At 72.8% G+C, this 55,979-nt stretch carries 49 protein-coding genes, 1 tRNA gene and 2 pseudogenes (1 of these 52 running past the window's edge); 21 read left to right on the top strand and 31 right to left on the bottom strand.

All coding sequences use genetic code 11. The features are described 5' to 3' along the window. Both ACZ7LV_RS36310 and ACZ7LV_RS36305 read right to left on the bottom strand, forming a co-directional pair. Window positions 1-305, bottom strand: the 5' portion of a protein-coding gene (locus ACZ7LV_RS36310; protein WP_471945625.1) for a YfjP family GTPase. It extends 2,113 nt beyond the left edge of the window; 305 of the gene's 2,418 nt are visible here — the first part of the coding sequence; it begins with the start codon at window positions 303-305; the stop codon falls past the left edge of the window. A 711-nt stretch (window positions 306-1,016) separates the two neighbouring features. Next, window positions 1,017-2,624, bottom strand: a complete 1,608-nt coding sequence (locus ACZ7LV_RS36305) for a dynamin family protein (RefSeq protein WP_471945624.1) — start codon at window positions 2,622-2,624, stop codon at window positions 1,017-1,019. A gap of 321 nt (window positions 2,625-2,945) precedes the next feature. On the opposite strand from ACZ7LV_RS36305, the gene ACZ7LV_RS36300 reads away from it, so the two are divergent. Further along, a tRNA-Arg gene (locus ACZ7LV_RS36300) sits at window positions 2,946-3,021 on the top strand. An 89-nt stretch (window positions 3,022-3,110) separates the two neighbouring features. On the opposite strand, the gene ACZ7LV_RS36295 is transcribed toward ACZ7LV_RS36300, so the two are convergent. Further along, entirely contained in the window at window positions 3,111-3,512 is a 402-nt protein-coding gene (locus ACZ7LV_RS36295; protein WP_471945623.1) for a DUF6416 domain-containing protein, read from the bottom strand. Window positions 3,513-3,710: 198 nt separating this feature from the next. Between ACZ7LV_RS36295 and ACZ7LV_RS36290 the strand changes: the two genes are divergently transcribed. The 3 genes from ACZ7LV_RS36290 (at window position 3,711) to ACZ7LV_RS36280 (ending at window position 4,975) form a co-directional block, all read left to right on the top strand. Continuing rightward, window positions 3,711-4,169 carry a hypothetical protein gene (locus ACZ7LV_RS36290; RefSeq protein ID WP_471945622.1) on the top strand — a complete coding sequence of 153 codons (459 nt, stop codon included), beginning with the start codon at window positions 3,711-3,713 and terminating at the stop codon, window positions 4,167-4,169. Between the two features lie 7 nt (window positions 4,170-4,176). Next, window positions 4,177-4,422 (top strand): hypothetical protein, encoded by a 246-nt coding sequence (locus ACZ7LV_RS36285; RefSeq protein WP_471945621.1) that lies wholly within the window; start codon window positions 4,177-4,179, stop codon window positions 4,420-4,422. 268 nt (window positions 4,423-4,690) lie between these two features. Further along, complete coding sequence (locus ACZ7LV_RS36280) at window positions 4,691-4,975, top strand: chaplin (protein ID WP_471945620.1); 285 nt, start codon at window positions 4,691-4,693, stop codon at window positions 4,973-4,975. A gap of 129 nt (window positions 4,976-5,104) precedes the next feature. Here the strand turns inward: ACZ7LV_RS36280 and ACZ7LV_RS36275 are convergent, their stop codons facing one another. From ACZ7LV_RS36275 to chpG, 8 genes are all read right to left on the bottom strand, one after another. Then, window positions 5,105-5,971 (bottom strand): tyrosinase family protein, encoded by an 867-nt coding sequence (locus ACZ7LV_RS36275; RefSeq protein ID WP_471945619.1) that lies wholly within the window; start codon window positions 5,969-5,971, stop codon window positions 5,105-5,107. Continuing rightward, window positions 5,955-6,401 (bottom strand): tyrosinase family oxidase copper chaperone, encoded by a 447-nt coding sequence (locus ACZ7LV_RS36270; RefSeq protein ID WP_471945618.1) that lies wholly within the window; start codon window positions 6,399-6,401, stop codon window positions 5,955-5,957. Before ACZ7LV_RS36270 ends, ACZ7LV_RS36275 begins: the two co-directional genes overlap by 17 nt. 119 nt (window positions 6,402-6,520) lie before the next feature. Further along, window positions 6,521-7,033, bottom strand: coding sequence for a hypothetical protein (locus ACZ7LV_RS36265; protein WP_471945617.1), 513 nt, complete (start codon window positions 7,031-7,033; stop codon window positions 6,521-6,523). Window positions 7,034-7,143: 110 nt separating this feature from the next. Beyond that, window positions 7,144-7,755, bottom strand: a complete 612-nt coding sequence (locus tag ACZ7LV_RS36260) for a vitamin K epoxide reductase family protein (protein WP_471945616.1) — start codon at window positions 7,753-7,755, stop codon at window positions 7,144-7,146. Continuing rightward, complete coding sequence (locus ACZ7LV_RS36255) at window positions 7,755-8,255, bottom strand: DUF5949 family protein (protein ID WP_471945615.1); 501 nt, start codon at window positions 8,253-8,255, stop codon at window positions 7,755-7,757. Before ACZ7LV_RS36255 ends, ACZ7LV_RS36260 begins: the two co-directional genes overlap by 1 nt. A gap of 217 nt (window positions 8,256-8,472) precedes the next feature. Next, complete coding sequence (locus tag ACZ7LV_RS36250) at window positions 8,473-8,754, bottom strand: hypothetical protein (protein WP_471945614.1); 282 nt, start codon at window positions 8,752-8,754, stop codon at window positions 8,473-8,475. Between the two features lie 144 nt (window positions 8,755-8,898). Next, a complete protein-coding gene (locus ACZ7LV_RS36245; protein WP_471945613.1) occupies window positions 8,899-9,612 on the bottom strand; it encodes a hypothetical protein in 714 nt (237 codons plus the stop codon). Window positions 9,613-9,848: 236 nt separating this feature from the next. After that, window positions 9,849-10,088: a chaplin ChpG gene (gene chpG / locus ACZ7LV_RS36240; protein WP_471945612.1), complete on the bottom strand. Its 240-nt coding sequence runs from the start codon at window positions 10,086-10,088 to the stop codon at window positions 9,849-9,851. 394 nt (window positions 10,089-10,482) lie between these two features. On the opposite strand from chpG, the gene ACZ7LV_RS36235 reads away from it, so the two are divergent. Genes ACZ7LV_RS36235 through ACZ7LV_RS36195 form a run of 9 tightly spaced genes read left to right on the top strand, consistent with a single transcriptional unit; the run spans window position 10,483 to window position 20,184 of the window. Further along, the gene (locus ACZ7LV_RS36235) at window positions 10,483-10,725 is read left to right on the top strand and encodes a hypothetical protein (protein WP_471945611.1); all 243 of its coding nucleotides are present in this window, start codon (window positions 10,483-10,485) and stop codon (window positions 10,723-10,725) included. Between the two features lie 49 nt (window positions 10,726-10,774). Next, window positions 10,775-11,944 carry a glycosyltransferase family 4 protein gene (locus ACZ7LV_RS36230; RefSeq protein ID WP_471945610.1) on the top strand — a complete coding sequence of 390 codons (1,170 nt, stop codon included), beginning with the start codon at window positions 10,775-10,777 and terminating at the stop codon, window positions 11,942-11,944. After that, window positions 11,941-13,374, top strand: coding sequence for a sugar transferase (locus ACZ7LV_RS36225; protein WP_471945609.1), 1,434 nt, complete (start codon window positions 11,941-11,943; stop codon window positions 13,372-13,374). Before ACZ7LV_RS36230 ends, ACZ7LV_RS36225 begins: the two co-directional genes overlap by 4 nt. 6 nt (window positions 13,375-13,380) lie before the next feature. Beyond that, window positions 13,381-14,739, top strand: coding sequence for an O-antigen ligase family protein (locus ACZ7LV_RS36220; protein WP_471945608.1), 1,359 nt, complete (start codon window positions 13,381-13,383; stop codon window positions 14,737-14,739). Beyond that, window positions 14,736-16,523, top strand: a complete 1,788-nt coding sequence (gene murJ / locus ACZ7LV_RS36215; RefSeq protein WP_471945607.1) for a murein biosynthesis integral membrane protein MurJ — start codon at window positions 14,736-14,738, stop codon at window positions 16,521-16,523. Before ACZ7LV_RS36220 ends, murJ begins: the two co-directional genes overlap by 4 nt. Beyond that, complete coding sequence (locus tag ACZ7LV_RS36210) at window positions 16,507-17,262, top strand: polysaccharide deacetylase family protein (RefSeq protein ID WP_471945606.1); 756 nt, start codon at window positions 16,507-16,509, stop codon at window positions 17,260-17,262. The genes murJ and ACZ7LV_RS36210 overlap by 17 nt, the downstream gene beginning before the upstream one ends. Then, window positions 17,262-18,425 (top strand): glycosyltransferase, encoded by a 1,164-nt coding sequence (locus tag ACZ7LV_RS36205; RefSeq protein WP_471945605.1) that lies wholly within the window; start codon window positions 17,262-17,264, stop codon window positions 18,423-18,425. The genes ACZ7LV_RS36210 and ACZ7LV_RS36205 overlap by 1 nt, the downstream gene beginning before the upstream one ends. Next, on the top strand, window positions 18,425-19,081 hold the full coding sequence (locus tag ACZ7LV_RS36200; RefSeq protein ID WP_471945604.1) for a YveK family protein: 657 nt from the start codon (window positions 18,425-18,427) through the stop codon (window positions 19,079-19,081). Before ACZ7LV_RS36205 ends, ACZ7LV_RS36200 begins: the two co-directional genes overlap by 1 nt. Then, complete coding sequence (locus tag ACZ7LV_RS36195; protein ID WP_471945603.1) at window positions 19,078-20,184, top strand: GNAT family N-acetyltransferase; 1,107 nt, start codon at window positions 19,078-19,080, stop codon at window positions 20,182-20,184. The genes ACZ7LV_RS36200 and ACZ7LV_RS36195 overlap by 4 nt, the downstream gene beginning before the upstream one ends. A gap of 28 nt (window positions 20,185-20,212) precedes the next feature. Here ACZ7LV_RS36195 and ACZ7LV_RS36190 read toward each other — a convergent pair whose 3' ends face one another. Further along, window positions 20,213-21,541 (bottom strand): glycoside hydrolase family 26 protein, encoded by a 1,329-nt coding sequence (locus tag ACZ7LV_RS36190; RefSeq protein ID WP_471945602.1) that lies wholly within the window; start codon window positions 21,539-21,541, stop codon window positions 20,213-20,215. Between the two features lie 201 nt (window positions 21,542-21,742). On the opposite strand from ACZ7LV_RS36190, the gene ACZ7LV_RS36185 reads away from it, so the two are divergent. Further along, window positions 21,743-23,089, top strand: coding sequence for a carboxylate--amine ligase (locus ACZ7LV_RS36185; protein WP_471945601.1), 1,347 nt, complete (start codon window positions 21,743-21,745; stop codon window positions 23,087-23,089). A gap of 100 nt (window positions 23,090-23,189) precedes the next feature. Here the strand turns inward: ACZ7LV_RS36185 and ACZ7LV_RS36180 are convergent, their stop codons facing one another. The 3 genes from ACZ7LV_RS36180 to ACZ7LV_RS36170 all read right to left on the bottom strand — a co-directional run bounded on the left by ACZ7LV_RS36180 (window position 23,190) and on the right by ACZ7LV_RS36170 (window position 25,254). Further along, a complete protein-coding gene (locus ACZ7LV_RS36180) occupies window positions 23,190-24,290 on the bottom strand; it encodes an LPXTG cell wall anchor domain-containing protein (RefSeq protein ID WP_471945600.1) in 1,101 nt (366 codons plus the stop codon). Between the two features lie 106 nt (window positions 24,291-24,396). Further along, window positions 24,397-24,624 (bottom strand): chaplin ChpD, encoded by a 228-nt coding sequence (gene chpD, locus ACZ7LV_RS36175; protein WP_471945674.1) that lies wholly within the window; start codon window positions 24,622-24,624, stop codon window positions 24,397-24,399. A 234-nt stretch (window positions 24,625-24,858) separates the two neighbouring features. Next, a complete protein-coding gene (locus ACZ7LV_RS36170) occupies window positions 24,859-25,254 on the bottom strand; it encodes a rodlin (RefSeq protein WP_471945599.1) in 396 nt (131 codons plus the stop codon). Between the two features lie 246 nt (window positions 25,255-25,500). On the opposite strand from ACZ7LV_RS36170, the gene ACZ7LV_RS36165 reads away from it, so the two are divergent. Then, a complete protein-coding gene (locus tag ACZ7LV_RS36165; RefSeq protein ID WP_471945598.1) occupies window positions 25,501-25,896 on the top strand; it encodes a rodlin in 396 nt (131 codons plus the stop codon). Between the two features lie 82 nt (window positions 25,897-25,978). Here the strand turns inward: ACZ7LV_RS36165 and ACZ7LV_RS36160 are convergent, their stop codons facing one another. The 9 genes from ACZ7LV_RS36160 to iolC form a co-directional block, all read right to left on the bottom strand. Further along, window positions 25,979-27,907: an AMP-dependent synthetase/ligase gene (locus ACZ7LV_RS36160; protein ID WP_471945597.1), complete on the bottom strand. Its 1,929-nt coding sequence runs from the start codon at window positions 27,905-27,907 to the stop codon at window positions 25,979-25,981. Window positions 27,908-28,013: 106 nt separating this feature from the next. Next, entirely contained in the window at window positions 28,014-29,561 is a 1,548-nt protein-coding gene (locus tag ACZ7LV_RS36155; protein WP_471945596.1) for a vWA domain-containing protein, read from the bottom strand. 160 nt (window positions 29,562-29,721) lie between these two features. Further along, window positions 29,722-30,582: an ABC transporter permease gene (locus tag ACZ7LV_RS36150; protein WP_471945595.1), complete on the bottom strand. Its 861-nt coding sequence runs from the start codon at window positions 30,580-30,582 to the stop codon at window positions 29,722-29,724. Continuing rightward, window positions 30,579-33,230 (bottom strand): alpha/beta fold hydrolase, encoded by a 2,652-nt coding sequence (locus ACZ7LV_RS36145; protein ID WP_471945594.1) that lies wholly within the window; start codon window positions 33,228-33,230, stop codon window positions 30,579-30,581. Before ACZ7LV_RS36145 ends, ACZ7LV_RS36150 begins: the two co-directional genes overlap by 4 nt. A 121-nt stretch (window positions 33,231-33,351) precedes the next feature. Continuing rightward, window positions 33,352-34,854: a CoA-acylating methylmalonate-semialdehyde dehydrogenase gene (gene mmsA, locus ACZ7LV_RS36140; RefSeq protein WP_471945593.1), complete on the bottom strand. Its 1,503-nt coding sequence runs from the start codon at window positions 34,852-34,854 to the stop codon at window positions 33,352-33,354. A gap of 14 nt (window positions 34,855-34,868) precedes the next feature. Further along, the gene (iolD, locus tag ACZ7LV_RS36135) at window positions 34,869-36,746 is read right to left on the bottom strand and encodes a 3D-(3,5/4)-trihydroxycyclohexane-1,2-dione acylhydrolase (decyclizing) (RefSeq protein ID WP_471945592.1); all 1,878 of its coding nucleotides are present in this window, start codon (window positions 36,744-36,746) and stop codon (window positions 34,869-34,871) included. Further along, a complete protein-coding gene (gene iolB, locus ACZ7LV_RS36130) occupies window positions 36,743-37,564 on the bottom strand; it encodes a 5-deoxy-glucuronate isomerase (protein ID WP_471945591.1) in 822 nt (273 codons plus the stop codon). Before iolB ends, iolD begins: the two co-directional genes overlap by 4 nt. 7 nt (window positions 37,565-37,571) lie before the next feature. Continuing rightward, window positions 37,572-38,453, bottom strand: a complete 882-nt coding sequence (locus tag ACZ7LV_RS36125) for a Cgl0159 family (beta/alpha)8-fold protein (RefSeq protein WP_471945590.1) — start codon at window positions 38,451-38,453, stop codon at window positions 37,572-37,574. Continuing rightward, window positions 38,450-39,442, bottom strand: coding sequence for a 5-dehydro-2-deoxygluconokinase (gene iolC / locus ACZ7LV_RS36120; protein WP_471945589.1), 993 nt, complete (start codon window positions 39,440-39,442; stop codon window positions 38,450-38,452). Before iolC ends, ACZ7LV_RS36125 begins: the two co-directional genes overlap by 4 nt. 394 nt (window positions 39,443-39,836) lie before the next feature. Here iolC and ACZ7LV_RS36115 point away from each other — a divergent pair, with 394 nt between their 5' ends. Continuing rightward, a complete protein-coding gene (locus ACZ7LV_RS36115) occupies window positions 39,837-40,037 on the top strand; it encodes a helix-turn-helix transcriptional regulator (RefSeq protein ID WP_393104968.1) in 201 nt (66 codons plus the stop codon). Window positions 40,038-40,114: 77 nt separating this feature from the next. After that, window positions 40,115-40,693 carry a GNAT family N-acetyltransferase gene (locus tag ACZ7LV_RS36110; protein WP_471945588.1) on the top strand — a complete coding sequence of 193 codons (579 nt, stop codon included), beginning with the start codon at window positions 40,115-40,117 and terminating at the stop codon, window positions 40,691-40,693. 18 nt (window positions 40,694-40,711) lie between these two features. Here ACZ7LV_RS36110 and ACZ7LV_RS36105 read toward each other — a convergent pair whose 3' ends face one another. Together ACZ7LV_RS36105 and ACZ7LV_RS36100 are read right to left on the bottom strand one after the other, a co-directional pair. Next, a complete protein-coding gene (locus ACZ7LV_RS36105) occupies window positions 40,712-41,755 on the bottom strand; it encodes a zinc-dependent alcohol dehydrogenase family protein (RefSeq protein WP_471945587.1) in 1,044 nt (347 codons plus the stop codon). A 194-nt stretch (window positions 41,756-41,949) separates the two neighbouring features. Beyond that, window positions 41,950-44,184, bottom strand: a complete 2,235-nt coding sequence (locus ACZ7LV_RS36100; protein WP_471945586.1) for an MMPL family transporter — start codon at window positions 44,182-44,184, stop codon at window positions 41,950-41,952. Window positions 44,185-44,357: 173 nt separating this feature from the next. Here ACZ7LV_RS36100 and ACZ7LV_RS36095 point away from each other — a divergent pair, with 173 nt between their 5' ends. From ACZ7LV_RS36095 to ACZ7LV_RS36080, 4 genes are all read left to right on the top strand, one after another. Continuing rightward, a complete protein-coding gene (locus ACZ7LV_RS36095) occupies window positions 44,358-45,014 on the top strand; it encodes a TetR/AcrR family transcriptional regulator (RefSeq protein ID WP_471945585.1) in 657 nt (218 codons plus the stop codon). A 145-nt stretch (window positions 45,015-45,159) separates the two neighbouring features. Beyond that, window positions 45,160-46,110, top strand: a complete 951-nt coding sequence (locus tag ACZ7LV_RS36090) for a PrsW family glutamic-type intramembrane protease (protein ID WP_471945584.1) — start codon at window positions 45,160-45,162, stop codon at window positions 46,108-46,110. A gap of 73 nt (window positions 46,111-46,183) precedes the next feature. Then, window positions 46,184-46,423 (top strand): heavy-metal-associated domain-containing protein, encoded by a 240-nt coding sequence (locus ACZ7LV_RS36085; RefSeq protein WP_471945583.1) that lies wholly within the window; start codon window positions 46,184-46,186, stop codon window positions 46,421-46,423. 97 nt (window positions 46,424-46,520) lie between these two features. After that, entirely contained in the window at window positions 46,521-48,776 is a 2,256-nt protein-coding gene (locus ACZ7LV_RS36080; RefSeq protein ID WP_471945582.1) for a heavy metal translocating P-type ATPase, read from the top strand. Window positions 48,777-49,416: 640 nt separating this feature from the next. Here ACZ7LV_RS36080 and ACZ7LV_RS36075 read toward each other — a convergent pair. The 5 genes and pseudogenes from ACZ7LV_RS36075 to ACZ7LV_RS36055 all read right to left on the bottom strand — a co-directional run. Beyond that, entirely contained in the window at window positions 49,417-50,706 is a 1,290-nt protein-coding gene (locus ACZ7LV_RS36075; RefSeq protein WP_401680541.1) for a citrate synthase, read from the bottom strand. 219 nt (window positions 50,707-50,925) lie between these two features. Beyond that, window positions 50,926-53,223: an SF1B family DNA helicase RecD2 gene (gene recD2, locus ACZ7LV_RS36070; protein WP_471945581.1), complete on the bottom strand. Its 2,298-nt coding sequence runs from the start codon at window positions 53,221-53,223 to the stop codon at window positions 50,926-50,928. Window positions 53,224-53,525: 302 nt separating this feature from the next. After that, window positions 53,526-53,855, bottom strand: a pseudogene (locus ACZ7LV_RS36065) (pentapeptide repeat-containing protein); the annotation flags it as partial. A gap of 32 nt (window positions 53,856-53,887) precedes the next feature. Next, window positions 53,888-54,271 (bottom strand): toxin-antitoxin system YwqK family antitoxin, encoded by a 384-nt coding sequence (locus ACZ7LV_RS36060; RefSeq protein WP_471945580.1) that lies wholly within the window; start codon window positions 54,269-54,271, stop codon window positions 53,888-53,890. Continuing rightward, a pseudogene (locus tag ACZ7LV_RS36055) lies at window positions 54,271-55,979 on the bottom strand (hypothetical protein); the annotation flags it as partial. The pseudogene ACZ7LV_RS36055 and the gene ACZ7LV_RS36060, both read right to left, overlap by 1 nt.

Genomic DNA, 55,979 nt, shown 5'->3' with positions numbered 1-55,979 from the left:
TTGGAGTCGTCGCGCGAGGGACCCTCCACGCGCGCGTGCCCCTCGCCCCCCTCCGAGGAGTCGCCGCCCTGCTCTTCCTTCGCCCCGGACTCCCCCGCCTTGCGCAGGGCCCTCCAGGGCCGCCTGAACGCCCCGCTCGCCCAATCCGTCCTCCATGAGGAGTCCTTTTTGGCGGCGGAGGCGTCCTTTTCCTCGTCGTCGTCCTCAGCGGAGCCCTTCGCACCGTTTCCGGAATCGACGCTCTCCTCCGCGGCGCCCTTTCCAAAATCGGCACCCTGAGGGGAGTCCTTTCCGGAATCCCCCATGGGCTCCTTTTCGGATTCCTCCTCCACGGAGTCCCCGTCGGCGGCTTCAGGCTCCTCGAGGGAGGGGTCCTCGGGAGTGGGTTCCGCAGGGTCGGGGCTCGCGGAACCGTGCGCCTCGGAGTCGGGCACTCCAGAGGTACGCCCAGCGGCCTCCCCCTCAGGTGTACGACCCTCGGAGCGAGCACCTTCGGGATCACCGGATTCGGCGTGCCGGACCGTCCACCCAGCGGGCCACCCCGCCATGCGGCCGAACTCGCGCGCGCCCGCCACGCCCGCCGTTTCCGACCCCTCCGGCCCCCCGGACCCACCTTGCCCCTCAGACCTCTCAAGCCCCTCGGGCTCTGTGATCCCGGTCGGCCCTGACAGCCCTGCTGACCCCTGTGGCCCCACTGTCCTCTCAGACCTCGGTGACCCCAGCGACCCCTCAGACCCCAGTGACCCCTCAGACCCCTGCGACCCCTCTGACCCCTGCGACCCCTGCGACCCCTCTGACCCCTTCACCTTCTCCGACCCTTCCGACCTCTCCGGCTTCGGCAGCTTCACCCGTGCCTCCGGCTTCTTCGACCCGTCCGGCCTCTCCGACCCCGTCGGCCTGCCCGCTGCCTCCCGCGCCTCTCGCGCCTCCCGCACCTCCGCCTCCTCCGGCCGCCTCGCCGGCTGCTCGGGATCGGCGTGTTCCGTGTGGTCCTGGTCAGTGACGGCAGTCACCGGTCACCTCTCCTTCTGCAGTACGGACAACGCGGCAATGAGTTCCGCCTGCGGTTCGGGATGGACGTCGAGGGCGTCGAGGGGCGCGAGGCGGCGCTCGCGTTCGTTGTGCATGACCCGGTCCACACAGTCGTTGAGCAACCGCCCGCCCCGGTCCCGCAGCCGCAGCGCCCCGTGCGCTCCGAGGCGTTCGGCCAGGCCCTCGCCCGCGGAACGGGCCCGGCGGCCGCCCAGCAGCGCGGTGACGACGAGGACGGCGACGACCTCCGGATCCGGCGCGATGCCGCGGTCGAGTTTGCGGACCTCTTCCTCCGCGTACTCCTCCAGCTCGCGCCGCCACCGCCGTACCGCCATCCCGATGCGGTGCTCGGCGTTCTCCGTGGACACGTCCCGCTCCGCGAGCTCCGGCGCGGCCGCCGCGGGTTCGCGCCGCCAGGCCTCGTCGACGCGCTCGTCGGCCGCGGTGACGGCGCACAGCAGCAGGGCGCCGAGGCTCTCCACGAGGGTGTCGAGAAGCTCGCCGGCCTTGCAGTCGAGCGGAAAGGCCCGCCAGCGCTTCAGGGCGTCCCCGGCGAGGACGGCACCGGACTGCAGACGCCCTCGCACGCGCGCGTGCTCGCCGTCGTAGGCGAGGTCCACGGCGGAGGTGAGCCGGAGGGCGGCCGCGTACTGGGCGGCGGCCGCGCCGGCCAGCTCGGGCAGCCGGGACTTCAGGGAGGTGAGGACGCCGTACGCCGTACGGGCCATGGTGTGCTGGCGGGTCGCCGGGTCCTGGGCCTGCTGGACGAGCCAGGTGCGCAGCGACGCGACGGCGGTGGCCGGCAACAGGCCGCCGCCCCAGGCGGACTCCGGCAGCTCGGGCACGGTGAAGCGGGGTACGTCGCCGAGGCCGGCCTTGGTGAGCAGGGCGGCGTACTGCCGGGAGACCTCGCCGACCACCTGGTGGGGGACCCGGTCGAGGACGGTGACCAGGGTGGCGTCGTACTCCTTTGCGGTGCGCAGCAGGTGCCACGGGACCGCGTCGGCGTAACGGGCTGCCGTGGTGACCATGACCCAGATGTCGGCGGCGCAGATCAGCTCGGCGGCGAGGGTGCGGTTGTCGGCGACGAGGGAGTCGATGTCGGGGGCGTCGAGGAGGGCGATGCCCCGGGGCAGGGTCTCGGCCGTCTCGATGCGCAGCACGCGGGTGAGGTTGTCGCCGGGGGCCACCGGATCGTCGTCGGGCTCCTGGTGAGGCACCCACACGCGCGCGAGATCGGGCAGTACGCGCATGCCGCTGAACCAGTGATGGTCCTCCGGATGGCAGACGAGTACGGGCGTCCGGGTGGTGGGCCGCAGGACGCCGGCCTCGCTCACCCTGCGGCCGACGAGGGAGTTGACGAGGGTCGACTTGCCGGCCCCCGTGGAGCCCCCCACCACGGCCAGCAAGGGCGCTTCCGGCGCTCTCAGGCGGGGCACCAGGTAGTCGTCGAGCTGGGCGAGCAGTTCGTCGCGGTTGGCACGCGCGCGCGGGGCGCCCGCCAGGGGAAGCGGAAAGCGTGCGGCGGCGACGCGGTCGCGCAGCGCGGAAAGTGCGTCGAGCAGCTGAGGCCGTACGTCCAAGGTCACCACATGCGAAGAATGCCCAATTTTACGTGATATCTGAAGCATATGAGCATGTCTGCGCGCCGACGGAACACAACGGACGGAAGGGGCGACCGGGACACGGGCACAGTCGAGGCATAACGAGTGCACAACACCCGGCGCGCGAGACGCCAAAAGCGATGCACGATTCGTACCTGCCTGCGATTATCAGGACCGCTTCACCGAACCTCCACATCGAGCCACGGAGGCGAAGCAACAGGGTCAAGGATCCGGGAGCCCTATCCTTGTCCCCGGCGACGTCACGGATCGGCCCACACCCGGGCACCCACGACAGAGGCCACACACCCGGCCCCCGTAGCTCAGTGGATAGAGCAGGCGCCTTCTAAGCGCTTGGCCGCAGGTTCGAGTCCTGCCGGGGGCGCCAGTCTCCGCCCTCCTACCCGGGAGGGCTTTTTGCTACCCGCCCCAGGCCCAGGCCATCCGACGCCGACGGCGTGACCCCCGGCTGGTCCGCTAGCGGCGGAGCTGGGCCGCCAGGAACACCGCTGCCACCGAGGGGCGGACCGCGTACGTCGCGCCCGCGCTCCCCTCGGGCGCCTCCCACCAAAAGAACGGGTACCGCCGCCCACTGTTGCCGTGCGCCTTGGCCATCCCCGACAGCACACCCGCCACACGCCGCGCCGGATCACCGTCGTCGGGGCCGCCCAGGACCTTGTCCACCAGTTCCGTGCAGTGGACCCTCCGGCCGGGGTTGCGCAGCAGGTACTCGAACACCCTCAAGGCCTGGGGCGCGAGACCGTCCAGGAACACGGCGGCGCGTTCCACGTCCTCCGGCCCCCAGTCGGGGGCATCGCGGTGACCCTCCGCGCCGGAATGCTCGGCCCACCGCGAATCGGCCTCGGCCAGGTACACCATCGTTCCCGTCGCCCCCCTGCGCCCGCTGTCGAGAGCCCTCATTCTGCCCCGGCCCACGCGCACCGCAAGACTGCTCGTCAGCCGCCGCGGCGTTGATCACTCACGGTGATGAATCGACCGGACCAAAGCAACTCCGGGCCGCCGTCCGCGTTGCTCCGGGTACTCATCAGGAGATCATCAGAAGGGGCCGCCCGGGTCATGCACAACATCAGGCGTCTCTTCACGGCACTGGCCACCGCGGGAGCCGTCCTCCTCGGCACACCGTCCGCCGCGCACGCCGGGGCGATCGGGTCGACTCCCGTGCGCACCTTCCAGTACAGCGTGGGCGGCATGACCATGAAGGTCCCGACCGGGTGCATGTTCACGCATGTCGTCCGAGGCGGCGGCAGGAAGATCACCTACCAGAACGCGGGTGTCGACTGTGCCTTCGTCGCCGCACTCAACAGCGGTTTCTGCAACTGGCGCATCGACTTCACGTACGCCGACACCGACAACCGCGTCTACCGCACCGCACGCGGCAGGACCCACAGCGAGTGCAGGATCGACCCCATGCGGACCAACCCTCCGCAGACCCTGCCTCGTTATGGAAAGGCATGCGCGCGCCTCTTCGTCAACGGTGTGCGTCGTGTGAGTCAGTGCCACCACATCACGAAGTGAGCCGTTCATGATCGAGCAAGGACAGGGGCAGGGCTCGGGCAGGGTGGAGGAGAGGGGACGACAGAGGGTCGGGGCGGTCGCGTTCGTCGTGGGGCTGGTGGGGGGCCTTGCCTTCTTCGGGTTCTTTCCCGGGTTGCCGCACGTCATCGACTGGGGTGCCGTCCTGGTCTCCCTCGCCGTGGGTGCGGCGGCCCGGTGGGGCGGCCTGGCGTGGGCGGCGCGGAGGACGCGGAAGAAGGCCCGAGAGGTGTGAGGCGGCGGCACTCGCTCGAACTCCCGGGACTGCGGGCGGGACCGCCCCGCCCGGGACGCCGGGTCCGCCCGAGCGGCAGCGTTCGTGCGCCCGGCGGCGCCCCCCGCTCGGCAGGGTGAGACACGCCCCCGCGCGTTCGACCGCGGAGCGCCTGTTCACAAAGGGTGATCCGCAGATGATCACCGTTACCCTGCCCGGCCGCCCGCGTTGAACGGTGAGTCGGCGGCACGTCTGCTGCCGCGCTTTCCGAGCAACTAAGGAGAACGTGATGTCACGCATCGCGAAGGCAGCCGGTGTGGCTCTCGGCACGGGTGCCATCGTCCTCAGCGGAGCCGGCCTGGCCATGGCGGACGCGGACGCCCTGGGGGCGGCCGCCGAATCGCCGGGCGTGCTGTCGGGCAACGTCATCCAGGTCCCGGTCAACATCCCGATCAACGTGTGCGGGAACACGGTCGACGTGATCGGGCTGCTGAACCCGGCCTTCGGCAACATCTGCGAGAACAACGGCGACAGCAGCACCAAGGACAAGGCCGTCGACGGCTACGGCAGCTGAGACGCCGTACCCCACGGGGCACTGACGAGCGCACCTCACGAGGTTCCGGTCAGTGCCCCCGAGGTGCCTTCCGTACCTCATGAGCCCCGGCACCCCCGAGCGCCGGGGCTCCTGTGTGTCCGGGCCGGCTCACCCGTACCGGTAGAACCGCCCGTGGTCCTCCAGCTGATCCGGCGTCACGCTCCACGGCGGCATCGCCTGATGGCGCGCCACCACCCGCCCGCGCTGCGCGTCGCCCTGTCCGAGCGGCGCGGCCGGCAGGTAGCGGTGGTTCCGGTGCCGCGCCTGCCAGCGGGACCACAGCAGGTCCACGTAGGCGTGGTGGAGCCAGAAGACCGGATCGTTGACGGAGGCGCCGCCGACCATGACCCCGCCGACCCAGCGGTGCACCCGGTTGTGGTTCTTCCAGGAGACGCTGCCCCGCCCGGCGCCCCACCCCTCCAGCTTGTTCCGGAAGCCCTTCGCGACCGTGGAGTCCCAGGGCGCGGCGTCGTAGACCGGGTCCTTCAGCGCCGTCTCCACGTCACTCCTGGTCGGCAGCGCGATCGGGTCCCGCGCGCGGCCGAGGTCCCGGGTCAGGAACCGCACGTCCGAGACGTTCTCGTTCAGCCTCCAGTTGCCCGCGGCGTACGCGAACGGACCGGTGGTGACCTGCCGGTCGGACCGCCGCCCGTTGCCGCCCAGCAGGTCGGGCGTCCAGGGCACCGAGGTGGTCCCGCGGTCCCGGGTCCAGTCCCAGTACGGCACCGTCACCGACGGATCCAGCCGCTGCAAGGCCCGCTCCAGCTCCAGCAGGAACTGCCGGTGCCAGGGCAGGAAGGAGGGCGCCATGTGGGCCGTACGCAGCCCCCGCTCGCCGTCGGCGACGTAGTACGCGATGTGCATCCGCACGAACTCGTCGTACTCGCCCCGCCGTTTCAGCCCCAGCAGCGCGTCGACGAACCGCCGCTTCTCACCGGGGGTCAGCGTGCTGACGTCCTTACGCGTGTACGCCATGGTGGGCCCCCTCAGTCAGCGGCAGCTGTCCCGTCGTACCCAGTTCGTCGACGGCCGCGCGGGCCGCCTCGCGCGGGGTGGGGTACGAGCAGTAGTGGTCGATCATGCTCAGCCAGGTGCCGTCGGCGCGGCGCATCAGATGCAGCGGGCGGCCGTCCACGGTGACCTGGCCCCCGCTCCCCCGGATCCGCCGGCCCCGGTACGTCTCGTCGAAGGTGTCGCCCAGGAGCTCGCCGGGGTCACAGGCCGGCACCGCCAGCACGGCGGCCGACGCCAGCAGCCCCCGTACGACATCCCGTCGGGTGCCCCGCGCGACGGTCCCCGCCACCCGGACGGCGCCGCGGCGCCGCGGCCCCGCACCCCCCGCGGCCCCCTGTCTCACGGCCCCGCCGCCCCCCGCACCCTCCGCCACTCCGCCGCCGACGACCATCGTGTGCTCCTCCTCCGGTTCGGTTGTCGTACCGGAGTAACCGCGCGGCACCCCCGGCGGTCACCGTAGGGGCCCGGACGGAGCAGGCCCGGACGTCGTCGCCCGGGCCCGGTGGGCCCCTACAGGCCGGGACCCGCCATCAGGTTCGCGCCCGGAACCGTCTGCAACGCCGGGGCCAGCACGCCCACCTGGGGGAGCTTCGTTTCGGGCATGCCGAAGTTCTCGCCGTCGGGCGCGGTGAGCGGGGCGTCCACGTCCAGGCCCGGCGCCGCGGAGCGCAGGTCGGAGGCGGGCGCGGAGACGCCGATGTGGTCGAAGTCGTCACCGAGGGCCCGCGGCACCGGCGCGCGCAGGTCAGCGCCGGGCAGCCCGCCCCTGACCGGCACCTGCGGCAGCACCCGCTCGGGGAGGAAGCGGCCCTCGACGTACCGCGGGCCGTCGGGGACACCCGGCTTGGGCGCCGGGACGTCGGCGGCGATCCGCGGCAGTTCCATACCGAGGGCGGTCTCGGCTCCCTCCAGCGGCACGGGAATGGGGACAGCGGCGGCGGGTGACGCCGCGGCGGCACCGGTCGCGGCGGCCGCCACACACGTGAGCACTGCGGCGAGGGTTCCTCGGGTGGTCGACTTCATCTCGGGTGCGGTCCCTTTCGGAGAATCGGGGGCTGTGCGTGCGTACCGGTCAACGAGCCGGGAAACAGCACCAGCGCACAATTCGCCCGACTGCCGCAGTAGTACGAGATTCAGCTCGTCCAGAAGTCCCACCAGCGCGTCAGAATGAGCATCCCGACGATTCCGAGGTGCAGGGCGACCACCAGCCACGTGAACTCGTCGAAGAACGTCCGCAACCAGCGCGGAACACGCAGGAATTCCTGCCGCACGGTGTACGACGTCACGTACCAGAACAGCGGAATGGTCGCCGCCCAGGCCAGCGCGCACCACAGGCACAGCGCGTTGATCCGGTACAGGGACTCGAACTGGAGCCAGGACACGAATCCCACGCCGAACAGGCAGCCCACGTCGAACGTCAGCCAGTACCAGCGGGGGAAGACCGCGCCGGCCAGCAGGCCGACGCCGACGCAGATCACGACGGCGTAGGCGACCAGCCCCAGCATCGGGTTGGGGAACCCGAAGGCGGCGGCCTGGTCGCTCTCCATGACGCTGCCGCAGGACACCACCGGGTTGAGGCTGCATCCCGGGGTGAAGCCGGGGTCCTCCAGCAGCTTGAACTTGTCCAGGGTGATGACCCACGAGGCCAGCAGCCCGGCCGCTCCGGTGACCACCAGCAGCAGGGCGAAGGCACGGCTCGCGCCGGCGGTCCCGGTCCGGCGCGCGTGCTGCCCGACGCGCGCCATCACTGTCGCAGGCTGCGCGCGGGCAGAAGCAGGTGCGCGGAGGCCTGCACGGTCTCCTCGGACGTGACGAACGCACGCAGCGCGTCCGGGGTCACGGCCTTGCCGACCTGGGCCTCGGGCCAGGGGCGTGCGGTGAACAACAGGTAGGCGTAGCCGCGTTTGGCCACGGCGGCCAGCCAGGCGGGCTGCACGGGGCACTGGGTGTTGAGGCGCGGCATGGTGACGACGGCCTGGCCGGCCACGACGAGCAGGGTGACCGGAAGGCTCGGCCGGGTGCCACCGTCGATCAGGTCGTCGCCGAGGGGCAGTCCGGCGTCGCCCAGCAGCCGCTCGACGGCGGCCCGCGACGCGTCGGGACCGTCGGGGCCGTCGCCCCGGGAGCAGGCGAGGAGATAGGGCATGTCCTTGCCGTCCTCGACCGTTCCGGTCCACGGCATGATGACGAGCGTGCCCAGGTCGGCGGGGTGGAACGGGCGGGCTTCGCCGGCGGTTGTGGTCACCGCGCGACCCTATCCACGGGCCCGGCCGTGCCCGCCCCGTTGTCACCCGGGCGGCCCAGGGCCCCCACGGCGTCCACCCGAACGAGGGACGCCCCCGACACCGCGCGAAAGGGCCGATTCCGGTGGGGAACGGAATCGGCCCTCTCGTGAACTGTCCTGTCGGCGCGCCGCCCGCCCGGAGCGCGCCCCGAGGCCGCGTACCGCGTCCCGGCGGACGTCAGCGCTTGACCGGCAGACCACCCAGCAGCCCGCCCTTGTTCAGGGTGGTGGTGGCGTCCTTCACGGTGCTGAGCGCCGAGTCCTTGTTCTCGGTGTCGAGCGCCCGCGACTGGTGCTTGAGCGGCATGACGTCGATGGGTTCCGCGGTGAGCTTGTTCACGGCGCCGTTGAGGCTGGTGGGCGTGACGTCGGCGGGGTCGTACGCGGCGAACGCGGGGGCGGCGGCACCCGTGGCGACCAGGGACCCGGCAACGACAGCGGCAGCCTTCAGGGACTTCATCGTTTTCCTTTCGTCGGCGACCGGTGTCGCCGCAGGGAATTCTGACGTCGTGCCCAACGATTCCCGAAAGGCGCGGAAACGGCGTTCCGCTTCCTCATATAACAGCCGTTTTCCAGGCCGCCGCGGCGCCCAGGACCGTGGTCCTCAGGAGGCGGACGCCTCCACCGGCAGGCTCGGCAGCGGCAGCCCGGCGGCGGCCAGGAGGTCGGTGAGGAGGTCCAGCAGTCCGGTGATCACGTCCGTGGCCGCCGGGACCACCTCGCCCGCCACGCCGGAGGTCGCCGCGTCGAGCAGCTCGTCGATCAGCTTCTCCAGCTCGCTGATCGTGTCCTCCGTGACGTCGGCGGACGGCATGTCGATGTCGTCCTCGACCGGCGCCGGCAGGGTCGTCGCGGGAACGCTCGTGGCCGGCAGGGTGCTCGCCGGCGTCGGGGCGGCGGGGGTGCCGGGAGCCGATGGGACGGCCGGTGCCGACGGAGCCGCGGGAAGCGAGGGCGCCTGCGGGGTGGACGGCGCCGGCGTGACCGTCGACGGCGTCGTCGCCGACATCTCCGCCATGAACTCCTCGATCGCCTCCTGCACGGAGTCCTCGAGCGCGGTCGCCTGGTCGTCCGTCAGCTGACCTCCCTCGGCGGTGAGGACGGTGTCGAGCAGGTCGGCGACCGGGGCGAACGCGGGGTCGAGACCGGCGAGGTACTCGATCTGGGGAATCAGTTCCTCCGCGCCGGGGACGGGGGTGGAGGTGCGCGACCGGGCCGAGTCGTGGTCCGCCGCCACGGCGACGGGGGCGGCGATGCCGAGGACGAGGGCGGCGCTGAGCGCGGAGGACGCGAGACGCCGTGCGGGCAGACCACGCATGAGCGTTCCTTTCGATGGTGCGTCGGGGACTGCGTCCACCGTGCGAGTGACCGTCACGGCTCGCAACCGGTCAGGCACCCTGCGCGACCCGCCGGGCTCCCGCATCACCGCTGGTGGGACGGTGCGCCGGGCACCGCGGGCCGGACCGTCGCACCCGTGCCCCATTCGTGGCACGACACGACGAACCGGCCGCCCTCCCGTCAGGGAGGGCGGCCGGCCGGGGAGTTGCTGCGACGTCAGTCGTTCTCGCACTCGTTGCCGAACGCCGGGTTCAGCAGGCCGATGATGTCGACCGTGTTGCCGCAGACGTTGACCGGGACGTGCACGGGAACCTGGAGGACGTTGCCCGACAGCACGCCCGGGGAGTGGGCGGCGGCGGCCTGGGCGCCGCTGTCGGCGGCGGCCACGCCGGCGGTGCCGGCCGCCGTGGCGGCGGCGACGGAGGTCAGGACCAGGCCCTTCGCGATACGCGACATGGAGAGGTGCTCCTTGGAGTTGACACAAACATCCGGGCGGATACCCGGCGCTGTGTCAACGCGCGGGCCGCGCCGGAGTTGTGCCACCAATGGGGTGATCTCTGCTCGAAGTGACGTTCACGAATCCGACACACATGCCCGGTTTCAGATGGTTCATGGGGGTAGCGACTAGAGTTGCGGACCGTCCGACGCCCCCATGTAGCCCGCCATTCGAAAGGGCCCCGCGGCCATGCGCAATTCCCCGGGTTCGCTGCTGCGCCGCGCGACGCCGCCGGCCGCGAAGGGGAAGCGGCCGGGCCTCTCCCGCCCCACCCTCCGCGCGTTCCTCGACCGCTCAGGTGTCGGACCGTTCACCTGCAACGGTGATCGCGCCCCCGCCCCGGCGTCACCCTCCGTGTCCGGGGACGCCTTCGCCGATTCCGTCGTGCCCGAGGGCGATGTGCGGAATCCGCCGATCGGCGCAGGGACGGCCGTACGGGTCACGTCGCCCGTGAACACGCTCGGCCACGATGCGGACGTGTTCGGTCCGCCCGGGGGTTTCCGATCAAACGATAACCAGTCGGCCGCCCGCGTCGTTCCCCACCGGGACGCGGCCCGGGCCGGTGTGCTCTTCGTCGCCGCCGACATCCGGCCGTGAGGCGCGTACCCGCCCGTCCAGCGTCATCCGTGAGCGAGGAAACCGCGCAATGCACCAGTCAGCCACCGACCCTCGGCCACGGGTCCTCCACCTCACGCAGCCCGTCGACGGCGGGGTCGCACGCGTGGTCGCGGACCTGACCCGGGCCCAGCTCGCGGCCGGACTCGGGGTCACGGTCGCCTGCCCGGACAGCGGGCTGAGCGACATACTCCGGCGACTGGGCGCGGACGTACGGCCCTGGCAGGCGGCACGCGCGCCGGGGGTGTCGCTCGCCGGCGAGGTACGCCGGCTGCGGCGGCTGGTCCGGGACGTGCGGCCGGATCTGGTGCACGCGCACAGCGCCAAGGCCGGACTGGCCGGGCGTATCGCCGTGCGGGGCCGGATCCCGACGGTGTTCCAGCCGCACGCCTGGTCGTTCGAGGCGGTCGGCGGGACGACGGCCGCGCTGGCGCTGAAGTGGGAGCGGTTCGGGGCGCGGTGGGCGCACCGGACGGTGTGCGTGAGCGAGGCGGAGTGCCGGACCGGGCTGCGGGCCGGGATCCACGCCCGGTGGACGGTCGTACCGAACGGGATCGACACCGAGCACTTCCGTCCGGCCGCCGCCGCCACCGTGCGGGCCTCGCTCCGCGCGGACGTCGCTCCGCGAACGCCGCTGGTGGTCTGCGTGGGGCGGCTGTGCCGGCAGAAGGGGCAGGACGTCCTGCTCGCCGCATGGCCCTCGGTGGTGCGGCGGGTGCCGGGGGCGCGGCTGGCGCTGGTCGGCGACGGACCCGACCGGGAACGGCTGCGCGGGCCCGAGCCGGTTCTGTTCGCCGGGGCGGTCCCCGATGCCGCGCCCTGGTACCAGGCGGCCGACGTCGTCGTGCTGCCGTCGCGCTGGGAGGGCATGGCGCTGGCCCCGCTGGAGGCGATGGCGTGCGGCCGGCCGGTGGTGGCCACGGACGTGGACGGCGCCCGGGAGAGCCTGCCGCCCGGGCACGCACCGCGCTGTCTGGTGCCGCCGGAGGATCCGCCCGCCCTGGCCGACGCGCTCACCGCGCTGCTGCTGGACCCGCCACTGCGCGAAGCGCTCGGCCACGAGGGCCGACGGCACGTACGGGCCGCACACGACGTCCGGCACGCCGCCGGGGCGATGGGGGACGTGTACCGCGCGCTCCTCGGCACCGGGACGCCGGTACCCGCCGCGCCCACCGAGTACAGGGAGTCCATCCACTCGTGACTGCGGAAAGCACTGCGGAAAGCACGGTCCCCTCCCCCGGCGCCCAGCCACGGGACCACGGATTCCCGACCGTCCCGGTCGTGCCCACGCCCGCCAGGGGCGGCGGCGCCGGGTTCCCCTTCCCGGTCCGGCGGCCCGCCGCCCGGAGCGCCTCCCCGGTGCCGCTGTTCGGCGCCGATCTCGGCGCGGCCCTGCTGGGGGCGCTGACGCTCGGCCGGCCCGTCCTGATGGGCCTGCTGGTCGCCGGGGCCGTGCTGGTGCGTCCGCACGGCCCGCCCCGGCGCGGGCAGGGCGTGCTGGACGAACTGCCCACCGTCTGCGGGCGGATCGCGGTGGCCTGGCTGGCGCTCGGCGCGCTGGTCGCCGCGTACACCCCGCAGCACGCGCTACCGGCCGGCCCGCTGGCGCTCGGTCTCGCCGTGCACGCCGTCGCGGGCTGTGCGGGGCGCGCCCTGGTGCACTGGCGGCGCCGCGTCGCGCTGGTGCGCCAGCCGCGCTCCGCGCTGGTCGTCGGGCCCGGCGACACCGCCCAGCGGGTCGCCGCCGCCGTGCTGCGTCACCCCCGGTGCGGGGTACGGCCGGTGGGGATCGTCGCCGACCACGCGGACGGCACCGAGGGACTGCCGGTGCTGACGACCGACGAGGAGGTCCAGCGGGCGCTCATCCAGAACGGCGTCCGGGACGTGCTCGTCGTCCACCCCACCGTGCGCAGCGAGCACGAGCCGCTGCTGCGGGGACTGGCCGAGTCCGGGTGCGCGGTGTGGGAGCTGGACGCGGACTCGCCGTCGTACGAGGCCGGAGAGCAGCTCGCCGGGTACGCGTGCCGGCGGCTGGACCTGGGCGCCGGGCGGCGCACCGACGTCGGCAAGCGGGCGCTGGACATGGTGGTGTCCGGGGCGCTGCTGGTGGCGGTCAGCCCGCTGCTGCTGGTCTGCGCGCTGGCGCTGCGGATCGGCGGCGGGCCCGGCGTGGTGTTCCGTCAGGAGCGGATCGGCAAGGACGGCCGGACCTTCACGCTGCTGAAGCTGCGCACCCACCGCCCGGCCGACGAGCACGAGGCGGCGACCCGCTGGAGCGTGGCCAACGAGCACGACATGCCGTGGTTCTGCCGGTTTCTGCGCCGCACCTCGCTGGACGAGCTGCTCCAGTTGTGGAACGTCTTCCGCGGCGACATGAGCCTGGTCGGACCGCGGCCCGAGCGCCCCTTCTTCGTCACCCAGTTCAGCCAGGCCCACCCCGGCTACGCGGCCCGACACCGCATGCCGGCCGGCATCACCGGGCTCGCCCAGGTCAACGGCCTGCGCGGCGACACCTCGATCGAGGACCGGGCCCGGTTCGACAACGCGTACATCGACAACTGGTCGCTGTGGCAGGACGTCTGCATCCTGCTGCGCACGGCTGCCGCGCTCGTCCGGGCGACGGGGAGCTGAGCGCCGATGAGTCTCGCTGCGCCGGCCGTGCGGACCCGGGCCCTGTCCCCCGTCCTGCCCGTCGTGGCCGTGGTCGTCCTGGTGGGGCTGCCGCTCGCACCGGGAAGCGGCGGCGCCACCCCGGCCGACGCGGTCTCCGCGCTGGTGGTCGGCTTCTGTGTGCTGCGGCTGCTGCGGCAGCGGCGGCGTCCGCTGTCCCGTACGGCCGCCGTGATCCTCGGGCTGCCCGTGGTGGGGCTGGCCGTGGCGGCGACGGGGGCGGTCTCGCCGGAGGCCGGGCTGGCGGGGATGGGCCGCTACCTCCAGGTGTTCGTGCTGGTGCCGGCCGCCGTGCTGCTGCTGATCCGGGACCGGGCGGACTTCCGGCTGCTCACCTGGTCGCTGGTGGCGCTCGCCGGCTGGCAGGGGGCGGTCGGCGTGCACCAGTACGTGACCGGGACCGGCGCCTCCTACCAGGGGCAGCCGATCCGGGCGGTGGGCACCTTCGGGCCGCAGGACGTCATGGGGATGGCGAGCGTGGTGTCGTTCGGGGTGGTGTGCGCGGTCGGGCTCGCGCTCGGACGGGCGCCGCTACGGCAGCGGCTGATCGCCGTCGGCTGCGCTCTGGCGCTGCTGGTGCCGCTCGCGCTGTCCTTCAGCCGGGGCGCGTGGATCGCGACCGCCGTGACGTGCGCGGTGCAGCTGGCGCTGGCCGGGATGCGGCGGGCGCTGCGGGCGGGCGCGATGATCGCCGCGGCCGGGGTGGTCCTGGTCGGCGGCTTCGGGATCGGGACGGCGCTGCTCCAGGAGCGGATCACCAGCATCACTCAGGTGGCCGACGCGCCCGATCAGTCGGTCACCGACCGGTACACCATGTGGGCGGCGGCGACCGGCATGTGGCGCGAACAGCCGCTGACCGGCGTGGGGTTGAAGGGCTTCCCGGAGTACCGGGATGCCCACGCGTCGCTGGCGCTGTCCGCGGCCAGCGACACGGAGGGCGCCGGCGCGGCCTTCCGCAGGCAGCCGCTGCTGTCCCCGCACAACATGTATCTGCTGGTCCTCAGCGAGCAGGGGCTGATCGGGCTGCTGGCCCTCGCCGGGAGCTGGCTCGCGCTGCTGGTGTGCGCGCTGCGGGGGCTCGCCGGGGCCCGGCGCGCGGACGGGCGCGGGCTCGACTGCGCGCTGGTGGCCTGCGGGCTGCTGATCTGGCAGTTGACCGACTTCGCGTACGCCGACATCGGCGGCCCCTCCACCGTGCTGACCGCCCTCTGTCTCGGTCTCGCGGCCTGGTGGGCGCTGGTCGGCGGGCGCGCCGAGGAGACGCCGGCCGAGCACCCCGGCCCTGTCCTCGCCGACGTGCGGCCGAAGGGGGCGCACGCGCGATGAACGTGACGCCTCCCCGCACCCCGGGGGCCGCGCAGCCCACCGTGCCCTCCGCACGGACCGCACCGCCGACCGAGGGCGGCACCGAACCGGCCCCGGCCTCCCGCGGCTTCCTCGCCAAGGCGGCCCTGATCACCGCGGCGCTCTCCGTGGCCGGCGCGCTGCTCGGGCTCGCGCGGGACCAGGCGCTGGCCCGGCTGTTCGGGGCGGGCAGCGAGACGGACGCCTTCCTGGTCGCCTGGACGGTGCCGGAGTTCGCGGCCACCCTGCTGATCGAGGACGGGCTGGCCCTCGTCCTGATCCCGGCGTTCAGCCTGGCGCTGTCCCGGCGTGCGCGGGGCGCGCCCGGTGACCCGGTGCGGGCGCTGGTGGCCACCACCCTGCCCCGGCTCTCGCTCGCCCTGATCACCTCCGGGGGCCTGGTCGTCGTCGGTGCCCCCTTCCTGGTCGGCGCCCTCGCACCCGGCCTCTCCGACCCCGGTCTCGCCGTCGACTGCACCCGGCTCACCGCGACCTGCGTCGTGACCTTCGGGCTCGCCGGGTACTGCAGCGCCGCGCTGCGGGCGCACCGTCGTTTCCTGGCGCCGGCGGCGATCTACGTCGCCTACAACACCGGCATCATCACGACGATGCTCGTGCTCAGCGGGCGGTGGGGGGTACGCTCGGCGGCGCTCGGGGTCGCGGTGGGCGGCTGTCTGATGGTGACGTTGCAACTTCCGGCGCTGTGGCGGCAGTTGCGCGGAAAGAACGCCGGCGGTCCGGCGGAGGAGGGCGGCGAGGCGCAGCGCCGGGTGGGGCTCGCGCTGGTCTGCGCGGTGCTGCTGTTCTCGCTGTGCCGTCAGTCCCAGGTCCTCATCGAGCGGTTCCTCGCCTCGCACCTCGACGCCGGCGCCATCTCGCATCTGAACTACGCCCAGAAGGTGGCGCAGATCCCGATGACGCTGTCGCTGATGCTGGTCACGGTCACCTTCCCGGTGGTCGCGCGGGCCCTGGCCGACGGTGACGGCGAACGGGCCCGCGACCGGGTCGAGCGCGATCTGGCGCTCGCCGCGTGCATCGTCCTGCTCGGTGCCGCGACGGTCGTCGCCTGCGCCCCGCAGATGATCGAACTCCTCTTCCAGCGGGGCGCGTTCACGGCGCGGGACACGGCGGCGACGGCGGACGTCATGCGGGTGTACGCCCTCGGCCTGCTCGGCCAGACCCTGGTCGGCGCCCTGGTCCGCACGTACTTCTCGGACGGCCGCCCGAGCTGGTACCCGCTGGCCGCGATGACGGCGGGCGTCGCCGCGACGGGCGGTATCGGGGCCTGCACGGTGGGGCTGTGGGGGGTGAGCGGCATCGCCGCGGCGAACGCGGCGGGCATCACCCTGACCGCCGGGATGCTGCTCGGCGGCGCACGGGCACGGCGCGGACACCGCGCCCCGAACGGCGACACCCCGCCCGGCGCACCGCCCGCACCCGATGCACCGGCCCCCACCGACGCCGCCACCTCACCCGACTCTCCCGCGCCCACCCGGCCCACCGCCCGCACCGTCGTCCCGCTCCGCCTCAGCCACGTCCTCGCGGACCTGGGCCGGCCGATCGTCGCCGCCGCCGGCGCGACCGTCGCCGGTGCCTTCGCCGCGAGCCGGTTCGAGGCGCCGCTGCCCGGGCTGCTCCTCGGCTGCCTCACCGTCGCCGTGGTCTTCGCGCTGCTCGGCCGGGCGCTGGGCGAGCAGGGCGTCGTGTCCGCACTCCGTTCCGTACGTTCCGTGACCCGGAGGCTTGCCCATGCCCGTTCCCGTTGACGCCGGCACGCGTGCCGTCCGCGCCCCGGCCCCGGTCCCCTGGGTGGCGATGTACCACTCCGTGGGGGACTGCTCGGACGACCCCTACCGCATCACCGTCACGCCCGAGCGCCTGGACCGCCAGCTCGCCTGGCTGCGCCGACGGGGGCTGCGGGGCGTGTCGGTGGCCGAGTTGCTCGCCGCCCGCGCCCGGGGGGAGGACCGCGGCCTGGTCGGGCTGACCTTCGACGACGGGTACGCCGACTTCGTCGACGCCGCCCTGCCGGTGCTGCGTCGGCACGGCTGCGGCGCCACCCTGTTCGTGCTGCCGGGCCGGCTCGGCGGCGACAACGCCTGGGATCCGCTCGGCCCGCGCAAGCGGCTGCTGACCGCCGACGGCATCCGCTCCGCGGCCGAACAGGGCGTCGAGATCGGCTCGCACGGGCTGACGCACGTCGACCTGACCCGGGCGGACGACGTCACGCTGACGGTGGAGACCGTCGAGAGCAGAGCGGCGCTCGCGGAGGTGACCGGTGCTCCGGTCGCCGGCTTCTGCTACCCGTACGGCGCGCTCGACCGGCGGGCCGCCGACGCCGTGCGCGACGCCGGGTACACGTACGCCTGCGCGATCGACCCCGGCCCCCTCACCGGCCCGTACGCCCTGCCCCGGCTGCACATCGGGCAGAACGACACCGCCGTACGCCTGCTGCTGAAGTACCGGCTGCACGGGCTGCGCCGGCGCCCGGTGGAGGGCGTGTGATGAAGGCTCTGCACATCATCACCGGCCTCGGCGTCGGGGGCGCCGAACAGCAACTGCGGCTGCTGCTGCGGCACCTGCCCGTCGACTGCGACGTGGTGACGCTCACCAACCCGGGCCCGATCGCCGCCGGCCTGATGGCCGACGGCGTCTCCGTCATCCACCTCGGCATGTCCGGCAACCGTGACCTCGGTGCCCTGCCCCGCCTCGCCCGCGTCATCCGCTCCGGCGGCTACGACCTGGTGCACACCCACCTCTACCGCGCCTGCGTCTACGGCCGGCTCGCCGCCCGCCTCGCCGGGGTCAGGGCGATCGTCGCGACCGAGCACTCCCTGGGCGAGACCCAGATGGAGGGCCGCCCCCTGACCGCCGGCGTCCGCGGGCTGTACCTGGCCGGTGAGCGCCTCGGCCGTGCCACGGTCGCCGTGTCCCCCACCGTCGCCGCCCGGCTGGAGCGCTGGGGCGTACCCGCCGCCCGGATCGTGGTCGTCCCGAACGGCGTCGACCTCGCCCGGTTCCGCTTCGACCCGGTGCAACGGCTGCGCACCCGCCGGCGGTTCGGTCTGCCGGACACCGCGTTCGTCGTCGGCGCCGTCGGCCGCCTCACCGCCGGCAAGCGCTTCGACGTCGCCGTCCGGGCCCTGGCCCGGCTCCCCGAGGACCACTGGCTGCTGCTGGTCGGCGGCGGCCCCGAGGAGCACATGCTGCGCCGCACCGCGCACGAGGCCGGTGTCGCCGACCGCGTCCTGTTCACAGGTGAGCGCCCCTACGTGCCGGACGGCTCCCCCGGCCCCGACCTGCCGTCCCTGACCGCGGCGATGGACCTGCTGGTCTCCCCCTCCGCCGAGGAGGCGTTCGGGCTCGCCGTGGTCGAGGCGCTGGCGGCCGGGCTGCCCGTCGTGCACGCCTCCTGCCCGGCGATCGAGGACCTGCCCGCGCACACCGCGCCGCACGCCCGCCGGGTGACCGGCGGCGCCGAGGAGTTCGCCCGCGCCGTCGCCGAGGCCCGGGCGGCGGGACCGCGGCCCCGCACGCCCGCCGAGGCCGCCCTGCATTACTGCGTCACCCGCAGCGCCGCACAGCTCATGGATGTCTACGCGACCGCGACCGCCGCCCCGCGTGCGGCGGCACCCTCGTCACCGTCACCCCAGGGAGCCAGTTCGTGATGACCGACAACCCCAGCGGACAGCACCGCCAAGGCGGCCGGCCGGCCCGCGCCGGAAAGCTCCCGCCCTGGAGCCTGCTCGCGGCCGGTGTGGTCGCCGGGGGGCTGCTCGGCGGCGCGTACGGCGAGCTGACCGCGCCCGAGTACACGGCCACCAGTTACGTCGTCGCCGTGCCCGCCGCGAACTCCGACCCGGCTTCCGCGCTGGGCTTCGCGCAGGCGTACGGCCGGGTCGCCACGCAGGTGGCGGTGCTCGGGGACGCGCAGGTGTGGGCGGGCGTGCCGGTGCGCACCCTGCAGGACAGCGTGCGGACGGCGACCTCGCCGGACGCGCCGATGGTCGCGATCACCGCAACCTCCACCCGGCGGGACGTCGCCGCCGACATGGCCAACGCCGTGGCCCGCGCGCTGACCGGGCACGCGGACGACACCTCGGACGCCACCAAGGTGGAGCTCCAGCAGTTCGCCCGCGCCACCAAGCCCGTCGAACCGTCCTCCGCGTCCACCCCGCTCACCGGCCTGGTCGGCGCGAGCGCCGGCGGTCTGCTCGGCGGGCTCGCCCTGCTGGTCCGGCCTCGGCGCGCCCAGGAAGGCACCGGGCCGGCCGCCTCCGTGCCGGGCCCGGCCGTCGCCGTCGACGCGCACCGAGCGCCGTGAAGCCCGCCTACCGCACGGAAGTCGTCACGGACGAGCCCGCCTTCGCCGAGCTCGCTCCGGTCTGGGGCCGGCTGTACGGGCGGTCGCCGCGCGCGACGCCGTTCCAGAGTCACGCCTGGCTGCACTCCTGGTGGCTGTCGTACGGCAGGCCCGGCCGGCTGCGGCTGGTGCTGGTGCACGCGGGCGGTGAACTCGTCGCGGCGGCCCCGCTGATGCGGGTGTCCCGGCCGCTGCCGGCGCTGGTGCCGCTCGGCGGGGCGATCTCCGACTACGCGGACGTCCTGCTCGACGACGGGCACGGCGAGGCGGCGCTGACCGCGCTCACCGAGGGGCTCGCGGCGGCCGCGCGCACCGCGCTGATCGACCTGCGGGAGGTCCGGCCCGGTGCCGCCGCCGAGCAGGTGTACGAGCGATGGGGTGGGCCGCGCCACCGGCTGGACGACTCACCGTGCCTGGAGCTGCCCGCCGTGGTGATCGCGGACCTGATCGGCCGGCTGCCGGCGAAGTCCCAGCAGCGGGCGCGCGCCAAGCTGCGCAAGGTGCACGCGCTGGGCGTGGAGCGCGGTTGCGTCAAACCCGACGAGGTGGAAAGGGCTCTGGGGCGGCTGCTGGAGCTGCACCGGTTGCAGTGGCAGGGCCGGAAGGTGACCTCGGAGCATCTGCTGCCGAGGTTCCGCGAACACCTGGTGCGGGCCGTCGCGGAGATGGTGCGCACCGGGGACGCGGTGGTCACCGAGTTCCGGCTGGCCGGCGAGGTGGTGGCCGTCGATCTGACGCTGATGTCGCGTCGGCTGAGCGGCGGTTACCTGTACGGCGCGCACCCGAGGCTGCGGGAGGACAAGGCGGACGTGGCGGCGATGCTGCTGGAGGCAGGCGCCGAGCAGGCGCACGGCGCGGGGCTCGGCACGCTGAGCCTGCTGCGCGGCGACGAGCCGTACAAGCACCACTGGCGTCCCGAGACCGTCGTCAACCAGCGGCTGCTGCTCGCCCGGCGGCGCACCGCCCCGCTGCTGGCGGCGGCGGTGTGCGGCGCCGGGGCACGTCGCCGGGGCAAGGAACTGGTGCGCCGGCGGGAGGAGCGCGACGGTGGCGGCAGGTCCTGAGCGGGCCTGCCGCCGACGGCGGGCACGCTCAGCGCCCTCGCGACCACCAGTCGAGCCGCATGCACATCTTGCCGCCGAGCCAGTGCTCCACCCAGTCGCCCAGGTCCATGGGCGAGCAGTCACCCGGGTCCGTGGCGGGCGGCGTCGCCGGGGGTGTGACCGACGGCGTGGCCGGAGCGGGCTGCGTCGGTCCCGTGGGCTGCGGGGACGGGGACTGCGGGGACGTGGGCTGCGGCGACGTGCCGTCGGTGCGGCCGGTGAGAAGCGCCCGGTACACCGCGGCGGAGCGCGGATTGTCGTCGCACTGCCAGACGCCGTGCGGGCAGTAGTCGGTCAGGGTGTTGTAGAGCGGCTTGTGCTCGTCCATCCAGGCGAGCATGCGGCGCATGTACTCCGGGTTGTCGCCGTTGCGGAAGAGTCCCCATTCGGGATAGGAGATCTCCTTGCCGTGCGCCTTGGCGAAATCCACGTGGTCCTGGAGCCCGTAACGCTCTTTCACCTGTTCGTCGAAGGAGAGTCCGGCCGGCTGGTCGTACGCGTCCATTCCGATGATGTCGACCGTCGTGTCCCCCGGATAGCACTGCGTCCAGGGAATGGCGTCCCGGCCGCGCGACGGGGTGAAGTCGAACCGGAACTTCTGGCCGGGCACCGACCGCATGGTGGTGACGATCCTGTTCCAGTACTGCTTCCAGGCGTTCGGGTCGGGCCCGCACCGGTGGGTGTACGTGATGCCGTTCATCTCCCAGCCGAGCACGATCACCGTGTCCGGGACCTTCAGCTCGACCAGGCGTTCGGCGAGTTTGCGGTAGTGCTGGTCGAACTGCCCGGCCGCCCCCTGTCGCAGCATTCCGCGCACCTCGGAGTCGCGCGCGCCCTCCTCGTTGCGCTCCATCATGGGGACGTTGAGGACGAACATCCGGTCGGCCTTGGCACGTCGCCAGTCGGCCCACGACTCCAGGAAGCTCGGCGCCCCCTCGATGTTGCTCCACCGGTCGCCCGGCAGATAGGTGTGGCCGACGCGCAGCTCGGAACCGCCCAGCCAGCGGCTGAGCTCGGAGATCCGGGCCACGCCGCGCTCCGCGTAGTGGAGATAGGCCCCGAAGGCGGGGAACTGCTTTCCGGGCGTCGTGGCCGCTGTCGGAGCCGTGGCCGCGGTGGGTGCCGGGGGTGCCGTGGGCGCGGCGGGCGCGGTGGGTGCCGTGGGCGCGGTGGGTGCGGGGGTCGGCGGATCGCCGGTCACCCTCACCCCCAGGCCCAGGGCGAAACCGGGGCCGGTGGCCAGGGCGGCCGACGCGAGAACCGTCGCCGCGAGGCACGCCAGCCGCCGGGGCCGGGCCCGGCGATGCTGTGCGGCCATGCCTGCTCCTCTCTCCACTCCCGTGCGCCGTCCCACAGCTGACGCGTTTTTGGGTGGACGGTGTCCGTGACGCATTTCCTGACGGCTTTCCACAGCCCGTTGTTGACACTCAGTCATATCAGTATGAATTCCGCCAGTGCGCTTGCGGCGTAAGAGTGCCCCGCTCGCCCGCACGGGTGAAACAACCGAAGGAAAAACACCGTGTCGCTGTTCGACACCCGGGTCCCCGTGGTCCTGCTGCGGATCGACCGGAATCCCTTTCACCACGGAACCCTGGGCGCCGTACGCTCGCTCGGCCGGGCGGGCGTCGACGTGCACGTCGTCGCCGACTGCGCCGGAAGTCCGGTCCGCACCTCCCGCTTCGTACGCCGGCTGCACACGCCACCGGGGCCGGACGCGTCCCCCGACGAGATCGCCGAGGTGCTGCGCCGGGTGGCCGCCGGGATCGCGCGGCCGTCCGTGCTGATCCCGATGGACGACGCGGGCGCCATCGCGGTGAGCGGGTTGCACGACGCCCTCACGCCCGCCTATCTGCTCCCCTCGCCGCCCGCCGGACTCCCCGAGCGCGTCGCCGACAAGGCCGAACTGGCGGGCATCTGCGCGTCCCTGGACCTGCCGCACCCCCGCACGCTGGTCCCGGCCACGTCCGAACAGGCCGCGCGGGCCGCTTGGCGCCTCGGACTGCCGGTGGTGGCGAAGTGGAGCCGCCCCTGGCTGCTGCCCACCGGCACCGGCCTGCGCAGCACCGCCCTGGTGCGCTCCACGCAGGAGGCCCGCGACCTGTACGAGCGGTCCGCGGAAGCGGGCAGTCGGCTGCTGCTCCAGGAGTTCCTGCCGCCCGGCCCGGACCGCGACTGGTTCTTCCACGGGTACGCCGACCGGTTCGGCGCCGTCCGCGCGGGCGGCCCCGGCCGCAAACTGCACGCCTGGCCGCGCGCCGCCGGCCTCACGGCGGTCGGCGAGTGGGCGGCGAACACCGAGGTGCGGGCCCTGGCCGAACGGCTCGTCGGCGCACTCGGCTACCGCGGGATCCTGGACCTGGACTTCCGCCGGTGCGGCACGACCGGGCGCTACCACCTGCTCGACTTCAACCCGCGCCCCGGGGCCCAGTTCCGGCTCTTCACCGACACCGCCGGAGTGGATGTCGTACGCGCCCTGCACCTGGACCTGACCCATCGCCCGCTGCCCGACGGCCGGGCGCGGCCGGGACGGGCGTTCGTGGTCGAGAACTACGCCCCGCTGGTCGTGCTCCGCCCCGCGCCCGGCGGCCGGGAACTGGCCTGGCACGCCCGCGACGACCTCGCCCCCGGCCTCGCGATGAGCGCGCTGTGGACCCGCCATGTGCTGCGCAGGCTCCGGACGCGGTTGCGGCCGAAGACGACGGTGGAGGTACGGCCCCGGGTCTCGCTGGTCCGGCAGGCGTCGCCCGCGGAGCCCCGCCCCGCCGACGTGTCCGGCGTCGTCCCCGGTCCGTCCGCGGCCCCCGGCCTCCCGGGAGCCCCCGGTCTCCCGGGCGACGAGAGGGGCGAGACGGCGGTCAGCCGCTGAGGGGCCCGCTCGTACGGGCGCCCCGGGCGACGGTGGTTCGTCGCCCGGGGCGCCCGGAACTACGCGTACCTGGTGCACGGGGTCTCCGGCACCGGGTGTGTCACCTGCGCTGGCCGGCTCGGCCTCGTCGGAAGAGCAGCGCACCGCCCAGGATCATCGCGGCGCCGGCGCCCGAGGCGGCGAGTACGGCCTCGGACCCGGTCTCGGGCAGTGACGGCGGCGGCTTCTCGTCGTCCGGCGGCGGCGGACCGGTGGGGGTCGGCGGCTGGCTCGGGGTCGGCGAGGGCGGCGGTGTGTGGGTCGGGGGCGGAGTGGGGGTCGGGGTGGGGGTCGACGGGGGCGTCGTCGACGGAGGCGGAGGCGTCGTCGGGGTGTCCCCGTAGCCGCCCTCGTCGCCGTAGCCGCTTCCGTAGCCGGTGTCGTCGCCGTAGCCGGTCGTCGCGCCGTAGCCGGTGTCGTCCCCGTAGCCGCTCCCGGACTCGGCACCGTACGCGCCGAGCAGATCGTCCACGAGGGTCGCCGGCATGTCCGCGGACGTCTCCGCGGGCGCTCCCACGGCGGTCTCCGCGGGCGTCGCGGCGGGCGACTCCGGGGCACTCTCGGAGGTCGAGTCGGTGCCCTGTCCGACGGCGACCTCCATGTCCGTGGCCGTGACGCTGCTGTCGGTGGTACCGCCCACGACGGCGCCGTCCTCGGCCACACCGCTCACGGCCGCGCCGTCCTCGGTCGCGCTGCCGTCAGCCGAGGTGTCCTCGGACGCGCTGTCCTCGGTCGCGGTCTCCATGGCGGTGCTGCCCGTGGCGGTGCTGTCGGTGGCGGTGCTGTCCACCGGCGTGCTCTGCGCGGCGGCACTGTCCTCGGGCGCGCCGTACTCGGCCGCGCCGTACTCGGCCGCGCCGTACTCGGCCACGCCGTCCTGCGCGGTGTCCGCCTCGGCCGGGGCGTTCTGGGCCATGGCCATGTCCGCGTAGACCTCGTCGCGCACGTCCTCGTAGAACGCCTCGTGGTCGAACTCCTCGGCGCTCGGGGCCGCCGCCGGTACCTCGGCGGGGGCCGCGACGCTGCTGCCGGGGGCCGCGCCGGGCGAACCCTTGGCCGCCCCGCCCGCCGTCGTGTCGGCGAGGGCGGCGCCGCCGCACAGGGACAGCATGCTCGTCGCGGCGGCAGCCGCGACCATTCCCTTGCTCAGGGTCTGTCGCAATCTCGTTGTCTTCCTGCTCGCAGAAGTGGGGAAGGCCGGCCTTGGCGAAGGATGAAGTCGTCCAAGGCCGGCCGTGGCGCAGCCGAGCGGCTGGTGCGTTACAGCGTCAGTCGTTCTTGCACTGGTTGGCGAACGCCGGGTTCAGCAGCCCGATCACGTTGATGGTGTTGCCGCAGACGTTGACCGGAACGTGCACGGGAATCTGGACCACGTTGCCGGACAGGACACCCGGGGAACCGACAGCGGCACCCTCGGCGCCCGAGTCGGCAAAGGCCGGCGTGGCCATCCCGAGAGCCATGATCGCGCCCGCGACGACAGCAGCGCTCTTCTTCATGAACTTTCCCTTCTCTGCGGTCATGCCTTTTGGACGGCCGAGACCGAGCGAGCACAGCTGTACGGCTCGCACCATGACCTGCAGCCTGCAAACGAGAAATTGACAGACAGAGAAACCGTGGAACGTATAACACCGAGGAATTCACTCGATTGCTCGGTAAATAACTTCTTCCACACGCGCCGCCGGGCGGCCCGCAGGGACTCAGCGGACCGCCCGGACTGCGCGAGTGGGAACTCAGTCGCCGTTCGCCGAAAGGACCGAGAGGTCCTCCAGGATGTGGCTGAGAGCGGCGTCGCGCTTGGTGTTCGTGGAGTTGTCCGCGCACTGCTGCTGCGTGTGGTCGGACAGGACCGGGATGTCCTGGGCCACGACACCGATGGCGGCGGCGACGCCGACGGGGACGTCCTGCACAGCCAGGCACGGCTTGTTCAGCGACCCGTCGACCAGCGAGAGCTGAGGGCTCATGTCGCCCTTGGTCGCCGAGTTGCCGAACGACGACGACGCACCGTTGCCGTTGGCCACGGACGGCCCCGAGTCGTCCCCGACGGCAAGCGCGTGGGGAGCGGCCGCCACCGACATACCGATGACGGAAGCGGCAGCCGCCGCGGCGACCATTGCCTTCTTGAGCACTTCGCGTTCCTTTCCTCGTAGCGACGCATGTCCTACGGCCACATCAACCCGGGCCGGGATGATTGGTTGCGGATGTTCACCCGGTTGGCCCGGCCTCCCGTCCAAACGCCTGATAATCACGGGTGACGACGAACACACAAAGGGCGGGGGCATCGGCCGGGAGAGTGATGCGGAGAAACCGCGAAGTGCCCGTGCAGTTGACCAGAACGCTCCGGTGGACGGGGTTTCCTCAGAAAGGACTGGCCAGTGATCAAGAAGGTTGTTGCCACCGCTGCGATCGCCGCTTCCGTCATGGGTGCCTCGGCCGCCGCGGCCCCGGGTGCCATGGCTGTCGGCGACGACAGCGGCCCGACCGCCGCGAACGGCAACGGCGCGCTGCAGAGCTTCGGGAACTCGTCCACGTACGGGAACATGAGCCCGCAGATGGCGCTGATCCAGGGCTCCTTCAACAAGCCCTGCATCGCCGTGAACGACCTGCCCGTCGGTGCGGGCGCGCTGGTCGGCATCCCGATCAAGGACATCCCGATCCTGTCGGACCACACGCAGCAGCAGTGCGCCGAGAACTCCACCAACGCCAAGCGTGACGGTGCGCTGGCGCACCTGCTGGAGGACGTGTCGATCCTGTCGGCCAACGGCGAGTGACCTAGTGCCGAGGGCGGGCCGCCGAGCATCTCGGCGGCCCGCCCTTTTCGTGTGCCGGGGGCCGTGCGACGGCGGCCCCGGGTCAGCCGCCGGCCGCGTAGAGTTCCTCGATCTCCTTGGCGTACGCCGTCGCCACCGCGTGCCGCCGTACCTTCAGGGACGGGGTGAGCATGCCGTTGTCCTCGGTGAAGTCGCCGTCGACGAGGGCGAAGGCCCGGATCGACTCGGCACGGGAGACGGCCTCGTTCGCGTGGTCGACGGCCTCCTGGACGGCGGCGCGCAGGCGGGGGTCCTGGCGGACGGCGGACAGAGGGGTGTCCGGGGGCATCCCGTGGACGGCCAGCCAGTGGGCGACGGCGTCGGGGTCGAGGGTGATCAGGGCGCCGACGTAGGGGCGGTTGTCGCCGACGACCAGGCACTGGCCGATCGGTGAGCGGCTGCGCAGCCGGTCCTCCAGGATCGCCGGGGAGACGTTCTTGCCGCCGGAGGTGACGAGGATGTCCTTCTTGCGGCCGGTGATGGTGAGGTAGCCGTCCTCGTCGAGGGCGCCGAGGTCGCCGGTGGCGAACCAGCCGCCGGTCAGGACCGCGTCGGTGGCCTCCGGGTTGTTCCAGTAGCCCGCGAAGACGATGCCGCCCCTGATCAGCACCTCGCCGTCGGCGGCGATCCGCACGCCGGTGCCGGGGACGGGCGTGCCGACCGTGCCGGGGCGGGGTGCCAGGGGCGGGACGACGGTGGCCGCGGCGGTGGTCTCGGTCAGGCCGTAGCCCTCGTAGACGACGATGCCGGCCGCGTGGAAGAACAGGTTGAGGTCCCGCTCCAGCGGGGAGCCGCCGCTGATGGCGTAGCGCAGCCGGCCCCCGAGTTCCTTGCGGACACGGCGGTAGACCAGCAGGTCGTACAGCGCCCAGGCGGCGTACAGGCCGGGGCCGGGGCCCTTGCCGGTGCCGAGGAACTTCCTCAGGTACGCCTCCGCGAAGCGTACGGCGATCCGGTCGGCCCGGTCGAAGGAGGCACCGCGGCCGATCTTCTCGGCGGTGGCGCGGCCGGTGTCGTGGATCTTCTCGAACAGGTAGGGGACGCCGACCAGGAAGGTGGGCCGGAACTCCCGCAGCATCGGGCGGAGTTCGTCGGGTCTCACGCTCGGGCAGTGGCCGATCTCGATCCGCGCCAGCAGGCACGCGATCTGGAGGGTCCGGCCGAGGATGTGGGCGAGCGGGAGGAACAGGAGCGTCGAGGCGGTCCGGCGGGTGACCGCCTCGAAGACCGGGTGCAGCAACTCGACGGTGTTCGCGGCCTCCGCGTGCAGGTTGGCGTGGGTCAGGACGCAGCCCTTGGGCCGGCCGGTGGTGCCGGAGGTGTAGCAGATCGTCGCGACCGCGCCGGGGGTCAGGGCGGTACGGCGCTTGGTGACCTCCTCGTCGGGGAGGTTCTCGCCGAGGAGGACCAGGTCGGTGAGGGCGTCGGCGTCGATCTGCCAGATGCGGGGCGCGGGGGCCTGGCCGGCCGTCGCGGTGGTGACGGTCGCCGCGTTCTCGGCGGTCTCGGCAAAGACGTGCCGGGCGCCCGAGTCGCGCACGATCCACTCCACCTGCTGCGCGGACGAGGTGGGGTAGAGGGGGACGGTCCGGCCGCCGGCCGCCCAGACGGCGAAGTCCAGGACCGTCCACTCGTAGCGGGTGCGGGACATGATTGCGACCCGGCCGCCGGGTTCGAGCCCGGCGGCGATCAGTCCCTTGGCGACGGCGGTGACCTCCTGGGCGAGGGCGGCGGCGGTCACCGGCGCCCAGGCGCCGTCGGCCGTCCGGCGCCGCAGCACCACCGCGCCGGGCGCCTCGGCCGCGTTGGCGTACGGGATGTCGGCGATGCTGCCGGCGGTGGGGCGCTGCGCCATCGGCGGGACGTGCGCCTCCCGTACGGTGCCGGTCTCGTCCCTGATCAGCTCGACCTCGGCGCGGGCCGACAGGTCGGTGCGCTGCTTGGCCCGCTTCAGATCCTTGCGTACGCCCATGGCGGCTCCCGCGTTGCCGGTGCACGGTGGTGACGCAAGGTCAACTTACCCGGAAGTAAGGAAAGGTCAATGGGTCGCGTGCCAACCCGCCGCCGGACACCGGGCGTCAGTAGGTGATGCCCCGGGCCTGGTCGATGGCGGTCGCCAGCTGCCGCACCTCCCCGTCCTCGGTGCGCCGGGCCAGGTCGTCGGCGTGCTCGGCCAGCTCGCGCATTCCCGGTGCGCCGGGCAGCGGGCTGTGGCGGGCGTCCTCACCGCGCAGGGCCTCGGCGAAGTAGGCGGCCACCGCCGTGACCTGGAAGCGGGCGGACGCGCCGCGCACCGAGTCGCTGAGCGTCACCGCCTCCAGCCGGCCCGACTCCTCGTGCGGGGCGCGGGTGGCGGGGTCGAGCCAGCGGACGGTGGCCGTGGCGAGGTGGCCGTCGGCGCCGGGCCTGATGCGGACCGCGTACAGGGCGGTGACCGTGTGGCCGGGGCCGACCTCGCCGCCGTCGACACGGTCGTCGCGGAAGTCCTCGTCGGCGACCTCCCGGTTCTCGTAGCCGATCAGACGGAACTGGGAGACCGTCTCCGGGTCGAAGGCGACCTGCGCCTTGGCGTCGCGGGCGGTGAGGTCGACGTGGCGCGGGAGTTCCTCGCAGAACACCTCGCGGGCCTCCTCGGCGGTCGAGACGTACGTCGTGTGGCCGTCGCCCCGGTCGGCGAGGCGTTCCATCAGCTCGTCGCCGTAGTCGCTGCCGACGCCCACGCCGAAGAGGGTGATGCCGTGCTCGCGGCGGGCACCGTCGATGCGCTCCAAGATCGTGTCGGCGTCGGTGTCGCCGGTGTTGGCGAGGGCGTCGGAGACGAGGACGACCCGGTTGGTGGCGCCCTCGCGCAGGCCCTCGACGGCCGTGGCGTACCCGGTCTCCACGCCGTCGCCGAGGTTGGTGGACTGCTGGACCTCCAGGGCGGAGACCGCGTCGCGGATCCGGCCGCGGTTGCCGCCGAGCCGGGTCATCGGCAGCACCGTCTCGGCCTCGTCGCTGAAGGTGACCAGCGCGACCGAGTCGTCGTCGCGGAGCCGGTCGGTCATCACGCCGAGGGACTCCTTGGCGAGGTCCAGCCGGCCGGGCTCGGACATCGAGCCGGAGACGTCGAGGACGAAGGTGAGGGCGGCGGGCGGACGCGCGCCCTCCTGCCGGGCCGGCCGGGTGGCGAGGCCGACGCGGACCAGGGACCAGTCCGCCGCGGCGGTGCGGGCGCCGTCGACCGTCACCGAGAAGCCGTTGCCGTCGGGGCGCTCGTAGTCCTGGCGGAAGCTGTTGACGAACTCCTCCGGACGGATCGTCGACGGGTGCGGCCGGCCGCCCTCGGCGAGGGTGCGGCGGGCGTAACCGTAGGAGGCGGTGTCGACGTCCAGGGCGAAGGTGGAGAGGTAGTCGGGTTCCGGCGCGAACTCGCGGTCCGTGCCGTCCTCGCGCCGCTCCCCGCTCACCTCACCGGAGTCCGGCGCGGGCGGGGCGGGGGCCGGGAACCCGTCGGCCTCCTGCGCCCGGTCGGCCCGGCTGTCGTGTCCGGCGTCCCCCGCGCCGCAGCCGGTCAGGAGCAGACCGCCCGCCGTGGTGAGCGCGAGCAGCGCCCCGCTGAGCCGCCGTGTCCGATAGCGCTTCATCTCGCGTGCCCCCTGTGTCCGTTGACCAGCCCGTCGAACCTCGACGTCAGTGACTGTGACGGCACGGGGGGCCGGAACGTGCGCGACGGAGCGTTGCGCTTGCGTCTCGAAGGGGCTACGGAGCGGGCCCGCCGAGACCGGTGGGTGATCTTCCGGAGACCTACGAGACGACGTCCTTGCGGGCGAAACCGCGGAAGGCCAGCGCGAACAGCACGAGTGCGTAGGTAACGGAGATCGCGGTGCCCTGGATCATGCCGGACCACTGCGGCTCGGGCTGCACGGCGTCCGCCCAGGCGAACTGCCAGTGCGCGGGCAGGAAGTGGCGCCAGTCGCCGAGGGCGGTGACCGCGTCCAGGACGTTGCCGACGATGGTCAGGCCGACCGCGCCGCCGACCGCGCCGAGCGGCGCGTCCGTCCGGGTGGACAGCCAGAACGCCAGTCCGGCGGTGACCAGTTGGGACACGAACAGGTACGCCACGACGACCACGAGCCGCTGCGCCGCCGTGCCCGCCTCCAGTGCTCCGCCGGTGGGTATCTGCAGCGGGCCCCACCCGTAGGCGGCGACGCCGACGGCCAGCGCGACGACCGGCAGCAGCACCATGGCGGCCAGGCTCAGGCCGAGCCCGACGACGAGCTTGGACCACAGCAGCCGGGCGCGGGGCACGGGAGCGGCGAGCAGATAGCGCAGCGAGGACCAGCCGGCCTCCGAGGCGACGGTGTCGCCGCAGAACAGGGCGACCGGGATGACCAGCAGGAAGCCCGCCGACACGAACAGGTTCACCGCGGCGAAGTTGGCCGCCGACGCGGTGGCCGTGTCCATCAGGGTGATCCGGTCGCCGCCGCCGTCCGGCTCGCCGCCGATCGCGAAGGCGACGACCAGGACGAAGGGCAGGACGGCGAGGACGGCGAACATGACCAGCGTGCGGCGCCGCTTGAGCTGGCGGACCAGCTCCACCCGCAGGGGCAGGGTGCGGCCCGCCCGGTAGCCGGACGCGACGTCGGTGAGAGCGGGGGCGCTCATGCGGAACCTCCGATCAGGGTGAGGAACGCGTCCTCCAGGCGGCGGTGCGGGCCGACCGAGGCGACCGGCACCTCAAGCCGGACCAGCTCGGCGACCAGGCGCGGGGCGCTGCCGCCGGCGTCCAGCCGGACCAGCAGTCCGTCGCCGGTCACGACGGCCGAGGCGACGCCCGCCAGGGCGGCGATCTTCTCGGCGACCGGCTCCTCCACGGGGGTACCCGTGCCGACGAGGAGGGTGTCCCCGGAGCCGACGATCTCGCCCACGGGGCCCGCCTGCACGAGCCGGCCCCGGTCCATCACCACGAGATGCGTGCAGGACTGCTCGACCTCCGACAGCAGATGGCTGGAGACGATCACGGTGCGGCCGGCGGCCGCGTACCGGATCATCACCTCGCGCATCTCGCGGATCTGCGGCGGGTCGAGGCCGTTGGTCGGCTCGTCGAGGATGAGCAGGTCGGGAAGGCCCAGCATGGCCTGGGCGATGGCGAGGCGCTGGCGCATGCCCTGCGAGTAGGTGCGCACCGCGCGGGCCAGCGCGTCGCCGAGGCCGGCGATCTCCAGCGCCTCGTCGAGGTGGGCGTCCTCGGCGGGGCGGCCGGTGGCCCGCCAGTACAGCTCCAGGTTCTTCCGGCCGGACAGGTGCGGCAGGAAACCAGCGCCCTCCACGAAGGCGCCGACCCGGGACAGCACGGGTGCGCCGGGGCGGATGGAGTGGCCGAAGACGCGGATCTCGCCGCCGTCCGGCCTGATCAGGCCCATCAGCATCCGCAGGGTGGTGGTCTTGCCCGCGCCGTTCGGGCCGAGCAGGCCGAGCACCTGGCCCTTCTCCACACGGAACGAGAGGTCCTTGACCGCGTACCGGTCCGACGACCGGGCGTACCGCTTGCTCAGGTCGGTGATCAGCAGCGGTACGTCGGACAGCGCGGGGTCGGGCGGCGGCGTGGCGGTGCGGCGGCGGGCGGAGAGCAGCAGCACGAGGGCGACCGCGGCGCCGGTCAGCGGCAGCCACCACACCCAGGCGGGCAGTGGCGTGGCGGGCGCCGTCACCTCGGGGGCCGTCGGCACCGACAGGCCGCCCCTGAGGGAGACGGTGTAGGTCGCGGGGGCCGCCGGGGAGGCGTACGCCAGGTCGGTCGAGGCGAGGACCAGGCGCAGCCGGTGGCCCTTGCCGACCTCGTAGTCGACGGCGGGGAGGGTGAGCGTCACGTCCTTGCCGGCCTTGGCGCCCGTGACCCGCACCGGCGTGACCAGCTGGGAGGGCAGCACCTGCTGACGGCCGTCGGGGCCGACGTCGTAGACCTTGGCGAAGAGGACGGCGTCCGCGCTGCTGGACCTCACATGGACGGTGGCCGTCGGGGATCCGGTGACGCGCAGGTCCTCGGTCAGCGGCGCCGACTCGAACCGCGCGTGCTGGCCCGGGAAGTCGAGCGAGATGCCGACGCCGAGCGCGGAGAGCTGCGCGAGGCCGCCGCCGGCGCCGAGGCCGGGCAGGGCGGAGACGGCGGGCGGTCCGGCGCCGGGCGGGTTGTCGAAGGTCTGCTCGCGTCCGGTGAGGGCCACCGCGCGCCGTCCGCTCCCCAAGCCGGGGTAGGTGTCCGCGCTCGCGCCCCGCAGCAGGGCCTGGCCGTCGGTGGAATCGACGCCTCCGGTGCGGGTGACGCGGAAGGCGGGGCCGGTGGCGGCGCCTTCGTCGCCCTTGAGGTACCGGTCGAACCAGGCCGTGACGCGCTGCTGGACGCGGTCGGTCTCCAGGTCGCCGCCGTCGTGGCCGCCGGCGATCCAGTCGACGTCGACGGGGGCGCCGCCCGCCCGGACGGCCTGGGCGGCCGCGTCGGCCTGGTCGAGCGGGAACAGGGAGTCCGACTGGCCCTGGATCAGCAGGGTCGGTACGTCGATGCGGTCGCCGACGGCCGACGGCGAGCGTTCCTCCAGCAGTGCGCGTGCCGCGGCGTCGGGGGTGCCGGACTCGGCGACCCGCTCGTACATCTCGCACAGCCGGGGCTCGAACTTCGCGCAGCCGCCACCGGAGTTGACGAAGACACCGGCCCACAGCTTCTTGAAGACGCCGTTCGGGAAGAGGGCGTCGGCCAGGTTCCAGTAGGTGATCGCGGGGGCGACGGCGTCGACGCGGTCGTCGTGGCCCGCGGTCAGCAGCGCGATCGCGCCGCCGTAGGAGCCGCCCGCCATGCCGACGCGGGGGTCGCCGGCCTTGTCCAGCGCGACCTGCGGCTGCCCGGCCAGCCAGTCGAGCAGCTTCGAGACGTCGGCGACCTCGCCCTCGGGGTCGTTCAGCCCGATCCTGCCCGTGGAAGCGCCGAAGCCGCGTGCCGACCAGGTCAGCACCGCGTAGCCGTCGCGGGCCAGGTCCTCCGCCTGCTGCCGTACGTCGTCCTTGCTGCCGCCGAAGCCGTGGCCCAGCAGCACCGCGGGGCGGCGGCCGGTGCCGGCGGTGGTGAAGTAGGAGGTGTCGACGCGCACCCCGCCGGCCCCGGGCAGCACCCGGTCGGTGCGGCGTACCGCGGGCGCGTCGTCGTCGGCGACGGCCGTCCACGTACCGGCACCGGCGAGCACGACGACGGCGGCCGCGGCGGCCACCAGCCGTCGTGGCCGCCGCAACAGCCCGCGCAGTCCGGGCGAGCGAAGATCCATGCGTCAACGGTACGCGGCGAACCTGTCGCCCACTGACCGCTCACGGTCTGAACCCGGTGCCCTCCCAGGGGAGTACGGGGCCCGTGCCGCGTACCGCGCTCGCGGTACGCGGCGGCGCGCGTCAGTGGTTGCGCGGGAAGCCCAGGTCCACGCCCGCGGGACCGTCCGCCGGGTCGGGCCAGCGGGTGGTGACGACCTTGCCGCGGGTGTAGAAGTGCGTGCCGTCGTTGCCGTAGATGTGGTGGTCCCCGAAGAGGGAGTCCTTCCAGCCGCCGAAGGAGTGGTAGCCGACGGGAACCGGGATGGGGACGTTCACGCCGACCATGCCGGCCTCGACCTCCAGCTGGAAGCGGCGGGCGGCACCGCCGTCCCGGGTGAAGATCGCGGTGCCGTTGCCGAACGGGGAGGCGTTGATCAGCGCCAGGCCGTCCTCGTAGGTCTCCGCGCGCAGCACGCACAGCACCGGGCCGAAGATCTCGTCCTGGTAGGCCTTCGCCGAGGTCGGCACCTTGTCGAGCAGCGAGATGCCGATCCAGTGACCGTCCTCGAAGCCGTCGACGGTGTAGCCGGTGCCGTCCAGCACGACCTCGCAGCCCTCGGCGGCGGCGCCCTCGACGTAGGAGGCCACCTTGTCGCGGTGCACCTTGGTGATCAGCGGGCCCATTTCGGAGGTCGCGTCGTTGCCGGGGCCGATCTTGATCTTCTCGGCGCGCTCGCGGATCTTCTCCACCAGCTCGTCGCCGATCGCACCGACCGCCACAACGGCCGAGATGGCCATGCAGCGCTCGCCCGCCGAGCCGTACGCCGCCGAGACCGCCGCGTCGGCCGCCGCGTCCAGGTCGGCGTCCGGCAGGACCAGCATGTGGTTCTTGGCGCCGCCGAGTGCCTGGACGCGCTTGCCGTTCGCGGAGGCCGTGGTGTGGATGTAGCGGGCGATCGGGGTGGAGCCGACGAAGGACACCGCCTTGACGTCGGGGTGCTCCAGCAGACGGTCGACGGCGACCTTGTCACCGTGCACGACGTTGAGGACGCCGTCCGGCAGGCCCGCCTCGGTCAGCAGCTCGGCCAGCCGGACGGAGGCCGACGGGTCCTTCTCGGAGGGCTTCAGCACGAAGGTGTTGCCGCACGCGATGGCGAGCGGGAACATCCACATCGGCACCATCGCCGGGAAGTTGAACGGCGTGATGCCCGCGACGACACCGAGCGGCTGGCGCAGCGAGGCCACGTCGACGCGGCTGGCCACCTGGGTCGACAGCTCACCCTTCAGCTGCACGTTGATCCCGCAGGCCAGGTCCACGATCTCCAGGCCGCGCGCCACCTCACCGAGGGCGTCGGAGTGCACCTTGCCGTGCTCGGCGGTGATCAGCTCGGCGATCTCGTCGCGGTGCTCGTCCAGCAGGGCACGGAAGCGGAACAGGATCGTGGTGCGCTGGGCCAGCGAGGACTGGCCCCAGGTCAGGAACGCCTCCTTCGCGGTCGCGACCGCCGCGTCCACCTCGTCGACCGAGGCGAAGGCGACCTTGGTGGTGACCGCGCCGGTCGCCGGGTCCGTGACCGGACCGAACGTGCCCGACGCGCCTTCGGCGGACCTGCCGCCGATCCAGTGGTTGACGATCTTCGTCATGACCGGTTACTCCTTCACAGATGGCGGCGTCGGGTCGAGACGTGCCGTTCGTACAGCTCACGAGCCTTGACCGCGGACGATCGGGTCGCGGTCTCGGCCACAGGTACATCCCACCAGGCCTGTGCCTCGGGCGCGCCCGACACTGTGTCTGCCGTTTCGGTCTCGACGTAGACACATGTGGGAGTGTCCGCGGCCCGCGCCTCGGTGAGCGCCGCGCGCAGGTCCTGCACGGTCCGGGCGCGCAGCACCCGCATGCCGAGGCTCTCGGCGTTGGCGGCCAGGTCCACCGGGAGCGGGGCGCCGGAGTACCTGCCGTCGCCCTCGCGGTAGCGGTAGGCGGTCCCGAAGCGCTCGGCGCCGGTCGCCTCGGAGAGGCCTCCGATGGACGCGTACCCGTGGTTCTGCACCAGCAGCACCTTGATCGCGATGCCCTCCTGCACGGCGGTCACGATCTCCGTCGGGTTCATGAGGTAGGTGCCGTCGCCGACCAGGGCCCACACCGGCCGGTCCGGCGCGGCCAGCCGCACGCCGATCGCGGCCGGGATCTCGTAGCCCATGCAGGAGTAGCCGTACTCCAGGTGGTACTGGTCGGCGGACCGGGCCCGCCACAGCTTGTGCAGGTCGCCCGGCATCGAGCCGGCGGCGTTGATGATCACGTCCGTCTCGTCCACCAGGGCGTCCAGCGCGCCCAGCACCTGTGTCTGGGTCGGGCGCGCGGTGGGTTCGGCGGCCTCGTAGGCGGCGTCGACGCGCCGCTCCCAGCCCGCCTTGTCCTCGGTGTACCGGGTGACGTACGCCTCCGGGACCCGGTGGGCGTGCAGCGCGAGTGCCTCGGTCAGCTCGGCCAGGCCGCTGCGCGCGTCCGCGATCAGGGGCGATCCGGCGAGCTTGTGGCCGTCGTAGGCGGCGATGTTGAGGTTCAGGAACCGGACGCCGGGGTCGGCGAAGAGCGTTCCGGACGCGGTGGTGAAGTCGGTGTAGCGGGTGCCGACGCCGATCACCAGGTCGGCCGTGCGGGCCAGTTCGTCGGCGGTGGCGGTGCCGGTGTGGCCGATGCCGCCGACGTCCTGGGGATGGTCGTAGGGCAGGGAGCCCTTGCCGGCCTGGGTGGAGGCGACCGGGATGCCGGTGGCCTCGGCGAACTCGGCCAGCGCGCTCTCGGCGCGGCTGTGGTGCACTCCGCCGCCGGCGATCAGCAGCGGCCGCCGGGCGGCCCGGATCGTGCGCACGGCCTCGGCGAGCTCGGTCGGGTCCGCGCCCGGCCGGCGCACCGCCCAGACGCGCTCGGCGAAGAACTCCTCGGGCCAGTCGTACGCCTCCGCCTGCACGTCCTGCGGGAGGGCGAGCGTGACCGCGCCCGTCTCGACCGGGTCGGTGAGCACGCGCACGGCCTGGAGCGCCGCCGGGATCAGCGCTTCGGGGCGGGTGACACGGTCGAAGTACCTCGACACCGGGCGCAGGCTGTCGTTGACGGACACGTCGCCGGCGTAGGGCACTTCGAGCTGCTGGAGGACGGGGTCGGCGGGGCGGGCGGCGAAGGTGTCGCCCGGCAGCAGCAGCACCGGCAGGTGGTTGACGGTCGCGAGGGCGGCGCCGGTGACCAGGTTGGTGGCGCCGGGGCCGATGGAGGTGGTCACGGCGTGGGTGGACAGACGGTTCGCCTGGCGGGCGTAGCCGACCGCCGCGTGCACCATGGCCTGCTCGTTGCGGCCCTGGAGGTAGGGCATGTCGTCCGCGTACTCGACCAGCGCCTGGCCGATCCCGGCGACGTTGCCGTGGCCGAAGATGCCCCAGGTGGCGCCGATGAGCCGCTGCCGTGCGCCGTCCCGCTCGGTGTACTGGACGGAGAGGAAGCGTACGAGCGCCTGTGCGACCGTGAGCCTGATGGTCATCGGTAACCCCCTGTGCTGTCGACGTGGTCCGGGTGGAAGCAGATCCGCCACTCCCGGGTTCCGCCCGGTCCCGCCATGACGTTGAGGTAGTACATGTCGTGGCCCGGCTGGGCGATGGACGGCCCGTGCCAGCCGTCGGGGACGAGGACCGCGTCGCCGGTGCGGACCTCGGCGAGCACGTCGGCGCCGCCCTCGCGGGAGGGGAACACCCGCTGGTAGCCGAGGCCGTTCGGGCCGTCGATCTCGAAGTAGTAGATCTCCTCCAGCTCGGACTCCTCGCCCGGCCGGTGCTCGTCGTGCTTGTGCGGCGGGTACGAGGACCAGTTGCCACCGGGGGTGATCACCTCGACGGCGATGAGCTTGTCGCACGTGAAGGCGTCCGCGGAGGCGAAGTTGCGCACCCGGCGGGCGCAGTTGCCGCTGCCGCGCTCCTCGACGGGGACCTCCGGCGCGGGGCCGTAGCGAGCGGGGAGTCGTCGCTCGCACTTCGCTCCTGCCAGGGCGAAGCGGCCTCCCGCGCCGGAGGTGATCTGTGCCTGGGCGTCACGGGGGACGTACGCGAAGTCGGAGACTCCGGCGAAGACGCTCTCCCGGCCCAGCAGGTCGAACACCGCGTCGCCCACGCGCACGGCGCAACCGCCTTGCAGGGGCAGCACGATCCACTCGCTGTCCCCGGTGGTGAAGGTGTGCGTGCCGCCCGCCTCCAGCTCGACGATCCGCAGGCTGCTGTGGGTCCAGCCGGCCAGCTTCGGGTCGATGTCGAGCGCGTAGTACGCGTCGGCGGTGGTGCCCTTCGGGACGTACAACTCGTTGCTCATGCGGCCCTCACAGCAGTCCTACGGCGGTGTCCACGGCGGCGGCCACATCGCCGTCCACCGGGTACAGCAGCGAACGGCCGACCACCAGCCCCCGCACGGTGGGGAGCTGGAGGGCGCCGCGCCACTTCTCGTACGCGCTGTCCTGGTCGTCGCCGACGTCGCCGCCGAGCAGCACGGCGGGCAGCGTCGAGGTCGCCATGACCCGGGCCATGTCGTCGGGGTTCTCGGTGACCGGGACCTTCAGCCAGGTGTACGCCGAACTGCCGCCGAGCCCCGAGGCGATGGCGATGGACCGGGCGACGGCGTCGGCGGACAGGTCGTTGCGCAGCTTGCCGCCGGTGTCACGGCGGCTGATGAACGGCTCGACGAAGACCGGCAGCCGGCGCGCCGCCATGTCGTCGACGGCGCGGGCGGTGGACTCCAGGGTGGTCAGGGAGCCCGGGTCGTCGTAGTCGATGCGCAGCAGCAGCTTGCCGGCGTCGAATCCGAGGCGCTGGATGTCCTCGGGGCGGTGGCCGGTGAAGCGGTCGTCGAGCTCGAAGCGGGCGCCCTGGAGGCCGCCGCGGTTCATCGAGCCCATGACGACCTTGCCGTCCAGGGCGCCGAGCAGCAGCAGGTCGTCGAGGATGTCGGCGGTGGCGAGGACCCCGTCGACGCCGGGGCGGCCGAGCGCGAGGCAGAGGCGTTCGAGCAGGTCGCCGCGGTGGGCCATGGCCATCTTGCGGTCGCCGACACCGAGCGCGCCACGGGCCGGGTGGTCGGCGGCGACGATCATGAGGCGGCCGTCGGCCTCGATCAGCGGGCGCCGGACCCGGCGGGCGGCGGCCTCCGCGATCGCCTCGGGGTGGTGGGTGCGGGTGCGCACGAGGTGCGCGATGTCGACGGTCACCGGGAGGCTCCCGTCCGGTCGGCGGGGGCCGGGGCGGCGGCGCGCACGGCGCCCGCGCTGAGGGCCGCCGCCACCTCGGCCTGGGTCGGCATCGCGGAGGAGCACTCCAGGCGGGAGGCGACGATGGCGCCCGCGGCGTTGGCGTGCCGCATGGTCTTCTCCAGGTCCCAGCCGGCCAGCAGGCCGTGACAGAGCGAACCGCCGAAGGCGTCGCCGGCGCCGAGGCCGTTGAGGACGTCCACCGGCAGCGGCGGGACCTCGACCGACTCGCCCGCGCTGCTGACGGCGAGGACGCCCTTGGGGCCCTGCTTGACGACGGCCACGGAGACCCCGGCGTCGAGCAGTGCCGCGGCCGCCGCGTGCGGTTCGCGCACGCCGGTGGCGATCTCCACCTCGTCGAGATTGCCGACGGCGACGGTGGTGTGCTTCAGGGCCTCGGTGTAGAAGGGGCGGGCCGCGTCCGGGTCCCGCCAGAACATGGGGCGCCAGTCGAGGTCGAAGACCGTGGTGCCGGATCTGTCGCGGTGGGCGAGGGCCGCGAGCGTCGCCGTCCGGCTGGGCTCCTCGCTCAGGCCGGTGCCGGTCACCCAGAAGATGTGCGCCGCGTGAACGGCGTCGAGGTCGAGCTCGTGGGCGTCGATCTCCAGGTCCGGGGCCTTGGGCTGCCGGTAGAAGTACAGCGGGAAGTCGTCCGGCGGGAAGACCTCGCAGAAGGTGACGGGGGTCGGCAGTCCGGGCACCGGGGTGACCCAGCGGTCGTCGACGCCGAAGTCCCGCAGCGCCTCGTGCAGATAGGTGCCGAACGGGTCGTCGCCGGTCCGGGTGATCACCGCGGTACGCCGGCCCAGGCGGGCGGCGGCCACGGCGACGTTGGTCGCGGATCCGCCGAGGAACTTCCCGAAGGACGTCACCTGGGGGAGCGGGACGCCGGTCTGCAGCGGGTAGAGGTCTACGCCAATCCGCCCCATGGTGATCAGGTCGTACGCCATCGAGATCCCTTCGCGTTCCCGTCACGCCTCCGTCGGCGGCTCTCTCCCGGTTTCTAGTCTCCGCGCGGGAGGCCTGTCAATAGTTTGTCCAGACATTCGGACGAGGGGGCCTCGCCAGACGGTGCCGGGCTCGGCGGCGCCCCCATGTCAACGCGCCCCGCCCGGCACCCCAGCGTGCTCCTTTGCTTCACCTCTGTCACAAATGCCACTCCCTTGTCACACATGTCCGGTGTACGCGGGCCGCGTGTCACACCCGTCCCACAGCCGCTGTCCAGTCGTCACTCTCCGTCGTTGGGCGGGCACAGGCTTGGTGATTGATCGCCAGCGCAGCGCCCGGCTCCCCCGGACGGCCGGTCCACGGCCGCCGCCGCGGCACGCGCAGGGAGGTGCACTCATGACCGACCGAAGGCTCTGGTCGTACAAGGAGATCGCGGCCCACATCAAGGTGCAGCCGGACACCGTGCGGTCCTACCGCAAGCACGGGCTGCTGCCCCCGCCCGACCACGTGGAGGGCGGCAAGCCCTACTGGTACGCCGACACCGTCCGCGCCTGGGTCGCCTCCCGGCCCGGCAACCGCGGGCGGCGGACGGAGTGACCGGCCGCCGCCCGTGAGCCGTCCGCCCGGCGAGATATCCGTGGTGCCCCACGTCCGCGTGGGGCACAGTCATGCGCATGAGCTTCTCCGACAAGCCCGTGCTCCGCGGCGAGAGAGCGGTGCTGCGGCCGTTCACGGCGGCCGACGCGGACGCGATGTGGGAGATCCTGAGGGATCCCGAGGTCATCCGCTTCACCTTCGACCCGACCACCGAGGTCACCCTGGAGGGGGTGCGGTCCTGGTACGGCTCCCGGTCCGCGCAGCCCGACCGGCTCGATCTCGCCGTGAGTGACCGTGACACGGGCGAGGTCGTCGGCGAGGTCGTGCTGAACGAGTTTGATCCCCACACCCGCAGCTGCAACTTCCGCACCCTCATCGGCCCGCGCGGTCGCGGCCGGGGCCTCGGCACGGAGGCCACCCGGCTCGTCGTCGGCCATGGCTTCGAGCGACTCGGGCTGCACCGCGTCCACCTGGAGGCGTACGGCGACAACGACCGCGCCCTGCGCGTCTACCGGAAGGTGGGCTTCGTGGTCGAGGGCGTGCGACGGGAGTCCGCTGTGCGGAACGGGGAGTGGGTCGACGAGGTGTTGATGGCGGTCCTCGACCGGGAGTGGGCGGTCCACCGGGGGTATGCCGCCGACACGGCGGCGGTGTAGGGGTGCCGGGAGGCGGGGTCAGCTCCAGGGTTCGATGACCGTCACCCCCGCGCCCGGTGCGCTGCCCAGCGCCGCGAGGGCGGGCGGGGCCGCGGCCAGGGGGATGGTCGCGGTCACGAGGAGGTCGGGGCGCAGGGTGCCCGCCCGGACCGCCGCGAGCATCGGGGGGTAGCTGTGGGCCGCCATGCCGTGGCTGCCGAGCAGCTCCAGCTCCAGGGCCACCGCGCGCGCCATGGGGACCGGCGTGGTGCCCGTGGGCGAGGGGAGCAGGCCGACCTGGATGTGCCGGCCCCGGCGACGCAGGCCGCCCACGGAGGCGGCGCAGGTGGCGGGGGATCCGAGCGCGTCCAGGGAGAGGTGGGCGCCGCCCGCGGTGAGGTCGTGGATCGCGCTCGCCGTGTCCGGCGTGCGGGACGCGTCCACGCACTCCGCCGCGCCGAACGTCCGGGCCAGCTCCAGTGCCCGTGCCGAGATGTCGACCGCGACCACCCTCGCTCCCGAGGCCGCCGCGATCATCACTGCCGACAGGCCCACTCCCCCGCAGCCGTGCACCGCGACCCACTCGCCCGGCGCGACCCGGCCCTGCTGCACGACCGCGCGGAACGCCGTCGCGAACCGGCAGCCGAGGGAGGCCGCCGTCGCGAAGCTCAGGTCCTCGGGGACGGCGACGAGGTTGCCGTCGGCGTGGTCCAGCGCCACGTACTGGGCGAACGAGCCCCAGTGCGTGAAGCCGGGTTGCGTCTGCCGCTCGCACACCTGGCGGTCGCCGGCGGCGCAGGACGGGCAGGTGCCGCAGGCGCAGGCGAACGGAACGGTGACCCGGTCGCCGGGCCGCCAGCGGGTGACCCGTGCGCCGACCTCCGCCACGACACCGGCGAGTTCATGGCCGGGCACGTGGGGCAGCGTGATGTCCGGGTCGTGGCCCTGCCAGCCGTGCCAGTCGCTGCGGCACAGGCCGGTGGCCTCCACCCGCACCACGACCCCGTGCTCGGCGGGTCGCGGATCGGCCACCTCCCGCACCTCGGCGGGTTCCCCGAACCGCTCGAACACCACAGCCCGCATCCGACACCCTCGCCTTCGTCCCCACCACCCGGATCCAGCACCCGGGCACACCGGAGCCCCAACCGACCGGACCTTGACCGCGCGCCCCGTCCTGCTCAGGCATACCCAGCCGTCGGCGATACTCCGCGCACCGCATTGTCAGTACGCCGCGTCCTCGCCCCGGCATGCCTGGCCCACCCGTCTCCCCGGCCCGGCTAACTCCCGGTCGTCACCTTGTCGCGCAGGGGGCCCTGCTTCTCCGTGGGGGCCGGGTTGGGTGTCGGGGGCTGTTCCGTCTCGGTGAGGCCGACGCGGGTGTGCAGTCGGCGCAGGGGTCCAGGTGCCCACCAGGTGGCGCGGCCCGTCAGTCGCATCACGGCCGGGACCAGCAGGCTGCGGACGACCATCGCGTCCATCACGACCGCGAGGGCGATCCCGAGTCCGAGCATCTTGGTGTTGGTGACGCGGGAGGTGCCGATCGCGACCATCACGACGGCCAGGATGACGGCCGCCGCGGTGATCAGGCCGCCGGTGCGCTGCAGGCCGAACCGCACGGCGCGCTCGTGGTCGCCGGAGTGGTCGTACTCCTCCTTGATGCGGGAGAGCAGGAACACGCCGTAGTCCATGGAGAGGCCGAAGGCCACGCAGAACATCAGGACGGGCAGCGTCGTCTCGATGGAGCCGGGGCTGGTGAAGCCGAGGAGGCCGGAGAGGTGGCCGTCCTGGAAGACCCAGACGACGGCCCCGAACATCGCGGTCAGGCTGAGGGCGTTGAGCAGCACGGCCTGGACGGGTATCAGCACGCTGCCGGTGAGGAGGAAGACCAGCAGCAGGGTCACGACGGCGATGCAGGCCAGCGCCCAGGGCAGACGGTCGCCGATGGCGCCCTTGGAGTCGACCAGGACCGCCGCCGTGCCGGTCACGCTCGTCTTGAAGGGGGCCTCGGTCGCGCGCAGTTCGTCCACCAGCCGCTGGGCCGGCTCGTCCACCGCCTCTCCCCTCGGCTGCACCGTGAAGTACGCCGCGTCGCCGTTCACCAGCGGCCCGTCCACCCGGAGCACCTCCGGCAGCACCGCGATCCGCTGCTTGTAGGCCGCGTACTGCGCCTCGGTCGCCGCGCCCTCGGCCAGCACCTCCAGGCCGCCGCCGGGGCTGCCCGGGAAACCGTCCCTGATGTGCTCCTGGACGACGTGGGACTCGGCGCCCGAGGGCAGCTGGCGGTCGTCCGCGGTGCCGAACTTCACGCCCAGGAAGGGCAGTCCCAGCAGGAGCAGCACCGCTGTGGTGCCGAGTGCGAAGTAGGGGGCGCGGCGCATCACCACGGACGCCGTACGACCCCAGGCGCCGCCGCCCACGGGGGCCGGCGCGGGCCGCCTGCCCCGGCGCAGGACGCGGCGCAGGTCGAGCGCGTTCACCCGGTGGCCGAGCAGCACCAGCGCTGCCGGGAGCAGGATCAGCGCGGCTGCCGCGGCCAGCAGGACCACGGCGATTCCGGCGTAGGCGAACGAGCGCAGGAAGTACTGCGGGAAGACCAGCATCGCCGCCAGGGAGACCGCGACCGTCAGCGCGGAGAACAGGACCGTGCGCCCGGCCGTGCGCAGGGTGGTGCCGACGGCCGTCGACGGGTCGGCTCCCGCGGACAGTTCCTCGCGGAAGCGGCGCACGATGAACAGCGCGTAGTCGATGGCCAGGCCGAGGCCGAGGGCCGTGGTGAGGTTCAGCGCGAAGACCGAGACGTCGGTGAACTCCGTGAGCCCGCGCAGCACGGCGTTCGTCCCCAGGATCGCGACGATGCCGATGCCCAGCGGGAGCAGGGCGGCGACCGCGCTGCCGAAGACCGTCACCAGCAGCAGCAGCGTCACCGGCAGGGCGATCAGTTCGGCCCGGGTCAGGTCCTCCTGGATGATCGTCTGCATCTCGTGCTGCACCGCCACCCGGCCGCCGAGCCTGACCTCCAGCGGGCCGTGGGCGCCGCGCAACGCGGGCGCGATGCGCTCCAGGGTCTCGCCCGCGGTCTTCTCGTCGCCGGTGATCCGGGCGGCGATCAGCGCCTCGTGCCCGTCCTCGGCACGCAGGGCCGGCGACTTGGACCGCCAGTAGGAACCGACGCCCACCACGCCCTTCTCGCCGGCCAGGCGTGCGGTGAGGCGCCCGGCCGCCGCGGCCACCTCCGGATCGTCCACCGAGGCCCGGCCGGCGTCCACGAGGAGCAGCAGATTCGGCTGGGAGCCGGGGAACTCGCGCTCCAGGGCCTTCGTCGCGTACGTCGACTGCGCGTCCGGGTCCTCCCAGCCGCCGCTGCCCAGCCGGTCGGCGACACCGCTGCCGGCCAGCACCGCGAGCACGGTCAGCACGAGGGCCGCCAGCAGCGAGAGGCGGGGCCGGGCGGTCACCAGGCGCGTCCAGCGCCCGGGAGGCCTACGGCGCGGTGCTGTGTTGACTTCGGTCATCGTGCGGTGTCCCCTTCACCATGACCCGTTCCGCCTGCCCGGACGTGCTCGGTCAGGGGGCATGGGTCCGCCATGGCCATACACTCGAAAACACGAGAGATCGCTCGCGTTCCACCAGAATGCGAGCGGGCACTCGCGTTTGTCAATCGCGTTCGGAGAGCTGGGGATCACGCGTGCCCGAGAAGACCGAGAAGCCGACCCAGGAGCAGGCGGCGGACACACGGCCGCGCCGGCGGCAGGCGCGCGGCGAGCGCCGCATCGCCCAGTTGCTGGAGGCCGCGGCCTCCGTCTTCTGCACCACCGGGTACACGGCGGCGAGCACCAACGCCATCGCCCGCGAGGCAGGCGTCTCGCCGGGCACGCTCTACCAGTTCTTCCCGAACAAGGAAGCGATCGCGATCGAGCTGGGCGACCGGCTGATGCACGAGATGCGGGAGACCTACGGCGAGGCACTCGCACCCGTCGAGCCCGCGACCCCCCTCACGCAGGCCATCGACTCCACCGTCGACCGGCTCATCGACTTCAACTGCCGCCACCCGGTCTTCTTCGCCCTGATGCACGGCCCGGACATCCCGGGCCGGATCGCCGAGGAGCACGACGCCCTGCACGCGGCCCTGCTGCTGCGCGTGGAGACCCTGCTCACCTCGCTGCTGAGCGACACGTCCCCGGCCGACGTCACCCGCACCGCGCATGTCTGCCTGGGCGTCTACAAGGCCGGCCTGGAGCTGGTGCTGGCCCACCAGGGCGCCGAGCGCGAGGCGTACGTCCGGGAGCTCAAGAACCTGCTGACCCGCTACCTGGAGCCCCTGACCGGCGCTCACACCCCTTGAGCGCCGGGGCACTCCCGCCCGGCGGCGGGCCGCCCCGCACACCCCCTCGCTCCTCCCGGCCGGAATGCGGCACGCGCCGCACACGCATACGGTTCGGACACATCGCTCCACCGGGAGCAGCAGCACAGGAGCACGAGGGACCGCCGTGACCCAGTTCCCGCCACCCGGCGCCCCCCGCGCCCGGATTCCGAGTCCGCAGCAGCCTCCGCCGTCCTACCCCCGCGTCCGGCCCGGCCTGTGGCGGCGCTGCCTGTGGAGCGGGCTGGCGCTCTGGGCGTCGACCGCGCTCGCCGTCCAGGTGAGCGGGAGCTCCGCCCTGCTGCCGACCCTGGCCCTCCTGGGCAGCTTCCTGGTCCCCGTCACCTTCGTGCTGTGGGCCTACGAGCGGCACGGCCGTGACCTGGGCGTCAACGTGATCCTCGGCTGCTTCCTCACCGGCGGGACCCTCGGGGTCCTGGGCGCCGCCCTGACGAAGGACCTGCTGCTGTACCCGTCCCCGCGGATGTTCGCCGTTCTCGGCCTCGCCGAGGAGGCGATGAAGCTGGGCGCCCTGCTGTTCGTCCTGCGCCGGCAGACCCGGATCCGCGGACTGCGGGCCGGGCTCGTGCTGGGCGCGACCGTCGGCCTCGGCTTCGCCGCCATGGAGGGCGTCGGATACGCCTTCCACGCCGCCGCGGGCACCCCGGGCCTCGGCCTCGGGGAGCTGCTGGAGACGGAGATCCTGCGCGGCGTGCCGGCGTCCGTCGGGCAGGGCCTGTGGACGGCGATCGCCGGTGGCGTCCTGCTCGCCTGCCGTCACCCGAACGGGCGCTTCCGCCTCACCGGCACGGTCGCCGCGACCTACCTGGGAGTGGCACTGCTGCACACCCTCGCGGAGTCCACCCATGGCATCGCCGTCTGGCTGGTGGTCCGGCTGACCGGCGGTGAGCCCGGCCGGCGCCTGTTCACGGAGGGCTACATCGCGCACCCCACCGAGGCGCAGCAGCACCTCTTCGCGCTGCTCTCGGTGGGCGGGCTGATCGTCGTGGCACTGCTCGGCCTCGCCTGGGCGAGCGCACTGACCCGCCGCGACCCCTCCTGGAGAAGTACCCCCTAGGGGTATAGTCTTGAGTGTACCCGGGGACCCTCTGGGCCCCGTCCGTCCCATCTGCCTCGACGAGGAGTACGACATGACCGCGCAGACCGACACCACTGGTTCCGTCACCGCCGTCTACAAGGTGAGCGGGATGAGCTGCGGGCACTGTGAAGGCGCCGTCTCCGGCGAGATCTCCCAGTTGCCCGGCGTCAGCTCGGTGAAGGCCGTCGCGGCCGGCGGCGAGGTCACGGTCGTCTCCGCCGCCGCGCTGGACGAGGAGGCCGTCCGCGCGGCCGTCGACGAGGCCGGCTTCGAGCTGGTCGGCCGCGTCTGAGCACGCTCGCCCTCACCGGGCCGTACCGGCGAGCCGTCCCCCGGGGCCGGTCCCGTACGGTCCGGTCCGTCGCATGGAGTCGGAGTCGGAGTCGGACATGAGCAGCACCACCACACGGACCTCCACGGAAACGCCCCCAGGGACCTCCATAGCCAGGCCGGTCTCCGAGGTCGAACTGCTGATCGGCGGCATGACCTGCGCCTCCTGCGCGGCCCGCGTCGAGAAGAAGCTCAACCGGATGGACGGCGTCAGCGCCACGGTGAACTACGCCACGGAGAAGGCCCGGATCAGCTACCCGGCCGGAACCGAGGTCGCCGACCTGATAGCCACCGTCGTGAAGACCGGCTATACCGCCGAGGAACCCACCCCGCCACCACCGGATCCGGACGAGGCGCCCCGGGACCCCGAGCTCGCTCCCCTGCGGCAGCGCCTGATCGTCTCCGCGCTGCTCTCCACCCCCGTCGTCCTCCTCGCGATGATCCCGGCCCTCCAGTTCGACAACTGGCAGTGGCTGTCCCTCACCCTCGCCGCGCCCGTCGTCGTCTGGGGAGCCCTGCCGTTCCACCTGGCCGCCTGGACCAACGCACGGCACGGCGCCGCCACCATGGACACCCTCGTCTCGGTGGGCACGCTGGCCGCGTTCGGCTGGTCCCTGTGGGCGCTGTTCTTCGGCCACGCCGGCATGCCCGGCATGCGCCACCCCTTCGAGTTCACCGTCTCGCGCGCGGACGGCGCCTCGGCGATCTACCTCGAGGTGGCCGCCGGAGTCACCGCCTTCATCCTCCTCGGCCGCTATCTGGAGGCCCGCTCCAAGCGCAGGGCGGGCGCCGCGCTACGGGCCCTGCTGGAGCTCGGCGCGAAGGACGTGGCGGTGCTGCGCGACGGGCACGAGGTGCGCGTGCCGGTGGCCGAACTGGCCGTCGGCGACCGGTTCGTCGTACGCCCAGGAGAGAAGATCGCCACCGACGGCGTCGTCGTGGAGGGCGCCTCCGCGGTCGACGTCGCGATGCTGACCGGTGAGTCGGTGCCGGTGGACGTGACGACCGGGGACACGGTGGCCGGGGCGACCGTGAACGCCGGCGGCAGGCTGGTCGTCGAGGCGACCCGGGTCGGCGCCGAGACGCAGCTCGCGCGGATGGCCCGGCTGGTCGAGGAGGCCCAGAACGGCAAGGCGCAGGTGCAGCGGCTCGCGGACCAGGTCGCGGGGTTCTTCGTCCCCGTCGTGCTGCTGCTGGCGACCGCCACCTTCGGCGTGTGGCTCGGCGCGACCGACGACAGCGTCGGCGCCTTCACCGCGGCCGTCGCCGTCCTGATCATCGCCTGCCCGTGCGCCCTGGGCCTGGCCACCCCGACCGCCCTGATGGTCGGCACGGGGCGCGGCGCGCAGCTGGGCATCCTGATCAAGGGTCCCGAGGTCCTGGAGTCCACGCGCCGGGTGGACACCGTGGTCCTGGACAAGACCGGCACGGTGACGACCGGCCGGATGACCCTCCAGGAGGTGTACGTCGCCGAAGGCGCCGACGAGCGGGAGGTGCTGCGCCTCGCGGGCGCCCTCGAACACGCCTCCGAGCATCCGGTCGCGCGCGCCGTGGCCGCCGGTGCCGCGGCGCGGGTCGGGGAGCTACCGCCGGCCGAGCGGTTCGAGAACGTGCCCGGACGGGGCGTACGCGGCCAGGTGGAGGGCGTCGAGGTGTCCGTGGGGCGCCTGTTCGACGACCTGCCGCAGGAACTGGCGCACGCCCGCGACAAGGCCGAGAGCAGCGGCCGTACGGCCGTCGTGGTCGGCTGGGACGGGGTCGCGCGCGGGGTGCTCGCGGTCGCGGACTCCGTGAAGGAGACCAGTGCGCAGGCCGTGCGTGAGCTGCGCGAGCTCGGGCTCACCCCGGTGCTGCTGACCGGTGACAACCGGCGCGTCGCCGAGACGGTGGCCCAGAGCGTCGGGATCGACCAGGTGATCGCCGAGGTGCTGCCCGAGGACAAGGTCAAGGTCGTACGGCGGTTGCAGGCCGAGGGACGGACGGTCGCCATGGTGGGCGACGGCGTCAACGACGCGGCCGCGCTCGCCACCGCCGACCTGGGGCTGGCGATGGGCACGGGCACCGACGCGGCGATCGAGGCGGGCGACCTGACCCTCGTCCGGGGGGACCTGCGGGCGGCGGCGGACGCGATCCGGCTGTCCCGCCGCACCCTCTCCACCATCAAGGGGAACCTCGTGTGGGCCTTCGGCTACAACCTGGCCGCGCTGCCGCTGGCCGCGGCGGGTCTGCTGAACCCGATGATCGCGGGGGCCGCGATGGCCCTGTCGTCCGTGTTCGTCGTGACGAACAGTCTGCGGCTGCGGGCGTTCCGCTGAGCCGGGAGTTCCACGGAAACGCAGGATCCCCCTTCAGTACGGCGCGAGCCTCACATAAGCTCTTCACAAGGCTCGCGCATCATCCTTACGCTTGGGCCCGGTTCTTCGTACCGGGGCCCTTGCGTATCTAACGGGACATATGCAAGAGACGCAGATCACAGTGGTGTGAACGTAACCATCGAAGGGGTTCGAAGGTCTAAGTTGGCGATGTCAGAGGGCGTCTTGGGGGGCGTCACCTGGCATCTGGGGATGTCTTGGGGGACTTCCTCAGAGATGCGTTGCCGGGACACGTACACCGGGGAGCTTTGAGCGGCCCTCCCAGCGTGCGCTGTCCCGGCAGATCGCAACGGCAAGGCGCACCACGGCAGTACGCACGACGCAGACGGCACGACGCAGTACGCAAGACGCAAGACGCAAGACGCAGCAACAGCGATTCAGGCGCTGGTTTCTCACAGACGCCCGGCCGGATCCCGTGGGGGGAATCCGCACCGGGACATGGGAAGGCGCCCTGGTCGTCGGCCCGTGGGGGGACTGACGCACCAGGGCGCCTTCTGTTATGCCCTTGTGGTCGCGTACGGACAGGCCGCCGCGTACCGCCGCGGAGGCGGCCGCCTGCTGTGCGTCAGGCGGCCGCGGCGGATCAGCGCTCCTCGACCGGAACGAAGTCGCGCTCGACGACGCCCGTGTAGATCTGGCGCGGACGGCCGATACGGGACCCCGGCTCCTTGATCATCTCGTGCCACTGGGCGATCCAGCCCGGCAGCCGGCCGAGGGCGAACAGGACCGTGAACATCTCGGTCGGGAAGCCCATGGCCCGGTAGATCAGACCGGTGTAGAAGTCGACGTTCGGGTAGAGCTTGCGCTCGGTGAAGTAGTCGTCGGAGAGCGCGTGCTCCTCCAGCTTCAGCGCGATGTCCAGCAGCTCGTCGGACTTGCCGAGCGCGGAGAGCACATCGTGCGCGGCGGCCTTGATGATCTGGGCGCGCGGGTCGAAGTTCTTGTAGACCCGGTGGCCGAAGCCCATCAGGCGGACGCCGTCCTCCTTGTTCTTCACCTTGCGGATGAAGGTGTCGACGTCGCCGCCGGAGTCGCGGATGCCCTCCAGCATCTCCAGCACCGACTGGTTGGCGCCGCCGTGCAGCGGGCCCCACAGCGCGTTGATGCCGGCGGAGATCGAGGCGAACATGTTCGCCTGCGAGGAGCCGACCAGGCGGACCGTCGAGGTGGAACAGTTCTGCTCGTGGTCCGCGTGCAGGATCAGCAGCTTGTCCAGCGCGGCGACCACGATCGGGTCGAGCTCGTACTCCTGGGCGGGCACCGAGAAGGTCATGCGCAGGAAGTTCTCGACGTAGCCGAGGTCGTTGCGCGGGTAGACGAACGGGTGTCCGATCGACTTCTTGTACGCGTAGGCCGCGATCGTCGGGAGCTTGGCGAGCAGTCGAATGGTGGAGAGGTTGCGCTGACGCTCGTCGAACGGGTTGTGGCTGTCCTGGTAGAAGGTGGACAGCGCCGAGACGACCGACGACAGCATGGCCATCGGGTGGGCGTCGCGGGGGAAGCCCTTGTAGAAGTTCTTGACGTCCTCGTGCAGCAGGGTGTGCCGCGTGATCTCGTCCTTGAAGCCGGTGAGCTGGTCGACGGTCGGCAGCTCACCGTTGATCAGCAGGTACGCCACCTCCAGGAAGGTGGAGCGCTCGGCCAGCTGCTCGATCGGGTAACCGCGGTACCGGAGGATGCCGGCCTCACCGTCGAGATAGGTGATGGCGGATTTGTAGGCGGCCGTGTTTCCGTAACCGCTGTCCAGGGTCACGAGACCGGTCTGGGCGCGGAGCTTCCCGATGTCGAAGCCCTTGTCCCCGACGGTGCTGTCGATCACCGGGTAGGTGTACTCGCTGCCGTCGTACCGCAGTACTACAGAGTTGTCGCTCACGTCTTCCCTCACCGACGTAGTGCCTCATCTTCGAGGTGCCCTGACTGTCTCTACCATCCCCCATTTGGCTCAGGAGAGTGCACTCGGGGTCGACCATTGGGCTTATCGGCGGCACTCAGTGCCGCCAACCTGCCATCCTGCCCGGTTGATTCCGCTTCCGGAAGTGCTCTGTGACCTTTGCGACTCATTTGATCGATCATTTTTCGGCCGCGGTCCCGCTCAGGGCTCCAGGGTGCCGGAATCGGGTCTCCAGGACCCGGGGGCGAGCCTGAAATCGAGGGCCGTGCAGCGGCGTCCCGCCGACACCGTGCGCACCGCCTGACCGATCGCCTTGCGGGAGCCGACGAGGACGACGAGCCGCTTGGCCCGGGTGACCGCCGTGTAGAGCAGATTGCGTTGCAGCATCATCCAGGCGCCCGTGGTCACCGGGATGACCACCGCCGGATACTCGCTTCCCTGCGACCGGTGGATGGTCACCGCGTAGGCGTGTGCCAGCTCGTCCAGCTCGTCGAAGTCGTAGGGAACCTCCTCGTCCTCGTCCGTCAGCACCGTCAGGCGCTGGTCGACCAGGTCGAGCGCGGTGACCACGCCCACAGTGCCGTTGAAGACACCGTTCTCCCCTTTGTCGTAATTGTTTCTGATCTGGGTCACCTTGTCCCCGACGCGGAACACCCGGCCGCCGAACCGCTTCTCCGGCACGTCGGGGCGGGCTGGAGTGAAGGCCTGCTGGAGGAGCCCGTTGAGCGTGCCCGCGCCGGCGGGTCCCCGGTGCATGGGGGCGAGCACCTGGACGTCGCGGCGGGGGTCCAGCCCGAATCTGGCCGGAACACGACGGGCCGCCACCTCCACCGTGAGCCGCCCGGCGGCCTCCGTGTCGTCCTCGACGAAGAGGAAGAAGTCCTTCATCCCGTCGGTGACCGGGTGGTGCCCGGCATTGATGCGGTGGGCGTTGGTGACCACGCCGGACTGCTGGGCCTGCCGGAAGACGCGGGTGAGCCGGACGGCGGGGATCGGGCTGCCGGGCGCGAGGAGGTCCCGCAGCACCTCGCCCGCGCCGACGCTGGGGAGCTGGTCGACGTCACCGACGAAGAGGAGGTGCGCGCCCGGCGGTACGGCCTTGACGAGCTTGTTGGCGAGCAGCAGGTCCAGCATCGAGGCCTCGTCGACGACCACGAGGTCGGCGTCCAGGGGCCGGTCCTTGTCGTACGCGGCGTCCCCGCCCGGCTTGAGCTCCAGCAGGCGGTGGACGGTGGAGGCCTCGGCCCCGGTGAGTTCGGAGAGCCGTTTGGCGGCACGGCCGGTCGGGGCGGCGAGGACGACCTTGGCCTTCTTGGCGCGGGCCAGCTCCACGATCGAGCGCACCGTGAAGGACTTGCCGCAGCCGGGGCCGCCGGTGAGGACGGCGACCCGCTTCGTCAGCGCCAGCTTGACGGCGGCCTCCTGCTCGGGGGCGAGATCGGCGCCGGTACGGCCCTTCAGCCAGGTCAGCGCCTTGTCCCAGGCGACGTCGTGGAAGCCGGGCATGCGGTCCTGGTCGGTCCGCAGCAGACGCAGGAGCTGGGCGGAGAGGGAGAGTTCGGCGCGGTGGAAGGGGACCAGGTAGACGGCGGTGACGGGCTCGCCGCCGTCGGGGCCGGGCACGGACTCCCGTACGACTCCGGGGTCCTCGCCGTCCTCGGGGGGTGCCGCGAGCTCGGCGAGGCACTCGATGACGAGGCCGGTGTCGACCTGGAGGAGCTTGACGGCGTCGGCGATCAGGCGTTCCTCGGGCAGATAGCAGTGCCCCTGGTCCGTCGACTGCGACAGGGCGTACTGCAGCCCGGCCTTGACGCGCTCCGGGCTGTCGTGCGGGATGCCGACGGACTGCGCGATCTTGTCGGCGGTGAGGAAGCCGATGCCCCAGACGTCGGCGGCGAGGCGATACGGCTGGTTCTTCACGACGGAGATGGAGGCGTCGCCGTACTTCTTGTAGATGCGCACCGCGATGGAGGTGGACACCTCGACGGTCTGGAGGAAGAGCATGACCTCCTTGATCGCCTTCTGTTCGTCCCAGGCGTCGGCGATCTTCTTCGTCCGCTTGGGGCCGAGGCCGGGGACCTCGATGAGGCGCTTGGGCTCCTCCTCGATGATCTTCAGGGTCTCCAGGCCGAAGTGCTGGGTGATGCGGTCGGCGAAGACCGGGCCGATGCCCTTGACGAGGCCGGAGCCGAGGTAGCGGCGGATGCCCTGGACGGTGGCGGGCAGGACGGTCGTGTAGTTCTCCACGGTGAACTGCTTGCCGTACTGCGAGTGGGAGCCCCATCTCCCCTCCATCCGCAGCGACTCACCCACCTGCGCGCCGAGCAGCGCGCCGACGACGGTGAGGAGGTCGCCCGCTCCTCGTCCGGTGTCGACGCGGGCGACCGTCCAGCCGTTCTCCTCGTTGGCGTACGTGATCCGCTCGAGGACGCCTTCGAGCACGGCGAGCCGCCGCTCGCCGGGTGCGGGTGCGGGTGCCGGGGGCGCCTGGTTGGACATGACCCGACGGTACCGGCGGGGTGTGACAGCGGGGGACGAGGGCCGAAAAAGCGGGCTCGGGGCGGCTGCGGCACCTGCTCAGTCGGGCGGGAGCGGTTGACTCCCGCCGGCCTCGAAGAGGTACCGGTACATCTCCGTCGAGTACGCGTAGAGGGTGTTCTCGTCATCGAAGGCGATATCCGTGAGGCCCTCGTACCGGTGGGGTGCGTGAGGGTTGCGGGGCCGAAGACGGAGCCTGATGTCCCGTCCAGCTTCGTGTGCTGGTCCAGGGTCACCTGGAATGCGTTGCCGTCGAAGACGGATCCGCTCAAGTCCGCGGAGCGGAAGTCGACGTTCAGCAGCGACGCGCCCCCGAACCGGGTTCCCCGGCAACTCGCGCCGAACGCGTCGACATCGCAGAGCGACGCCTTCGTCAGGTCGGCGCCGTCGAGCCTCGCATGCCGCAGGACCGCGTCATCAAGGTTGACGCGTACAAGGGAAGCCCCCGTCAGGTCGGCCCCGGTCAGATCGGCGCCCTGTGCGTCCGATCGGTAGAGGTCCGCGCCGATCAGCCGCACATTTCTCAACCTGGCGTCGGTGAACCAGGATTCGGAGAGATCCGTGCGGAAGAAGTCCGCTCCGCTCAGGTCCAGGCCGACCGCGTCCAGGGGGAGTCGGGGTGTCTCTATCGGCGCGTGCCTTCCTCGCCCTGGTGCCAGGTCCTGGTCGGTTGGCCCTGGTCGTCCCAGGTGGCGTCCTCCAGGAGCGTCATCCCGTTCTCGGCGAACACCTGCCTCGCCGCGAGCACGCCGTTCGGATGCCATTCCTTGAACTCGCCCACGGGCAGCCCGTCCCGCACCGTTCCTTCCGAACGCAGGGTGCCGTCCTTGTACCACTCACGCGAAGGCCCGTTCTTGTAACCGTCGGCATAGGTGTCGAGACTGACGAGACTCTCGCCGAGATGCTCGGTCACCTCCCCGGTGAACGGTTCTCCACGGTGATACAGCCGCTCCGAGTCGTCCATGTCCACGTCGGGGTCGTCGATGTCGATCCGCTGCACGGCTGCCATCAGGGAATCCAATTCTCGTCACTCGGCGGGAAGCCGGTGTATCGGCCATGGGTGCTCGGCACGCCTTCGAGCATATGGTTGCAGTTTGCGCAGAAGGGTGCGGGGCGGCCCGGAAGGCCGGTCTCCTTGTGCTTCATGAACGGGAACTCGACGGAAGCCCGCAACTCGGTGAGCGCCTCCGGGCCGTCCGGCAGGCCGCGCTTGGTGCGCTCCCAGAGCAGCTGGTTCGCCGCCTTCACCTCGGCGTGGCCCAGAGGGTGATCCTTGTGCGGCGGCGGGTCGCCGATGGAACCGAACCGTTCCGCGAGTGTCGGGTGCAGCTGCTCGACCGGGATCACGTTGTTGGACCTGCCGTTGATGCCCTCGAAGATCTGACCGGTACGCAGGTCGACCACCGCGCCGACACACTCGCCGGCCTCCTTGCGGGAGAAGGTCTGGGCCTCCTTCGCGTCCCGGTAGGCAGCGCCCCGCTCCCGTGACAAGTCGTCCAGCCACGCGCCGACGGGCCGATCGTCGATGTGCGTGATCAGCTGGGTCTCCGGATCAACCGTGAGCCGGTGTTCCGGAAGGGTGCCGAAGTCCTTGTCGCCGGCACCGGGTGGCGGCAGGGGGCTGTCGTCCTCGACCCTGATCCCTTCGGGCGTCTCGTCCGTGCGCGGGACTTCGGGCTGATGCTCGCCGTGGTTGCCCGGCACGCCGTCCCCGCCGTGGCCGCCAGGGCCCGGATCGTGACGGACGCCGTCGTCGGCATGCCCGTTCGCCGGCGCCGGGTGGTCGTGCGAGGGACCAGGCCCGTCGTGCGGCGGAGGAGGCCCGTCCTGCGGGGTGCCGGAGGAGTGCGTGCCGGAGGGGGGTTCGTGACTCGCGTGCGGACCCCTGCCGAGGTCGTCGGCGTGGCCGCCGGGGAGGTTGTCGGCGTGGCCGCCGGGGAGGTTGTCGGCGTGGCCGCCTGGCAGGTGGTCGGCGCGTCCGCCGGGGAGGTTGTCGGCGGTGTTGCCGGGGAGGTTGTCAGGGGTGCGGCCGAGGTCGCCGAGGTCGCCCAGGTCGCTGCCGAGGTGGAGGTGCTGGGGTGTGTTGTCGGCGGCGTGGACGGCGCCGGCCATGGCGGGTTCGCGGACGGGGCTGTCGACGCGGGGGAGGTCGGCTCCGTCGCGGGGGATGCCGGGCTGGTCGACGATGTCACCGGGGCCGTCGGCGGCTTCCCGGATGACGTTGCCGCTCTCGTCGAGGATGTTGCCCTCGGGGTCGTAGTAGCGGGCCGGGGCGCCGTCCTCGGTGGGCAGCTTGACCGTGCCCTCGGGAAGGGCCGGGGTGTTGTCGGGGAGCTTGACCGCGCCCTCGGGCAGCTCGACCGCGCCCGCCGGGACGGGGGTGCCCTCGGGCAGGCGGACCGCGCCGTTGCCCAGGTCGACCGCGCCCGCCGGGAGCGGGGTGCCCTCGGGCAGCGTGATGGCGCCGCCCTCGGGGATCCTGATGCCGCCCGCCGGGATCGTCGCACCCTCCGGCAGGCGCACGGCGCCCTCGGGCAGGCGCACCGTGCCTTCGGGCAGGGTGATCGCGCCCTCGGGCAGGCGGGGGATCTCGATGTTGCCGACGCCCTTCAGCGCCGCACTGATGTCGCCGATCTTGGACAGGCCGGCGCCGGCGCCCTTGGCGATGTAGGTCATCGGGTCGATGACCTTCGCCGTGGTGCCCAGCACCTTCGCGA

This window comes from Streptomyces sp. NPDC107562, from assembly GCF_055657325.1.
Note: the sequence above shows the minus strand (reverse complement) of the source record. Positions and strands in the feature narration are given on the sequence as shown.

Excerpts from the sequence above, each read along its gene's own strand:
- ACZ7LV_RS36295 (WP_471945623.1), bottom strand. The coding sequence starts at position 3,512 with ATGGTGTACCTGGCCGAGGCCGATTCGCGGTGGGCCGAGCATTCCGGC.
- ACZ7LV_RS36290 (WP_471945622.1), top strand. The coding sequence starts at position 3,711 with ATGCACAACATCAGGCGTCTCTTCACGGCACTGGCCACCGCGGGAGCC.
- ACZ7LV_RS36285 (WP_471945621.1), top strand. The coding sequence starts at position 4,177 with ATGATCGAGCAAGGACAGGGGCAGGGCTCGGGCAGGGTGGAGGAGAGG.
- ACZ7LV_RS36280 (WP_471945620.1), top strand. The coding sequence starts at position 4,691 with ATGTCACGCATCGCGAAGGCAGCCGGTGTGGCTCTCGGCACGGGTGCC.
- ACZ7LV_RS36275 (WP_471945619.1), bottom strand. The coding sequence starts at position 5,971 with ATGGCGTACACGCGTAAGGACGTCAGCACGCTGACCCCCGGTGAGAAG.
- ACZ7LV_RS36270 (WP_471945618.1), bottom strand. The coding sequence starts at position 6,401 with ATGGTCGTCGGCGGCGGAGTGGCGGAGGGTGCGGGGGGCGGCGGGGCC.
- ACZ7LV_RS36265 (WP_471945617.1), bottom strand. The coding sequence starts at position 7,033 with ATGAAGTCGACCACCCGAGGAACCCTCGCCGCAGTGCTCACGTGTGTG.
- ACZ7LV_RS36260 (WP_471945616.1), bottom strand. The coding sequence starts at position 7,755 with ATGGCGCGCGTCGGGCAGCACGCGCGCCGGACCGGGACCGCCGGCGCG.
- ACZ7LV_RS36250 (WP_471945614.1), bottom strand. The coding sequence starts at position 8,754 with ATGAAGTCCCTGAAGGCTGCCGCTGTCGTTGCCGGGTCCCTGGTCGCC.
- ACZ7LV_RS36245 (WP_471945613.1), bottom strand. The coding sequence starts at position 9,612 with ATGCGTGGTCTGCCCGCACGGCGTCTCGCGTCCTCCGCGCTCAGCGCC.
- chpG (WP_471945612.1), bottom strand. The coding sequence starts at position 10,088 with ATGTCGCGTATCGCGAAGGGCCTGGTCCTGACCTCCGTCGCCGCCGCC.
- ACZ7LV_RS36230 (WP_471945610.1), top strand. The coding sequence starts at position 10,775 with ATGCACCAGTCAGCCACCGACCCTCGGCCACGGGTCCTCCACCTCACG.
- ACZ7LV_RS36220 (WP_471945608.1), top strand. The coding sequence starts at position 13,381 with ATGAGTCTCGCTGCGCCGGCCGTGCGGACCCGGGCCCTGTCCCCCGTC.
- murJ (WP_471945607.1), top strand. The coding sequence starts at position 14,736 with ATGAACGTGACGCCTCCCCGCACCCCGGGGGCCGCGCAGCCCACCGTG.
- ACZ7LV_RS36210 (WP_471945606.1), top strand. The coding sequence starts at position 16,507 with ATGCCCGTTCCCGTTGACGCCGGCACGCGTGCCGTCCGCGCCCCGGCC.
- ACZ7LV_RS36205 (WP_471945605.1), top strand. The coding sequence starts at position 17,262 with ATGAAGGCTCTGCACATCATCACCGGCCTCGGCGTCGGGGGCGCCGAA.
- ACZ7LV_RS36200 (WP_471945604.1), top strand. The coding sequence starts at position 18,425 with ATGACCGACAACCCCAGCGGACAGCACCGCCAAGGCGGCCGGCCGGCC.
- ACZ7LV_RS36190 (WP_471945602.1), bottom strand. The coding sequence starts at position 21,541 with ATGGCCGCACAGCATCGCCGGGCCCGGCCCCGGCGGCTGGCGTGCCTC.
- chpD (WP_471945674.1), bottom strand. The coding sequence starts at position 24,624 with ATGAAGAAGAGCGCTGCTGTCGTCGCGGGCGCGATCATGGCTCTCGGG.
- ACZ7LV_RS36160 (WP_471945597.1), bottom strand. The coding sequence starts at position 27,907 with ATGGGCGTACGCAAGGATCTGAAGCGGGCCAAGCAGCGCACCGACCTG.
- ACZ7LV_RS36155 (WP_471945596.1), bottom strand. The coding sequence starts at position 29,561 with ATGAAGCGCTATCGGACACGGCGGCTCAGCGGGGCGCTGCTCGCGCTC.
- ACZ7LV_RS36150 (WP_471945595.1), bottom strand. The coding sequence starts at position 30,582 with ATGAGCGCCCCCGCTCTCACCGACGTCGCGTCCGGCTACCGGGCGGGC.
- ACZ7LV_RS36145 (WP_471945594.1), bottom strand. The coding sequence starts at position 33,230 with ATGGATCTTCGCTCGCCCGGACTGCGCGGGCTGTTGCGGCGGCCACGA.
- mmsA (WP_471945593.1), bottom strand. The coding sequence starts at position 34,854 with ATGACGAAGATCGTCAACCACTGGATCGGCGGCAGGTCCGCCGAAGGC.
- iolD (WP_471945592.1), bottom strand. The coding sequence starts at position 36,746 with ATGACCATCAGGCTCACGGTCGCACAGGCGCTCGTACGCTTCCTCTCC.
- iolB (WP_471945591.1), bottom strand. The coding sequence starts at position 37,564 with ATGAGCAACGAGTTGTACGTCCCGAAGGGCACCACCGCCGACGCGTAC.
- iolC (WP_471945589.1), bottom strand. The coding sequence starts at position 39,442 with ATGGCGTACGACCTGATCACCATGGGGCGGATTGGCGTAGACCTCTAC.
- ACZ7LV_RS36115 (WP_393104968.1), top strand. The coding sequence starts at position 39,837 with ATGACCGACCGAAGGCTCTGGTCGTACAAGGAGATCGCGGCCCACATC.
- ACZ7LV_RS36110 (WP_471945588.1), top strand. The coding sequence starts at position 40,115 with ATGAGCTTCTCCGACAAGCCCGTGCTCCGCGGCGAGAGAGCGGTGCTG.
- ACZ7LV_RS36105 (WP_471945587.1), bottom strand. The coding sequence starts at position 41,755 with ATGCGGGCTGTGGTGTTCGAGCGGTTCGGGGAACCCGCCGAGGTGCGG.
- ACZ7LV_RS36100 (WP_471945586.1), bottom strand. The coding sequence starts at position 44,184 with ATGACCGAAGTCAACACAGCACCGCGCCGTAGGCCTCCCGGGCGCTGG.
- ACZ7LV_RS36085 (WP_471945583.1), top strand. The coding sequence starts at position 46,184 with ATGACCGCGCAGACCGACACCACTGGTTCCGTCACCGCCGTCTACAAG.
- ACZ7LV_RS36080 (WP_471945582.1), top strand. The coding sequence starts at position 46,521 with ATGAGCAGCACCACCACACGGACCTCCACGGAAACGCCCCCAGGGACC.
- recD2 (WP_471945581.1), bottom strand. The coding sequence starts at position 53,223 with ATGTCCAACCAGGCGCCCCCGGCACCCGCACCCGCACCCGGCGAGCGG.
- ACZ7LV_RS36060 (WP_471945580.1), bottom strand. The coding sequence starts at position 54,271 with ATGGCAGCCGTGCAGCGGATCGACATCGACGACCCCGACGTGGACATG.